53 protein-coding genes (1 of these 53 only partly in view) are annotated in these 57,671 nt (G+C 48.0%); 32 read left to right on the top strand and 21 right to left on the bottom strand.

Annotated elements, in window-relative coordinates; all coding sequences use genetic code 11:
* Nucleotides 1-110: 110 nt before the first annotated feature.
* The 9 genes from OXH39_11505 to OXH39_11465 all read right to left on the bottom strand — a co-directional run bounded on the left by OXH39_11505 (nt 111) and on the right by OXH39_11465 (nt 10,746).
* Entirely contained in the window at nt 111-725 is a 615-nt protein-coding gene (locus OXH39_11505) for a sigma-70 family RNA polymerase sigma factor (GenBank protein MCY3551075.1), read from the bottom strand.
* A gap of 112 nt (nt 726-837) precedes the next feature.
* The gene (locus tag OXH39_11500) at nt 838-1,716 is read right to left on the bottom strand and encodes a MarR family transcriptional regulator (GenBank protein MCY3551074.1); all 879 of its coding nucleotides are present in this window, start codon (nt 1,714-1,716) and stop codon (nt 838-840) included.
* 256 nt (nt 1,717-1,972) lie between these two features.
* The gene (locus OXH39_11495; protein MCY3551073.1) at nt 1,973-3,709 is read right to left on the bottom strand and encodes an ABC-F family ATP-binding cassette domain-containing protein; all 1,737 of its coding nucleotides are present in this window, start codon (nt 3,707-3,709) and stop codon (nt 1,973-1,975) included.
* Nucleotides 3,710-3,748: 39 nt separating this feature from the next.
* Nucleotides 3,749-4,696, bottom strand: coding sequence for a homoserine kinase (locus tag OXH39_11490; GenBank protein MCY3551072.1), 948 nt, complete (start codon nt 4,694-4,696; stop codon nt 3,749-3,751).
* Between the two features lie 17 nt (nt 4,697-4,713).
* Nucleotides 4,714-5,253 (bottom strand): tetratricopeptide repeat protein, encoded by a 540-nt coding sequence (locus OXH39_11485; GenBank protein MCY3551071.1) that lies wholly within the window; start codon nt 5,251-5,253, stop codon nt 4,714-4,716.
* A 51-nt stretch (nt 5,254-5,304) separates the two neighbouring features.
* Nucleotides 5,305-6,759 (bottom strand): hypothetical protein, encoded by a 1,455-nt coding sequence (locus OXH39_11480; GenBank protein MCY3551070.1) that lies wholly within the window; start codon nt 6,757-6,759, stop codon nt 5,305-5,307.
* Between the two features lie 27 nt (nt 6,760-6,786).
* Nucleotides 6,787-8,082 (bottom strand): serine hydrolase, encoded by a 1,296-nt coding sequence (locus tag OXH39_11475; protein MCY3551069.1) that lies wholly within the window; start codon nt 8,080-8,082, stop codon nt 6,787-6,789.
* Nucleotides 8,079-9,344, bottom strand: coding sequence for a DUF790 family protein (locus OXH39_11470; protein MCY3551068.1), 1,266 nt, complete (start codon nt 9,342-9,344; stop codon nt 8,079-8,081). Before OXH39_11470 ends, OXH39_11475 begins: the two co-directional genes overlap by 4 nt.
* A gap of 22 nt (nt 9,345-9,366) precedes the next feature.
* Complete coding sequence (locus OXH39_11465; GenBank protein MCY3551067.1) at nt 9,367-10,746, bottom strand: DEAD/DEAH box helicase family protein; 1,380 nt, start codon at nt 10,744-10,746, stop codon at nt 9,367-9,369.
* Nucleotides 10,747-10,856: 110 nt separating this feature from the next.
* Between OXH39_11465 and OXH39_11460 the strand changes: the two genes are divergently transcribed.
* Complete coding sequence (locus OXH39_11460; GenBank protein MCY3551066.1) at nt 10,857-11,072, top strand: hypothetical protein; 216 nt, start codon at nt 10,857-10,859, stop codon at nt 11,070-11,072.
* A gap of 207 nt (nt 11,073-11,279) precedes the next feature.
* On the opposite strand, the gene OXH39_11455 is transcribed toward OXH39_11460, so the two are convergent.
* Nucleotides 11,280-12,878, bottom strand: a complete 1,599-nt coding sequence (locus tag OXH39_11455; GenBank protein ID MCY3551065.1) for an AAA-like domain-containing protein — start codon at nt 12,876-12,878, stop codon at nt 11,280-11,282.
* 192 nt (nt 12,879-13,070) lie between these two features.
* Here OXH39_11455 and OXH39_11450 point away from each other — a divergent pair, with 192 nt between their 5' ends.
* The 8 genes from OXH39_11450 to OXH39_11415 all read left to right on the top strand — a co-directional run bounded on the left by OXH39_11450 (nt 13,071) and on the right by OXH39_11415 (nt 21,515).
* Nucleotides 13,071-14,036: a D-2-hydroxyacid dehydrogenase gene (locus OXH39_11450; GenBank protein ID MCY3551064.1), complete on the top strand. Its 966-nt coding sequence runs from the start codon at nt 13,071-13,073 to the stop codon at nt 14,034-14,036.
* A 12-nt stretch (nt 14,037-14,048) separates the two neighbouring features.
* On the top strand, nt 14,049-15,944 hold the full coding sequence (locus OXH39_11445) for a HEAT repeat domain-containing protein (GenBank protein ID MCY3551063.1): 1,896 nt from the start codon (nt 14,049-14,051) through the stop codon (nt 15,942-15,944).
* 770 nt (nt 15,945-16,714) lie between these two features.
* Nucleotides 16,715-17,122, top strand: coding sequence for an HIT family protein (locus OXH39_11440; protein ID MCY3551062.1), 408 nt, complete (start codon nt 16,715-16,717; stop codon nt 17,120-17,122).
* A gap of 98 nt (nt 17,123-17,220) precedes the next feature.
* Nucleotides 17,221-17,931, top strand: a complete 711-nt coding sequence (locus OXH39_11435; protein MCY3551061.1) for an NAD(P)-dependent oxidoreductase — start codon at nt 17,221-17,223, stop codon at nt 17,929-17,931.
* A 52-nt stretch (nt 17,932-17,983) separates the two neighbouring features.
* Nucleotides 17,984-18,709 (top strand): NAD(P)-dependent oxidoreductase, encoded by a 726-nt coding sequence (locus OXH39_11430; protein ID MCY3551060.1) that lies wholly within the window; start codon nt 17,984-17,986, stop codon nt 18,707-18,709.
* Between the two features lie 49 nt (nt 18,710-18,758).
* Nucleotides 18,759-19,184, top strand: coding sequence for a hypothetical protein (locus OXH39_11425; protein MCY3551059.1), 426 nt, complete (start codon nt 18,759-18,761; stop codon nt 19,182-19,184).
* 69 nt (nt 19,185-19,253) lie between these two features.
* Nucleotides 19,254-20,027, top strand: a complete 774-nt coding sequence (locus tag OXH39_11420; GenBank protein ID MCY3551058.1) for a glycerophosphodiester phosphodiesterase — start codon at nt 19,254-19,256, stop codon at nt 20,025-20,027.
* 180 nt (nt 20,028-20,207) lie between these two features.
* Nucleotides 20,208-21,515, top strand: a complete 1,308-nt coding sequence (locus OXH39_11415; GenBank protein MCY3551057.1) for a hypothetical protein — start codon at nt 20,208-20,210, stop codon at nt 21,513-21,515.
* Here OXH39_11415 and OXH39_11410 read toward each other — a convergent pair.
* The 7 genes from OXH39_11410 to OXH39_11380 all read right to left on the bottom strand — a co-directional run bounded on the left by OXH39_11410 (nt 21,505) and on the right by OXH39_11380 (nt 26,946).
* A complete protein-coding gene (locus OXH39_11410; GenBank protein ID MCY3551056.1) occupies nt 21,505-22,257 on the bottom strand; it encodes a 3-oxoacyl-ACP reductase FabG in 753 nt (250 codons plus the stop codon). The genes OXH39_11415 and OXH39_11410 overlap by 11 nt on opposite strands.
* 3 nt (nt 22,258-22,260) lie before the next feature.
* Nucleotides 22,261-23,166 (bottom strand): aldo/keto reductase, encoded by a 906-nt coding sequence (locus OXH39_11405; protein ID MCY3551055.1) that lies wholly within the window; start codon nt 23,164-23,166, stop codon nt 22,261-22,263.
* A 36-nt stretch (nt 23,167-23,202) separates the two neighbouring features.
* Nucleotides 23,203-23,511 (bottom strand): nucleotidyltransferase family protein, encoded by a 309-nt coding sequence (locus tag OXH39_11400; protein MCY3551054.1) that lies wholly within the window; start codon nt 23,509-23,511, stop codon nt 23,203-23,205.
* Nucleotides 23,512-23,555: 44 nt separating this feature from the next.
* Nucleotides 23,556-23,930 carry a cupin domain-containing protein gene (locus OXH39_11395; GenBank protein MCY3551053.1) on the bottom strand — a complete coding sequence of 125 codons (375 nt, stop codon included), beginning with the start codon at nt 23,928-23,930 and terminating at the stop codon, nt 23,556-23,558.
* 112 nt (nt 23,931-24,042) lie between these two features.
* On the bottom strand, nt 24,043-24,804 hold the full coding sequence (locus OXH39_11390; protein ID MCY3551052.1) for a sugar phosphate isomerase/epimerase: 762 nt from the start codon (nt 24,802-24,804) through the stop codon (nt 24,043-24,045).
* 16 nt (nt 24,805-24,820) lie between these two features.
* On the bottom strand, nt 24,821-25,828 hold the full coding sequence (locus tag OXH39_11385) for a VWA domain-containing protein (protein ID MCY3551051.1): 1,008 nt from the start codon (nt 25,826-25,828) through the stop codon (nt 24,821-24,823).
* Nucleotides 25,829-25,833: 5 nt separating this feature from the next.
* Nucleotides 25,834-26,946 (bottom strand): polymer-forming cytoskeletal protein, encoded by a 1,113-nt coding sequence (locus OXH39_11380; protein ID MCY3551050.1) that lies wholly within the window; start codon nt 26,944-26,946, stop codon nt 25,834-25,836.
* A 229-nt stretch (nt 26,947-27,175) separates the two neighbouring features.
* Between OXH39_11380 and OXH39_11375 the strand changes: the two genes are divergently transcribed.
* The 16 genes from OXH39_11375 (at nt 27,176) to OXH39_11300 (ending at nt 42,525) form a co-directional block, all read left to right on the top strand.
* Nucleotides 27,176-28,006 (top strand): LamG domain-containing protein, encoded by an 831-nt coding sequence (locus OXH39_11375; GenBank protein MCY3551049.1) that lies wholly within the window; start codon nt 27,176-27,178, stop codon nt 28,004-28,006.
* 222 nt (nt 28,007-28,228) lie between these two features.
* Nucleotides 28,229-29,044 carry a LamG domain-containing protein gene (locus tag OXH39_11370; protein ID MCY3551048.1) on the top strand — a complete coding sequence of 272 codons (816 nt, stop codon included), beginning with the start codon at nt 28,229-28,231 and terminating at the stop codon, nt 29,042-29,044.
* 188 nt (nt 29,045-29,232) lie between these two features.
* The gene (locus OXH39_11365) at nt 29,233-29,967 is read left to right on the top strand and encodes a tetratricopeptide repeat protein (GenBank protein ID MCY3551047.1); all 735 of its coding nucleotides are present in this window, start codon (nt 29,233-29,235) and stop codon (nt 29,965-29,967) included.
* Between the two features lie 87 nt (nt 29,968-30,054).
* A complete protein-coding gene (locus tag OXH39_11360) occupies nt 30,055-31,911 on the top strand; it encodes a transketolase (GenBank protein ID MCY3551046.1) in 1,857 nt (618 codons plus the stop codon).
* A gap of 15 nt (nt 31,912-31,926) precedes the next feature.
* A complete protein-coding gene (locus OXH39_11355; GenBank protein ID MCY3551045.1) occupies nt 31,927-32,196 on the top strand; it encodes a hypothetical protein in 270 nt (89 codons plus the stop codon).
* On the top strand, nt 32,193-32,561 hold the full coding sequence (locus OXH39_11350) for a clan AA aspartic protease (GenBank protein MCY3551044.1): 369 nt from the start codon (nt 32,193-32,195) through the stop codon (nt 32,559-32,561). Before OXH39_11355 ends, OXH39_11350 begins: the two co-directional genes overlap by 4 nt.
* Nucleotides 32,562-32,598: 37 nt before the next feature.
* Nucleotides 32,599-32,967, top strand: a complete 369-nt coding sequence (locus tag OXH39_11345) for a hypothetical protein (protein MCY3551043.1) — start codon at nt 32,599-32,601, stop codon at nt 32,965-32,967.
* Nucleotides 32,964-33,509 carry a hypothetical protein gene (locus OXH39_11340; GenBank protein MCY3551042.1) on the top strand — a complete coding sequence of 182 codons (546 nt, stop codon included), beginning with the start codon at nt 32,964-32,966 and terminating at the stop codon, nt 33,507-33,509. Before OXH39_11345 ends, OXH39_11340 begins: the two co-directional genes overlap by 4 nt.
* Before the next feature lie 63 nt (nt 33,510-33,572).
* Nucleotides 33,573-34,100 carry a thioredoxin family protein gene (locus OXH39_11335; GenBank protein ID MCY3551041.1) on the top strand — a complete coding sequence of 176 codons (528 nt, stop codon included), beginning with the start codon at nt 33,573-33,575 and terminating at the stop codon, nt 34,098-34,100.
* Nucleotides 34,101-34,150: 50 nt separating this feature from the next.
* Complete coding sequence (locus OXH39_11330; protein ID MCY3551040.1) at nt 34,151-34,834, top strand: YIP1 family protein; 684 nt, start codon at nt 34,151-34,153, stop codon at nt 34,832-34,834.
* Nucleotides 34,835-34,845: 11 nt separating this feature from the next.
* Complete coding sequence (locus tag OXH39_11325) at nt 34,846-35,532, top strand: YIP1 family protein (GenBank protein MCY3551039.1); 687 nt, start codon at nt 34,846-34,848, stop codon at nt 35,530-35,532.
* Between the two features lie 64 nt (nt 35,533-35,596).
* Nucleotides 35,597-39,091 (top strand): hypothetical protein, encoded by a 3,495-nt coding sequence (locus OXH39_11320; protein ID MCY3551038.1) that lies wholly within the window; start codon nt 35,597-35,599, stop codon nt 39,089-39,091.
* A gap of 186 nt (nt 39,092-39,277) precedes the next feature.
* The gene (locus OXH39_11315) at nt 39,278-40,090 is read left to right on the top strand and encodes a polyphosphate kinase 2 family protein (GenBank protein ID MCY3551037.1); all 813 of its coding nucleotides are present in this window, start codon (nt 39,278-39,280) and stop codon (nt 40,088-40,090) included.
* An 18-nt stretch (nt 40,091-40,108) separates the two neighbouring features.
* Nucleotides 40,109-40,888, top strand: a complete 780-nt coding sequence (locus tag OXH39_11310; protein MCY3551036.1) for a phytanoyl-CoA dioxygenase family protein — start codon at nt 40,109-40,111, stop codon at nt 40,886-40,888.
* Between the two features lie 23 nt (nt 40,889-40,911).
* Complete coding sequence (locus tag OXH39_11305; protein MCY3551035.1) at nt 40,912-41,664, top strand: hypothetical protein; 753 nt, start codon at nt 40,912-40,914, stop codon at nt 41,662-41,664.
* Nucleotides 41,665-41,706: 42 nt separating this feature from the next.
* A complete protein-coding gene (locus OXH39_11300) occupies nt 41,707-42,525 on the top strand; it encodes a phytanoyl-CoA dioxygenase family protein (protein ID MCY3551034.1) in 819 nt (272 codons plus the stop codon).
* 8 nt (nt 42,526-42,533) lie between these two features.
* On the opposite strand, the gene OXH39_11295 is transcribed toward OXH39_11300, so the two are convergent.
* On the bottom strand, nt 42,534-44,048 hold the full coding sequence (locus OXH39_11295; GenBank protein ID MCY3551033.1) for a sulfatase-like hydrolase/transferase: 1,515 nt from the start codon (nt 44,046-44,048) through the stop codon (nt 42,534-42,536).
* Nucleotides 44,049-44,229: 181 nt separating this feature from the next.
* Here OXH39_11295 and OXH39_11290 point away from each other — a divergent pair, with 181 nt between their 5' ends.
* The 3 genes from OXH39_11290 to OXH39_11280 all read left to right on the top strand — a co-directional run bounded on the left by OXH39_11290 (nt 44,230) and on the right by OXH39_11280 (nt 47,843).
* A complete protein-coding gene (locus tag OXH39_11290; protein MCY3551032.1) occupies nt 44,230-44,973 on the top strand; it encodes an FRG domain-containing protein in 744 nt (247 codons plus the stop codon).
* A complete protein-coding gene (locus OXH39_11285) occupies nt 44,942-46,363 on the top strand; it encodes a tetratricopeptide repeat protein (protein MCY3551031.1) in 1,422 nt (473 codons plus the stop codon). Before OXH39_11290 ends, OXH39_11285 begins: the two co-directional genes overlap by 32 nt.
* A gap of 67 nt (nt 46,364-46,430) precedes the next feature.
* On the top strand, nt 46,431-47,843 hold the full coding sequence (locus OXH39_11280) for a sulfatase-like hydrolase/transferase (protein ID MCY3551030.1): 1,413 nt from the start codon (nt 46,431-46,433) through the stop codon (nt 47,841-47,843).
* 127 nt (nt 47,844-47,970) lie between these two features.
* Here the strand turns inward: OXH39_11280 and OXH39_11275 are convergent, their stop codons facing one another.
* Nucleotides 47,971-50,856 carry a 5'-nucleotidase C-terminal domain-containing protein gene (locus tag OXH39_11275; GenBank protein ID MCY3551029.1) on the bottom strand — a complete coding sequence of 962 codons (2,886 nt, stop codon included), beginning with the start codon at nt 50,854-50,856 and terminating at the stop codon, nt 47,971-47,973.
* A 280-nt stretch (nt 50,857-51,136) separates the two neighbouring features.
* Here OXH39_11275 and OXH39_11270 point away from each other — a divergent pair, with 280 nt between their 5' ends.
* Complete coding sequence (locus tag OXH39_11270) at nt 51,137-52,558, top strand: sulfatase (protein ID MCY3551028.1); 1,422 nt, start codon at nt 51,137-51,139, stop codon at nt 52,556-52,558.
* Between the two features lie 50 nt (nt 52,559-52,608).
* A complete protein-coding gene (locus OXH39_11265; protein ID MCY3551027.1) occupies nt 52,609-53,718 on the top strand; it encodes a D-TA family PLP-dependent enzyme in 1,110 nt (369 codons plus the stop codon).
* Between the two features lie 20 nt (nt 53,719-53,738).
* Here OXH39_11265 and OXH39_11260 read toward each other — a convergent pair whose 3' ends face one another.
* Entirely contained in the window at nt 53,739-55,688 is a 1,950-nt protein-coding gene (locus tag OXH39_11260) for a hypothetical protein (GenBank protein MCY3551026.1), read from the bottom strand.
* 503 nt (nt 55,689-56,191) lie between these two features.
* Here OXH39_11260 and OXH39_11255 point away from each other — a divergent pair.
* Entirely contained in the window at nt 56,192-56,806 is a 615-nt protein-coding gene (locus OXH39_11255) for a Maf family protein (GenBank protein ID MCY3551025.1), read from the top strand.
* Nucleotides 56,793-57,485 carry a 5-deoxy-glucuronate isomerase gene (locus tag OXH39_11250; GenBank protein ID MCY3551024.1) on the top strand — a complete coding sequence of 231 codons (693 nt, stop codon included), beginning with the start codon at nt 56,793-56,795 and terminating at the stop codon, nt 57,483-57,485. The genes OXH39_11255 and OXH39_11250 overlap by 14 nt, the downstream gene beginning before the upstream one ends.
* 14 nt (nt 57,486-57,499) lie before the next feature.
* On the opposite strand, the gene yajC is transcribed toward OXH39_11250, so the two are convergent.
* Nucleotides 57,500-57,671: the 3' portion of a preprotein translocase subunit YajC gene (yajC, locus tag OXH39_11245; GenBank protein MCY3551023.1), read on the bottom strand. The gene runs 131 nt beyond the window's last position; only the last 172 of its 303 coding nucleotides appear in the window; its start codon lies off the right edge, out of view — the gene reads right to left on this strand; the stop codon is at nt 57,500-57,502.

The raw sequence follows: 57,671 nt of genomic DNA, 5'->3' as shown, positions 1-57,671 counted from the left end.
CAAGACGCGTTTTTTCAAAATGTAAACTTATTTTCGGATTTTACTATAAAATTGGGGTGTTACCTACACCGGGGGGTATGCGCGCTTTGGAAGCGCGCATACAACAATTTTTAGCGATCTGTTTCTCGTAGGTAACCGCGGAGATGCCTACGAAGGTTACGATGCGCGTGGAGCAGATGCGCTTTGACTGTTCCGTCGGATCTCCCAACGGTAGCCGCAATATCTTTAAGTGATAATCCATCCCAGTGTCGTAAAATGAAGATTTGCCGTTGCTTTGGAGGGAGGCGACGAACGGCTTTCCGGATGTGAGCCCTCAACTCCTTATTCTCGGCCGCTTTTGCTGGCGATTCTGAGCGAAGGTCCGGGATGTTCGCCATCGGCAGTTCATCAGATTCCTCGGAATCGTACAAGAGCACTTCTGATCTTGCCTTTTTCCTTAAGAAATCGATACAAAGATTCACCGTGATTCGGTAAAGCCAACTGTAAAACTGGCATTGGCTTTTAAAGTCGCCTAATCCTTGATACGCGCGTATGAAGGCGTCTTGTGTTAAATCTGATGCATCTTCCGGGTTTGAGACGAAGCGTTGCACCAAACGGTAGGTGCGTTTTTGGTAGCGGGTGAAGAGCATATCAAATGCGGCGGTGTCGCCGTGTTGAAATCGCTCAATTAGTTCGTTGTCATCGTAACATTCTGGAGGCAAGCTTTCAGAACTTTGGGACTGCATGTTCTCCTCTTAAGCGTCATCAGCCGGGAAAGCGGGTTCTGACTTTCGGTGAGGCTTTCAAGCCGATCGAAATGGAAGCCAGAAACTCAGGTGGCTGTTGACAAAATAGAAGTCACTGATTCGTTTGTTTATGGATACTGCGAAACCAACGTCTATATCTTTGGCTATCTTGAGCCATCTGTTGTAGGAATATCAATTCCTCATCTTCTTTGGCATGGGGATTCGTCTCGAGCAAGGAGAGTAATTCCTCGTAAACTAACTTGTCTTCATGAACGAGTGATGAAAGTAGTTTCTCGAAATTCTCACCATATCCAAGGCGTGCTAACAGCTGGTTCGTATGACGTATTTCTTCGGAGGCGGCTTGGTTTAAGTACGCTGCAAGTTCATGTTCATTGCGCTTTTCCGCGATTTGCGCGAGGATCAATCTTAATCCGACAAGCTTCAGTTTTGCTTGTGCAAGTTCGTCCAAATCCGCTTCAAATCGTTTTTGTAGGTGGTCTGCGTCGCGTGGATGTAACTGCGCGTAACTTGGCCACACCGGTTTTGCCATCACCTGTTTCAGCCGTTTCAGGCTTTCAATCAGGTTTTCTTGCTCTTGCGTGGATAGCTGCCCGAAGGTGCTTTGCCAAAAGCTCGTCGCATGTTCTACACGTTCTCGGAAAAGTTGTTCAGACTGCGGCGTGAGTTTAATCCGTGCACGTCTCCGATCCTTCTCACATTTACGACGGATTACCCAACCGTGCCGTTCAAGACGGCTCACTAAGCCAGATGTTGTGTTATGGGCGAGACCCAAGTGCTCACCAAGTTCACTCACTGACATACCAGCCTCGCTGCCATACCAATGAAGGTGTTGTAGCGCGTTAAACTGGACAATCGTCAGACGGTTGGGAACGACTTCCTGAATAAACCTGGATTTGACAGCCGCTTGCGCATGATGCATCACACGCATTACGACATCAATTTCATTGTGGAATTCTTGGTCTTTAGACATTATCTGGCATGGTTTGCAAGTCAAAACTTGCTGTTAAAAGTTGACAGTATAGAGCGTTTTTTAAGGATATAATCTAAAAAAATTAATATGTCCTATATCAGATACATTTTCCATCGTATACACGACGTAATAATTATACGCGGATTTTATCTGAATGTCAAATTAAAATGAAAGAATGTTAGTTTTAGCATGTTTTCTGGGGAAAATTCGGTATTTTGCTGAAATTATCTGCATTTTTCACAAAATTGGCGGTTCTTTAATTGCTGCCCACGAGACGCTGTGCTTTTATTTTCCGCTTTCGCTTTGATTTCGACTTACGTTTCGGTGAACCAGTTTGCGTATTTTCTATTTTTGGGTTGTCTTCGTTCTGTAGTTGATCCGCTTGAGAGGTTTTTTGCTGCTGTGCTATGTACTCGGCGTAGTTGCCTTCAAAAAGTTCCGCAGTTCCTCCGGATTTACCATCAAAGATGAGCAATTTTGTCGCAAGGTTGTTTAGCAGGTACCGATCGTGGGAGATGATGAAGAGCGTTGCTGGGTATTCTGCCAGTGCTGCTTCCAAAGCCTCGCGTGCTGGGATGTCAAGATGGTTGGTCGGTTCATCAAGCAGTAGGACATTCGCGTTCTCTAATAACAGTTTCGCGAGGAGGATACGGCTTTGCTCTCCTCCACTCAGATTCCCAATCCGTTTGAATACATCATCACCGGAGAATAAAAATTTCGCCAAAAAGTTTCGTATTTCGCCCTGTGTCTGCTTTGGTCGAAGTGCCCAGATTTCGTTAATGATTTCATTATCTGGGTTGAGTCCTTCCAATTCTTGGGTATAGTAGCCGAATTTGAGCGTGGGGCCTACCCACATTTCGCCTTGTGTTGGTGCTTCGTCACCTAAAATCATTCGGAAGAGCGTTGTTTTTCCGGTACCGTTCGCCCCGATAATTCCGATAATATCGCGACGATATACCTCAAAATTCAGGTTTGTAAAAATAACCTTGTCGCCAAATGTTTTGCCAACATTTTGGCATCGGAGGATATCGTTTCCGCCGCGCGCGTCAGGTGTAAAGTTAAGTTTGAGAGTGGGCGCGTCGCTCCTCGGTTTTTCGACTCTCTCCAATCGCGCGAGTCTTTTCCGTCTGCCTTGTGCTTCTCGTGTGCGCTGTCCTGCAATGTTGAGACGAATAAATTCCTCTTCGTGTGCAATATACGCTTGTTGTCTTTTAAATTCCCGTTCCCCAACTAATTGTTCGACCTGTTTGGTTTCAACATACTTGGAGTAGTTCCCACGGTAAATTTTTATCTTATGTTCTTCGAGTTCCCAAACCTTTCGGACAACCTTGTCTAAAAAATACCGATCGTGAGAGACGACGAGGACTGCGCCGTTATATTCGATGTTGAGATAGTTTTCAAGCCATTCGATCCCGTTGATGTCAAGGTGATTCGTAGGTTCATCGAAAAGTAGTAGATCGGGCTTTTCAAGGAGTAACTTGGCAAGTGTTGCTCGGCTTTTTTGTCCACCGCTCAGCACCTGAATCGGAAGATTGAAGTCTATATCACTGAAACCTAAGCCGCCGAGAATGCGGTTGATTTCGTGTTCGTAATCGTAGCCCCCGAGTTTCTCGTGCTGTTCCTGAATCCGAGCATATTCTGCTAAGAGATCTGGTGTTTCTGTTGTCTCCATTTCCTCCGCAAGGAGGAGCATCTTATCTTCAAGTGCTCGCTGTTTTTCAAAGACTTTGAGCATCTCTTGCCTTAGGGTACAGTCGCGTGCAAGTTCAGGTTCTTGGCTAAGGTAGCCGATGTGCAATCCTTTCGCGGACACGACTTTCCCTTTAAAATTGGCAAGCATACCGTTAATAATTTTAATTAAGGTTGTTTTTCCGGTTCCGTTACGGCCAATTAATCCAATTCTGTCGCCATGCTCGATTGCGACCGATATATCGTCCAGAATTAAGTCTGGATCGTACAATTTGGTGACGTGTTCTAATCGTATTAAAGACATATTCCAAATAGTTGTCAGTTGTCGGTTGTCGGTTGTCAGTTAAGAGAACTTGGGTAACAATCTATCAGATAAAGACTGCCATTCGGCGCTGCGGGTAATCATTTCCTTATAGGTATTTGCGCGGTGTACATCTGGACGACGGATATTGAATTGTCTGAATCGCCAAAAGGCTATAGAGAGGGCCGCGTAGTGAACGAAACAGTCTAAGGACTGCCATTCATTCTCTGTCAAAGGTCGCAAGGCATTGTAGGCATCTAAAAACCGCTGTGCAGCCTCAAGATTTAATTGGTGCTGCGATGTGTAACAGCACCCAATGAGTGTCATTCCAACATCGATTAGTAAAGTATCGTGACATCCCTCCTCAAAGTCAAGGATTGCTACCATTTCATCGCTGTCGAAGAGGGTGTTGTCCAAAAAGAGATCTCCATGTAGAAGCCCCGTCGGGAGTGATCCGGTGAGTTGTGGTTCCATTGATTCTAATTGTGATTTCAGCGATTTAACAAACGGGTGCGTGGCAAATTCTGTGCCTTGAACCTCCTTAAAAAAAGGGGTCATTTGTGAGATTCCCATTGCAAAACGGGGCAACCCTGAAATGGGTGGGATGCAGTGCAATTTTGCCAGTGCCTCGCCGAGTTGTGCCAGCGTGTTCGGTGAGGGGTGTGGTTGCTTCCCTCGCAGGAAGGGGTAGAGCATTACGCTGCCGAATGTCTCATGCGTAAGCGGTTTCTGATCTTTCGTTAGGATCGGATACACCGTCGGGTACGCGTGCACGTAGAGGTGCTGCAACAACGCTATTTGCATGTCGAGCTCTGTCGAGTCTTTCTCATCGCAAATTTTGAGCAGAAACTCACCATCTGTGGTTGTCAACTTAAAGTTGCTGTTTCCAAATCCACCGGCAATCTCCTCAAGTTTTATCGGTGTTCCGATCGGATATTTTGCGACGATATGCGCGACTTCTGGGGCTGAAAGGGTTGTGTAGCGTGCCATATTTTGTCGCTGAGACCTTACTCATTGGGTTCAGTGACTTTCTCTAATTCTTGGAATTCCGGTGTGTTACGAATGTTGTCAAAGGCAGGTTCCGTTTTCGCAGAGGAAAATGCCGCCTTGTCTAAACGAATTGCCTCACGCAACGAGGCGATTGAGAGTGCCTTCTCTGCTTTATGTGAATAGGCGACAGCGAGATTGTAATGTGCTTTCGCGAAATCAGCGTCTAACTGAGTAGCACGCTCCCACGCTTGGATGGCTCGATCGAGTTCTCCTTGATTGCCATAGACAACGCCTAATGTGAAAAATGGCATTACCCACCCCGGTTCGCTCTGGATTGCCAAGCTGAGTTCCATGATGGCTTGTCCGAAATTGCCTTCATCGGCATACGCTATGCCCCAATTATAATGCGCGACAGCGACAGCATTCGGTTCAGGTGCCTCCGAACTTTGTGAATAGGGAATCGCTTTCGGACCGCACGCGGTAAGGCAGATAATCAAACCCGTGATTAACAGTAGCGCGCAAAGGCGTAACTTGTTTAGTCCATATAGAAAAGTCATAATTTTTCCCTCCATCTCTCCGTTACATTTTAGCAGAAGATGGGATTGAAATCAAGGTCTCCCTGCTTTTTTCACGTAAATCGCGTAAACCTTCGGATCTTCTGGACGAATCCCTGTGTAATTGAGTCGAACACGGATCGTTTCTTTTCCTTTAACCCGTTCACCCCGTTTCCACTTCACTTTTTCATGAAATCCTGACGTAAGAGGATGACAGTCTTCTCTGGAATACCCTTCAAGCGGTTGGAAACGTTCGTCTAAGATGTCAACTGTAACCTGACTATACTCGGACAATCCATCAACGTTCAAGGACACTGTGCAAAGTTGTCCTTCAAGGTCAATAGGTGCTGAAATCACGTGTGGTGGCTGCGCTGTTTTCCGCGTCATGTCTGCTACCTGAAAGTAACCGAGTCGATCGCGCTGCCACGTTGCGATCCGGACCCCGTTGCTGAGCTGCTCTGGCCAGGGGGCATACCAGAAGAGTGTCTCGTCGCCAACGTTTTCAAAGCCTTGTCCCTGCATAAGTGCGGCGTGTTTGAAATTCATCGGTGTCGGTAAATGTTCAAAGTCGTCCTCCGCTGCCTCTACCATCTGAAAATCTGGAATCGGCTCTCGGTAGTGAAGCGCGTCGTTGCTGACAACTAACCCGAGATCCATTGTCACATGTCGGCGATCGTTATTTTCCGGTCCGTGCCACTGCCCATAAAGACCAAGAATCACATTCCCGCGGTTCCACAGTGCTGCACCGAGGTGTACCTGTTCGCCTTGGTGTGCACCGTATACCACGGGTCTTGGTGGGATGTTACCCCGCCGAAAACCCAAACATGAGGCTTCGATCCAGTGTTCAAAGTCGTAAGAGGCATATATTACCATCTGTCGTGTGGGCCCTATATGGCTACCGCCATGTGCAGTTAGATAGTAGCAGCTGTTGAATTTCGTGAGACCGGACATTTCACAGGATGGTGGGTTTGGATGCCGTTCAGCCTCGTGCCATCGGAGTCCGTCTTCACTGAACATAACTGCGAATTTTGGGGTATATTTGGAGGTTTCAATGATGGCTTTGAACCGACGCGCAGGATCGGGGTCATCCGGTTCATAATACACGACACACGCTTGAATGTGGTATTGTCCGCCTTGTATGTCCACGAGATTGTTTCGGGTTGAGCCGTTATATTCTACCAGTCCGAGTTCTGGTTTCTCCCAGTTGTATCCATCATGACTCTTTGCGAAGCAGACCCGATGGTGCCAACTATCGTCATCGCCTTGTGCTAAGTACCACATCCAGAGTTCGTCGCCAACACGCTGGACAGATCCATAGTAGATAACACGGGAACTGTCTGGTGCACCGAGAGGACCGGGATGGAGCACAATTTGGGTGCGATCAACACCGGCTCTGTAAGGCACGAGGTGTAACCGAACACCGTGTTGGAACGGAATGCTGTAGTCATCGAAAGGAAACAGGACAATCTCGTCTGTGCTTATGTGTTCAGGATTGTTTTTGATAATCATGTTTTAGTGATTGTCGGTTATCAGTCTTTAGTTTGCCTCGCGGTGAAAGGTAAGGTGTACATCAGGCGTTTCTTCTAAAATTGCGTCGTAAACGAGTGGCTTGACCCTTTCACTCAGTTCGGAAAAAGGAATGTGCTGCGCAAGTGTGATTACTACCAATTCATCTCGCGGCGAAATCCAGAATTCTGTGCTTGCTCCACCGATCCAACCGTATTCGCCGACTTGGGAGGCAGGCACCCAATCTGTCTTCTGCACACGCACCGAGACACCCAGTCCAAAACCGAGTCCAGCATAACGTTTATCCGGTTTTTTGTCGAGCGGTATCAGATGTTCTGATAGATGGTTGCGTGTCATCAATTCCACGGACTCTGCTGTTATTAACCGTTTTCCAGCGAGTGTGCCTTTACCTGAAAGCATCAGACAAAACCGGGCAAAGTCAGCAGCAGTAGAGACCAAACCGCCACCAGCGGATAAGAATTTTGGTTTCTCTGTAAAACTATTTTTGGATACGTGACCCGTTCCGCCCTCCGGTGCGTCAATAGTCTGCAAGTCTCCGTCCGGCTTTGGACCATACATCCGCGCAAATCTGTCAATTTTCTCTGGCGGGACGTAAAATCCGGTATCTACCATACCCAACGGTTGGAAGATCTGCTCGGCTAAGAACACATCGAAAGGCTGATCAGAAACCACCTCAATCAGCCGTCCTAAAACGTCTGCAGCGATGCTGTAATGCCATTTTGTTCCAGGTTGATATAACAGTGGAATCCTGCCGAGTCGCTCAACCATTTCCTGTAAGTTGCATTCATGTAGGAGATGTAAACCCTCCTCTCGGTAGCATTTATCTACGGCAGTTTGCCCTGCCATGTATCGGGCAGCACCGGGCAATCCGGAGGTGTGACGTATCAAATCTCTGACGGTCATATCCCGATCTGCTTCAACCAACGTGAGTGTATCAGCATCTGAATCCAAGGCGACTTTCAACCCACCTAATTCGGGGAGGTACACGGAAACCGGTGCATCGAGTTGTAGTTTCCCTTCCGCACAGAGCATCATTACTGCCACTGCAGCGATCGGTTTGGTCATTGAGTAGATACGGAAAATAGTATCTGTTTGCATCGGTTTGTTCGCTGCAACGTCCATCATACCGTGTGCTTTGAAGTGCGCTACCTTACCCCGCCGTGCCACAACCGTGACCGCGCCAGCGAGTCGTTCTTCATCAATAAACTGCTGCGTGGTGGTGAAGATGCACTCAAGCCGTTCCGCTGAAAGTCCTACCTCATTTGGTGTTGCGGTTAGGTTAGAATTTAATTCTGCGGTGTTCATTTTTCAGATTTTGCCTCGTTACCGTCCGACACGAGTGAATTCAAGATTGGGAGCAAGGCGCGCATCGTCGGAACATCTCGGAACGTGAAGCCGAATTGTGAAAAATATGTTGATGCTTCCAGTGCCTCGGCAATAAGTGGATTTTTTTCCAGTTCCTTTGAAACACCAAGAATCAGGGACACGTCGGTTTGGTCAGCGAATGTATTGAGTCGAGCGATAAGATGTCCTTGATGCCACGGATGAAACAGTTCGATAGCAGTCTCCACACCACTTTTGTGGACGAGATGATAGTCTGGGAAACAATAGAAATCGCCCGGTAAAGGCATGAACTGGCTTCCGGGACGGATCTGCCAATCGTCGGTTTTATTACGGAGCATCGCCTGAAAAAGTTGGATGTCTTCTGGGATGTAGGCGAGGAATTGTTGCGAGATCGGTTTGATACCGCACGATTCATCAAGTGATAACTGAGAACGTCGATTATTTCGGAACTGAATCTCCGCAGTGAGTTCCCATTTGGGTTGATGCAGCACTGCCATGAAGAAGTTCGCCAGATTCATACCGTAACGCTTCGTTTTGTAAAAGAGGTTAAGCGGTCCATCCACCGTAATCTGATAGATTTCTTTGTCGTCGGTTCTCTCTTTCCGAATTGTGGAGAGCAGTTGGTTGAATCTCAGATACTTGAACAGTTGACGGAGTTCGGCTGTCATAGAATCGGCAAGTTTTAGCGTGAGGGTGTCGCAGTGGAGGAGCAACCCTTGGACTTGCGCCGCGTTATAGCGATGAAGTAACCGTTCAGCCGAAAGCGTGTTAAATGTCAAAACCGGTTGGCAACTCGGCAGGTCTGCATAGAGTTTAGCACTCAGCTCCACTTCTTCTGTAGACGATTCATCTGCCATTATTTGTGATACTTTGCCTTGATAGTCTGTGTAATCCTCGAAATGCTCCTGTGAAAGCAGACGGCTTGTTTCTGTAAAGAGTTTGTGCCGAAACGCGATTAATTCTTCATTCGGTTCGGTGTCAAACTCTGTCCGATCTAACAACAGTTTTTCGAGTCCACGCTTGATTATAGGTGTTCCGGGTGTGCTATCAATAATATGCTTGCTGGACTCCAAGAGTGTTGCACGTTGTGTATCTGGTGACGCTTCAAAGACAGCGATTAATTGTTCGGCGGTTGCCAACAGTTGGTGATCGGTAGGTTTTACAAATTCGGGATAGATTTGTCCCTTCTGAATTTTATACCGGAGTAGGTCTTTGGTAAGCATGATATTTTGGTTTACGGCACTACTACTTTGCCCTATAAGCGTGGTGTTGTCTACGTCGCTTGTTGACGAAATGTTCACCTGTCTGTTTGGAGATGAGTTCGTAAAGCACCGCCTGTTTGCCTTCTCGTTTACGGAGGATACGTCCCAATCGCTGTACGTGCTCTCGGACACTTCCACTTCCAGAGACAATAATAGCGACATTCGCCTCCGGCACATCTACGCCTTCATTTAGCACTTTTGAGGTGACGAGGATAGAATAGGTGCCGTCGCGAAAGCCGTTTAAAAAAGCGTTCCGTTCTTTGGGTTTCGTCTGATGTGTTAGCACTGGTAGGAAGAAACGTGTGCCGAGTTGATACGCCGTGTCGTTATCCTGCGTAAATATGAGGATTCGATCGCCGCGATGTCTTTGAATCAGTTTCCATACCCACTCTTGTTTTGTTGTTGAGGCAAAGCTGAGCTGCTTCTGTGTAAGATACGCTTTGAAAGCATCGCGTCCTTCATCCGTTTGTGAGGCTTTCCAGAGGAATGTATGCCATCCGCGCGGGGAACCCATGTTTATTCTCGCCTGCTTAAGGAAGTTTAGGTAAGTACGACGCGCTTCCTCGTACTGGACCCGTTCGGTGTCTTCCATCTCAACCGCAATCGTTACGACACGATACTCAGAGAGCGTTTTTCCGGAGAGTTCCTGCACTTGTGCCTCATAACAGCATTCACCGACAAGGGCATAGAGCCGACTCTCTTTCCCATCAACCCGTTCAGGTGTGGCTGTCAACCCCAGACGAAAGGGAGCGATGCTGCTGATTGCGGCGTACTGATACTGTTCCCCCGGTAAGTGGTGACATTCGTCGAAGATGGCGAAGCCGAACCGATTGCCGTAGTAAGGGGCGTGCATGACAGCCGATTGGTACGTCGTCACGGTGAGATCTCGCAATTCATGATAGCCGCCACCATAGCGTCCTATCTCTTGTCCAAAGTATTCGGTCAGCACAGTGTACCATTGGTGCATAAGGTCAATCGTCGGCACATGTACCAGTGTAGGACGCTGCGTGTCGGCGATAAGCAGGATAGCGATGAAGGTTTTACCAGCACCTGTAGGGAGGGTTACGACACCTCGTTTACCGTTGGCATGCCATGCGTCAATCGCCTCAATCTGATAGGGGTAAGGCGTAAGTAATTTTTGGTGCGTGAAGCGTTCAACTGTGAACTGTCTTGCAGTGTCTTGATACGGAATGTCGTGCGCACGCAGCTGCGAGACGATGTGCCGATAGCGATAGGCGGGCGCGCGGAAGGTGAGCGTACGTTCATCCCAGCGGATGTCAGGTAAGTGTGTCTGAAGAGCCTCAGGAACATCTTGTAGGATGAGGGTGCCTTTGTCAAAGTTGATTTTTAACGGCGTTCCCATAAATCACACCTTTCACGCATACACTCAGGAAAAGTTTGACATTATCTGTGGAATTGTGCTAAACTTCTAATGGAGTTCGTTTTAGTCTTTTAGGACTAAGGGAGTCACAGATGGACAATCAAGAATTTCAAAGACTCGTTTTAAATTGGATGGAGCGCGTGGATACTCGCCTTGGTTCACTTGAGCAAGGTGTAAGTTGGATAAAGGGAAAAATGGGAGGGCGTTCTGAATCATCGTCAACGCACCGCGCGAACCTTGCCCTCGGTATTAGTATTGTTGTGGGTATTGGAAGCCTCATCGGACTCATTATTAGTTGGGTTAGGTAAGAAACAAATTAGTCTCCTGTCAAGAATGTGTGCAGCTCGTCCTCAAATTTTTCAAGCCCAAAACGGACAATCCCCTATATCAAATCATAACATGTTTCTGTTTAGATGTCAAGCGAAAATTTTGAAAAATTAAGGCATTGATACTACACGAAATTTGCTCGGAATCACGGGACTTCGCTTCCACATCCTTCCAAAAGGTCCCATGCATTAGGTAACAACAGAAGGCCGTTCTTGCACGACAGGAATAACATAACTCCGAAGCGTCACACCCTCTACAGTTTCTGTTTCTACCCGGGAGTCTGGTGCTTGGCGGTGATCGAAAATGACATAGTACCCCGCCATCGCGTCTTCAAGTTTGAGGTACGCGGTGAGTTGCTTCTTACCTACTTCATAGCGTCTGGCACCTTCCCATATCTTTGTTTCAACGATGTATTTTCGAGCGTTGTGAATGATGAGAAGATCCATCCTACCACGTCCTGTTGGAACTTCAAGAAACATGTTCGCACCAACGACACGCACAAAGTGATCCAGATACGCGTAAAGTAGGTGTTGCCCGACGTATTCTTGCGGTGTATCTGGCACTTGTAAGATCCTGAAGCCTGCACGGGCAATAAACGCTTGGAAGTTATCAAGAAGCGATTCTAAATCAATATCTCCTTCTGAGGTGAGGTAATCCGTGAAGCCTATGTCGGTGTCTTCAGGGAAGTAGGTATCCTCAAGCCCGTTCACGAATGGTTTGAATATCTGCAGGATGCGATGCTGATAGAGAGGGTTAACGATTTCACACATACCGTCTCTGCCTTCAGTAATGACCCCATAAGTGACGAGTTCGTTCATGAGGGCATCGTCCGGGTTGAAAGGCAAACCTCTGTCATAAGAAGCGATTTGCATCAGGATATCTCCAAAACGTCTATCTCTGCGAACATTGGTTCTCAGATGATCAATGTTGGTGTTTGCTTCGCGAAGGAGATACGTATATGCTTTGGCAAAGTGCGCTATCGTTATCGTCTCGGTTTTGGGAATATCCATCTCCTCGGTAAGTATCTGCCCGAATCGATTAACGAGAAAGGGTTGCCCTCCAGTCTGTTTATGAATGGATGTGACGACCTCCATAGTGAAGGCTTGACCTATTTCTTCCGTATACTGTTTAAGCAATTCGTCTACCTGTTCAAGCGTGAAGTTAGATAAAGTGAATTCATCCTGAATATTGAACGGTGAGATTGACCTGTCGTAGTTAAGTTGTCTGATATTTTTCACACCGATGATGCTGAGACTGTAAGGTGACTGCGGCGTGGTTCGGGAGACATAGATGCGGCGGAGCGAATACAGAAAATCACTTACAACCGTCTTTGGAATGCCATCGAACTCGTCTATAATGAGGACAACCCGTTGCCCCTTTAGCAACCTCGCGAGGTTGCTAAAGAACCTTCGCATCAAAACGTGGTCGCTTATCTGTGTGCTTTCCAGAAAGTGCATTAGCACCTCAGAAATCGAGTTTCCACGTTTTTGGAGAACGACCTCAATTTCTTCGCGAATATCTTCGTATAAGTACCTGTAAAAGTCCGAAACTGATCGGTTTTTATATTCTTCAAAATCGAGTTGAATGGGGAAGTAAGTTTCGTCTTCGTCTATGAGTTTATCAAGTGCGCGATAGAAGAAGGTCGTTTTGCCCGTTTGGCGTGGTGCAAAAATAACTATATAACGCCCTTCCTTGACACGGTTGATGAAATCCGCAATTTCATCGGTGCGATGGACAATGAAGTTTTTCTCGGGATCCACGGGACCTCGGGTGCCGAAAGTTCTCATCTTCTCCCTCAGTTTTCTGTCTGTTTCTTGTAATAGGTTGCGGGTCGTATAGATAGCACTTGGCGCGAAACTGTGATTTATTCTATCACATCAGTATGTGGGAATCAACGTTTTTGTTTTCTTCGTTTAACTTGATTTTCTGCTGCTACTCTGCTAAAATAGGGAAAAAATTACAGAGAGGAACAAAAAACCGTGCCAAAACTCATAATGATGCCGCCACAGAACGCGGAATCTCACGAATGGGCTGAACGTCTTCACAACGAATTGCCTGTCTACACTTTCGTCTTACCCGAGACAGACGACGCAGTGGCTGAACATCTTCCCAATGCAGATGCTGTCTACGGTTGGGTGTCACCGGAACAACTGCCGTTGGCGGAGAATTTAAAATGGTTACAAAATCCTGCCGCAGGTCCCTTCCCGGGCTACTATTATCCAGCGTTGATTGAGCATCCAGTCGTCGTCTGTAATCCACGTGGTATTTACAACGACCATATCGCACAGCATATTATGATGTTCGTGCTTGCGCTTTCGCGTGGATTGCCCTATTATATGGACGCACAACGTGAAGGGGTCTGGGATAAGAACGCACGCAAAAATGGATACATTGATCTTGCTCAGGCGACGGTGTTGGTCGTCGGGGTTGGCGGTATCGGACATGAGACCGCGCGGCTCTGTAACGAATTCGGAATGAAGGTGATTGGCGTTGATCCACGGTGGGAGTATGAGGTGCCTTTTGTGGAAAAACACGAACCCGATGAATTGGATACACTCCTTCCACTTGCCGACTTTGTGATAACCACAACACCACATACACCTGAAACGGAGGGAATGTGGCATAAAGATCGCTTTGCCCTGATGAAGGATACCGCTTATTTCATTAATATCGGGCGTGGTAAGACGACAAAACTTGCCGATCTTGTTGCAGCACTTGAACAAGGCGTTATTGCCGGATGCGGCTTAGACGTGTTTGAAACTGAACCCTTGCCTGCCGAAAGTCCACTCTGGCAGTTGCCCAATGTGTTAATAACGCCACATATTGCTGTCAAGGATGCCGAGAACATTGAGGTACGGCGATTTGACCTTCTCTTAGAAAACGCGCGTCGGTTCGCGGAAGGTGAGCCGTTGCTGAACGTCGTCAATAAGGCAGCATGGTACTAAAAAAGAGGTGATATGACAACAGTGAAACGAAATCTTTTAAACGATGAACAGATTCGTCATTTCATCGTCAACGGGTATGTCAACGTCACTGCTGACCTACCGACACACATCCACGAAACTATCTACGACAAAACGGATGAACTCTTCGCCGGTGCAATAGATTTCCGAGGTGATGGGCAACACAATCCACTCAACAACATTCTACCGTTAGTCCCGGAACTTCAATTCGTTTTGGAGTCGCCAGAGGTACGTGGCGCACTCACCAGCATTTTGGGAAACGGATATGTCATGCATCCGCATCGGCACTGCCATCCTAATTTTTCGGGAAGCACACCGAGTGGAAAAGAGAACGGCAAAGAGCGGTTGATGATGCCGCTTCACAAGGATGGACATGCCGGTGGCAAGCGACCCCGCCACCGAACCCCGCGTTGGGCAATTCTCTTCTATTATCCCCAACCCTGTCTCGCTGAGCAGGGACCGACCTGCATCATACCCGGAACGCAATACATCCGAGAATTTATGCTGGATGGCGAACGCCAACGTCACGAGGTCCATGCAGAAGGCGAAAATGGCACACGACTGCTCTCGGAGAATTTCCTGAATCGCAACCTTGTTCCGATGTCCGGTGAACTCGGCACCGTGTGGATTATGCACTTTGATATGGTGCATTCGTTCCTTCAGAACTATGTTCCTCTGAATCGCTACGGCATGAAGTTTGTTTTTATGCGTACCGAGCAACCGACGGCACCTTCATGGGACAGCGAATCTCCCATCTGGCAACTCCCCGAAGTCAACCATGTTCCTTACGATGCCGAGATCCTCTGGACCTATATATGGAATTGGATGTATGGGAAAACCGATCTATATAAAACCGACCGTCCGAATGCCGCGATGGATATAGACGCAGCAGTTGCAGCACTGAAAACAGACAACACAACTGCTCGTATGGAAGCCGCTAACACTTTAGGCTTCATGCGGGAAGGTGCTGCTAATGCTGTTCCAGCACTTGTTGATGCGCTTAAGGATGATTATGAACCGCTGCGACGGAACGCCATCTATGCGCTTGGTGCCATCGGAAAACCTGCTGTTGATCCGCTCATCGACGCACTCGCTGTGGAGAAAGAGGTGTTTGATATGGAGCCGATTCTCCATATCTGTGATGCTGCACACGGACTCGCTGCGCTTGGCGCATCGGGTGTCCCTGCACTCATAGCCGCATTGGAAGACGAACGCGAAAACGTCCGCGCTTCTGCCGCGTATGCCTTAGGTGAAATGGGTCCGGTCGCAGCAGAGGCAGTTGATGGACTTATTGCGTTGCTAACGGATGAATCAGAAGAGGTTCGTCGGCATGCGACTTCAGCATTGGGTATGGTTAAGGAACCGGTATCGAAAACCGTTCCAGCATTAGTACGAGTTTTGGAAGATCGTGAAGACACAGATTTAGCGTTTTTTGCGGCGCAAGCGTTGACGCGTATTGGACCTGATGCAGTAGAAGCTATCCCGGCATTGCGGGAAGCATTGGTGAGCGAGTCGGCGTATGTACGAGGCTTCTCTTCAGAGGCGTTGAGCCGAATTGGTACTGCTGAGGCGTTGCAGGCACTCGTGCCGTTCCTAAGGACCGCGCGGTGGTTCAACTATGTCAAAAAGAATGTACCGGCTTTCAGTATTGATTTGAAGGACACAACATCCGCACCGATTAACGCGGATTCCCTCGCAAAACTAATTCAGGAGTGGGCAGCGGAAAAAGATGTACCTTTATCAGAGACCGAAGAAATCATCCAAGATTCCAATACGCAATTCCAAGTAACCTTCAGTGGTGGCAGGCGGGTAACTGCACGCGTTGAGGGAGATGTACTAAACCTCTATCACAAGCGACGTGTGGAGGCTGGGTTTAAAACGTATCGTTAGGGAACGTGAGTGCCTAAAATTTACAATAATGTAGTATTGTTAAACCTTTTTCCATTATTATGCGTCTCAAAATCTATTAGGTTGGGTTTTCCTACACTAATGTTTGTACCCGATAGACATTTTTTCCGTTAAATGCCATAAGTTAAAACGTTTGGAGGGTTTTGAAGTGTCAAAATTGACGGTCTCGGAGGCTTTAAAACTGGTAAAGGCGAAAAGGACTACACTCTATAATGCCTTGGGGTGTAGGCACGGTAGCATCCACTATAGACGCCCGCGGTCGACCAGTCATCAACGCCGTGGTCTTGCAACGCTGCTATGGTATGCTATCAACGCTCTCCCAAAACGGAAATAGTAAATAAATCTCAACAAACGGGGGATGCTACGGCAGACCCCGTGAATCCTTCTCATCCCTTCCGCAGCTCGCTTAATTCCTTTTTCTGTTTTTACACCATATCTAACAGGGCTTACGCAGCTCCCTTTGCTGACGAGGTTTGAAACCTCGCCAGCGTCGTGCGGTTTTTCTTGTTTTTTCAGGGATAGGTTTCCGGTTGATTTTCTATGCCAAATTTGCTAAAATATCTACAAAGATTGCGTCTAAGGAAACGCCAATTTGATAATAAATGATGTGCGTTTGATAATAGGTTCTTTCTCCGAAGGTCCACCTTTCGACCGCTGTAGCACAAACTTTCGAGTTTGTGTGCTATGGGCGCAAACTGGAAAGTTTGCGCTACAATATGCTATTATCAAACTCACGTTAAGGAAGCAACGTAATGGATTGTATATTTTGTGCGATTGTTGCTGGCGACATCCCGGCAGCCACAGTATACGAAGATGAACACGTCTTCGCATTCATGGATATTGCTCCCGCAAACCCGGGGCATACCCTCCTTATACCGAAGCAACACTATCGAAATATCTTTGATATGCCCACAGAGGTAGGTTGTAAAATTATGCAAGCCGCGATCCCACTCGCAAACGCGATCCGGACAGCATTGAACGCTGATGGGCTTAACCTCGTTCAGTCAAATGAAGCCGCAGGATTTCAGACCGTTTTCCATTTCCATCTTCATTTGATTCCGCGATGGGAAGGGGACCCACTTCGCTTGCCGTGGCGACCGAGCGAAGGAGATATAGAGGAGATTGGCAACATTGCGGCAAAGATTCGAGATGCCTTGTAGAACAAAATGCGTAGCTTGCAATGAAATGAAGAGCGGATATAAGAAAGGCATACTAAAGTTAAAACCTACACTGTTTAACCGCAAGGAATAATTGAAAAATGAATATCTTAATTACCTCCGCTGGTTCTGAACTGGCGCGCAACGTGGCAGCAGCGTTGTCGGAAACGCATACGCTCCGCTTAACGGAATTGCACCCCGTTGAAAATGTTGAAGGAACGTTTGTACAAAGCGAACTTGGGCACGGGGAGGAGACCAACGAACTGGTGCGCGGCATGGATACGATTATCCACATCGCCGAGGTCCCGCCTACCCTTCTTGCTGAAGCTGACCAACCCGATAATTACGCTATTGATTATCAGACGCGCTGCACTTATAACCTACTGATGGCGGCATCCGAGGAAGGTGTAAAACACGTCATTTACGCAAGCACGCTCCGCCTCTTCGAGCAGCACGGTGAAGACTGGACGGTTACGGAGAGTTGGCGACCCCGTCCCTCTGTTGATAGTTTTGTGCTTTCAAAGCATCTCGGTGAGTTCACGTGTAGAGAGTTCGGTCGCGAAGGTAAAATCAACGTAACATGCCTTCGCCTCGGTAATCTCATTACTGCTGATGCTGCTGCCACCGCTGAGTTTGATTCGATGTGGCTTGAGATGAACGATGCTGTCGCTGCGTTTCAAGGCGCGCTTGAATCGCCCTCACCGTGGCGAATTTTTCATGTCCAGTCAGAATTTCCGGGTTCCCGTTTCTTGATTGGGAAAGCCAAGGGGCATCTGAAATTTGAACCGCAATTTGTACCATCACCTCGGTAGGGGGCGTCCCCTCCGAATCGCGACGTTTTTCAAGGAGGCTATAATTAAAAAAATGAAAGTTCTCATTTTAGGCGGTAACGGCTACCTCGGACCGCATGTCGTCAAAGCATTGGAACCTTACTATACTTTGCGGGTCACAGACATCAACGACCTTGAGACGAAGCACGAATCGATGCATATTGATGTCGGTTCGTTGGATCAGGTCATGCGCGCTGCTGAGGGAATGGACGCAATCCTCAACTGCTCTGTGCTTCGGCACGATAGGCAGTTAGCTTTTGATGTCAGCACGCGTGGGTGTTATAATACGATGCGCGCCGCTGTGGAACACGGTATCCGCAGGGTCATCAACACCGGACCGCATTTCACCATCCAAGGAGATGATTATACCACCTACGATTACGAAATTAACCCTGATGTTCCACCGCACACAAGCACCGGGCTCTATCCGTTGACGAAGGGACTCGGACAGGAAATTTGTAAAGTCTTCACTGAGCATTACGACATCTATGTGCTTTGTTACCTGTTCCTCAGTTTCCGGGAGCACGAGGACCAAGCGGAAGGCACAGATCTCAATCCCTTCTCTGTCAGTTGGCGGGACGCGGGTGAAGCGTTCCGACTCGGCTTGGAAATTGATCTGGAAGCACTTCCGTCCCGCTGTGAGATTTTCAATATCTTTGCAGATCTGCCGCATCAGCAGTTCTCGAATGTCAAAACGAAACGCATCTTAGGTTTTGCCCCGCAGGATAACTTTGAGCAGATGTGGCATAAGAAGGCTTGAATTGGGTTGTGCACACAATGCTTATCAAATGTTTGCAGGAGGAATAGTGATGGCAAGTATTGAGAATCCAACGGAACTAAAAGTAGAACATTTGCTGAGTGGTGTTAAACAATTATCGCCGGTCGAATTGGATGAATTCACTCAAAAATTTGTAGAATGGCAACGACAGCAAGAAGCAGAAGTAGGTGAGGATGTTGATCCTGAAGCCTCGGATGCCGAGGTGTTAGCATCTATACGGGCAAATTTACTATTGCCTAAAAAAGAGAATCGGCGGTATTGGCAGTTGCGATGCAAACGTGAAGATGAAACTTTGAGTGATACGGAGTTGTCAGAGTATCAAGAACTTGTAAACCGGTTGACAATTCTGAACACCAAACGTCTTGAAGGGATTGCTATTTTGGTGCATCGTTGGGGAAAACCAGCCGAAGATATTATCGCGGAGTTTGAATTAAGGGCGGGGAACGATGTCTTCTGAATATGAGAATGGCATTACGGGCTATCGGGAAATATCCACCGGTAATTGACAGTAATTGAGCAATGCGTTATGAAAATTCAACTCTTGGCACATCGAGGCGGCATGGGGCGTGCACCGGAAAATACGCTTACCTCTTTCAAGCAAGCATTAGCAGACGGTGCCGATGGTTATGAGTTTGATGTCTGTCTCACCCAGGACAAGCAACCTGTGCTAATTCACGTAGGTTTCAACCAGTACAACATTCGAGAAGCCACCGGATGTACAATACCACTCAGTCAACTCACTTGGAAAGAGGTACAGCAGCTGACAATGGAAACCTCTGACGAACCCGTTGCACACCTTGATGATGCCCTCCGATTTACACGCGAAAATCAGATGCCGTGTTTCGTTGAACCGAAGTCAGATGTTCCCGAACTACTTCCTATCATTATAGAACGGATCCACCATTTCGAGGTTGTTCACCTCGTTAGCATTCTTACTTTCTACCTCCGAAAGCATCTGCTTGTGGATGCCAAGCGTTTAGAACCGAAGTTACAGACGAGCGCGATTCTCATCAATCCGATGGCAAATTTCCTCAAGGCTGCCGCTGCTATTGACGCAAACCGCATCATCTTAGGGTGGAGTGGTATTAACCACTTCGGACTCTATAACACTTTCACACGCGCTGTTACGCGGCAAATCAAGCAACTTCGTGAGAATGGGATTGTCGTGGAGGCTGGGTTTATTCAGACAGCAAAGGATGTCGCTTGGGCGGTCTCGCCGCAGAAATCCGGTGGTGTTGATAGTTTGTGGGTGGATGATGTGCCTTATATCAGAAGTTGCCTCCAAGAGATTTCGTCTTAGTGGGTACTTTTAAAGACAGGACTTACGCAGAAAGCGAATATTCGGATGGAAGGCAGGGAAGGACGGAACCCGCATCCATACTTCCACCCTTCCAATCTTCCGATTCTGCAGGAAAGGAAGGGATTTTGCGTAAGCCCTAAAAGATACACTATCGTGCCATCCTGATGAGTACGTATTATTATGAACATCACTATTTGCAACCCATTGTTAAGAACCCCGCTTTCTCTTATTGTTGACGATTCGTGTCCAGTGATTAATCTTACCTACTACTGGATACAGCAACGGCACGCATGGAAGGCACGGCATCAACCGGGTGTTCCACCTGACCGTTGGGAAGGTAACGCCACGCAACTGAAAAAAATACCACCAACAATCCCCGCGGATTTTGCAGCGGAGTGGGCAGAATGGTGTTGGGAGAACGGCGTGAAGGGTAAATTCAGCCTTATTCCGTATCCTGCAGGAGTGGGGCGCGTCGATGAAGGGTTTCCCAATTTCCCGACATTGGAATATCAGGCATGGATGCGCGTTTACCGGGAGCTTATCTGGCCCAGTTTTGATTTGACACCGGAGATGCTCACCCATACCGCTGTCGTTGATCTGGACACATTCGCGCTTACAGAGGAATGGGAGCAGGTGGAATGGGTGAATCCGCCTACTGATAATAGGCTCACGGACTACATCATCGCAGCGATGGAAATACTTGATAACGTTGGCATTCCGTGTGAAGGCGTGACGAGTCCTGGTGCCTTTGGAAAACGCCAAGAGGCAGCGTATGCGAAGGCGGTACTAACAGCCTCTCAACATGTCAATAACAACCCGCGCCCCTTCTATTTCCTCTGGCTCAAACACGATGAACTTCCCGATGTGCCTATCTGGTATGCTGAAAAGGAGAACGGCATAGCGATTGCCAGTATTGTCGCATGTGCTGGAGACTGGTTCGGTGGCTGGACGGGATACGATTTAGGAGATGCCGATCGATTTATTACAGAGGATGGACAAGGTGGTCGCTTGCCGCCGATTCTTGAAAAGGAACTCCCGTGTGTTCTCGTCGGGCATTGGCCCGGGTTCTATTTCAACGGTGAGAAATGTGGGTTTGAGATTCTGAAGACTGTCAAAGCGCGACTCGACAATTATGATCCGGATGGCACGAAGACGCTCTGGATGAAAACTTCGGAAATTGGACACTATTGGATGGCGCGCGAACTCACCGACCTAACAGTTTTGGAACGAGATTCTTCTGGTTTCCCACCTGATAAGGGGGGTAGGGGGGTTGTGCAAGAGGTTAACCTTTCCACCCAATTCCCAACAGCAAACTTCACGCTGGCTATTGATGCCCCAGTCCGCCATGTTCAGGTCAACGGGTGGGATCTACGTGAAGTTCATTCCCGCCGCGATTTTCAGTGCGATACGTTTCTCTGTGAAGGTAAGCAAACGTTTGTCGCCTTTGACTTGGAAATTGGTAAGACGGAACTCGCGCTTACGGAATGAGGATACGTCCACCACTCGCTATAACAGTCGAACCCGTCATATAACTGGATTCCTCGCTTAAGAGGAACGCTATTACGTCTGCCATCTCTTTCGGCTCACCAAACCTGCCGAGTGGTGTCGTAGAACGCAGCTGCTCTGCCATTTCTGGCGAGACTTCACCTAACATGTCTGTCGCAATCGCCCCGGGGGCAACCGAATTAATACGGATGTTGTGCGGCGCAAGCGGTCCGCAGCACGATTTTGTCAGGGAAATCACTCCTGCTTTCGCTGCTGCGTAGGGCAATTGATTTGGACGGACTGCCAGCGCAGCAATCGACGATACATTGACGATACGTCCAAACTGCCTCTCAATCATTCCCGGTTTGACTGCCCACAACACGTTGAAGGGACCTGTCAGGTTGATTGCAACAATCCGATCCCAGTGTTCAGGTGTGAGTTCGTCAAACGTCATATCCCCGACATCTCCAGCGTTGTTTACCAGCAGTTCAATCGCCCCGAGTTTTTCCGTCACCGTTGCGACCATTCTGTTCACGGCATCTCTATCGGCAATGTCGGCTTGGACAGGTATCGCTTCCTGCCCCAGGTTTCCGCGAATCTGCTCGCAAACCTCTTCCGCTTTCGCCGCCGCGCGGGAGTAGTGGACGGCAACAGTCGCACCCTCACCAGCGAGTTTTAGCGCGGTTGCCTTTCCAATGCCACGGCTTCCGCCGGTTACCAATGCGATTCTTCCCTGAAATCTCATTTTTTAAATTTTCCTTGCGGTTAATTGTTCCCATACATCGTCGGGAACTGGTGTCGTAGCGGCGGCGAAATTCTGTTCTACTTCTGTTGCATTCTTGGAACCGGTCAGGCTCATTGCGATGCGGGGTTGCCCGAAACAGAATTGAATGGCAAGATTCAGTACATTCTGGTTGTTATCATTTGCCCACTGCCAGATTTGATGTGCTCTTTCGGCGTCAGATGTACCTAAATGTGGGTTGCTGGTTAACACATCTGGCTCAAGCCCTGAAAGCAGTCCCATTGCAATGGGACTTCCGTTAATAATTCCGATGTCGTTTTCAGCAGCAAGCGGTATTAACCACTCGTTTGCGGTTTGACTCAGGAGTGTGTAATCCAAATACGTTAGAATCACATCGACGACTCCCGTTTCAATGGCGATTTTATGGAATTCGTGTTGCCGAACCCCAAGGCCGATGAACTTAATCAGTCCTTCCTCGCGCATTCGTTGGAGTTCATCCAGCGCACCGCCTTTCGCGACAACGGGGTCCATGCTATCTGGATCATGCACTAAGCAGACATCAAGGTAATCTGTCCCTAACAGACGTAGACTATTTTCAACGCTACGGCGGGTGCCGGGACCGCTAAAGTCGCCGCGCCATTCGGGATGTGTGCCTGTTTTCGTGGCAAGATAAATCTTCTCACGCCAACCGTTGGCGAGTGCTAATCCTACGCGTCTTTCACTTTCGCCATAGAGGGGCGCGGTGTCCAGATAATTGATTCCTAAATCAATCGCTCGGTGCACCGCCTCGATGGCTTCATCGTCGGTGACATCGCCTCTGCCGAGTCCCGCGCCGCCCATACCGAGGCATGTAACTTCTAATTCTGTTCGTCCCAAGCGTCGCAACGGCAACGGATGTGTTTGTGTTGACATAATTTCGCCTTTCTTAATAAGCGTGCGCTATAGATGTCAGAGTCCTGCGACATATTCAACTTCCTTTTCGATACGTGGTCGCAAGCGTGGTTTGAGTGAATCAGCGATGACGAGGTCAATCTTCTTTTGAAATAGGTCCTCGAGAAAAATACGGAGCTCCATATATCGATCAAATGACACTTCCTCAAGTTCTACAAGCAGATCAATGTCACTCTCGTCATGAGCAGTGTCTTTAACATAGGATCCGAAAAGCCCAAGCCGTTTTACACCGTAGGTTTGCAGCGTATTCTGATGGTTGAGAAGCGTTTGTTTAATCTCGCGTTTGGTAAGGATTGTTGTATTCATTTTCTCCTATCCGTGTTACGGCACAACGAGATATGCCTATAACTTTATACCGATGTGAATTCTCGGTGCAAATGCCCACGGCGTGCATCAGGGGGTATCACGCTCACCCACTGCACCCCTTTAACCACGTCGTCGGGGGTATGTCCATGTTCGACACCTTTAGGCGTAACAACTAAATCCCCGGGACCGATACGATAGGATTCAGACTGCCCTTCAGCCGTTCGGAGCGTCACTGTGGTTGCGCCTTCTGTAAAATACCAATACTCGTCGAAATCGTGGTAGTGAAGTTCAGTCGGATTTTCTTTGGAAACGGCGAAAGCCCCGATTGTCGTCATATCTGGGGTATCCAAGACTTTTCCGAGGACCTCGCCAACGCGCTCCCCTTCACTCAATCGGATAACACAAAGATTTGTATCCATGTTGTTTCTCCCTTTTTATACTAAAGAAAACGTAGTCCGTAATGTAATGGAGGACGGTTCTACGGAAAGGCGCGTCAAAATCTAAACCCTGCTCACCGAACCGCAAGGTAAATTAAAGAACTCCGATATCTTTCAGGTGTTGAAGTGAATCTGCCACCCGCGCCTTGGCACCTGCTTCGTCAAGGTTTTCGCCCTCAACACCCTCTAATTCCATGGTGAAGGGACCGTAAAAGCCTGCCTCGTTCAACGTCTGGAATACGGCTTTGAAATCGACAACACCCTCACCGAGCGCGGGGAAATTCCACGTTCGATAACCGCCATTTGTATCCTTAAGGTGGACAGCACCAACATGCCCGATGACTTTCTGGACTTCCGTAACAGCCGTCACATTGTGATTGTAGTAATAGACGTTGCCGGTATCGAAATTGACACAGATATTCGGATGATTCACGGCTTGCATCGTTTCAAGTGCGATGTCGCCATTGTGTATCAGATCTGGGTGCGTTTCTAAGCATACTTTAATGCCTGCTGGTGCAGCATTTTCACCAATGGCGCGGAGCCGGTCATATACGGCGTTCCGATCCGCGTCGCCAGCGTGGACGCTGACAAAGATAATTTTCACATCCATCTCGGCAGCAATTTCTAAGGTCGTCTGAAAATCTGAAACGACTGTTTCGGACTGAACATCGCAACTGCCGAGCAGACTGGTAGCAGTGAGTCCATGTGTGTCCAATTCTGCACAGAGAGCATCAACAGAGTCAGCGGTAGGGACACCAATTTCTACGTTTGTCAAACCGATTTCTGCCAAGTGCGAATACGCTCCGTCACGAAACTGTCGGTAGCTTCCTAAGTTGCACGCGATAATATTTTCCATTTTCATCTCCTACTTTTTATGGGATTTTTCGTAGTACTGTGTTGCTCAATAGAATCTCGATTCCCAACAGTAGCACTGCGGGTATCAAGAAATATGTTGCCAACTCTTTGTGGGTAACAGTGTTGAAGGTCTTAAATTCTGTCTTTTCAAAACGGTCGATTTCCGCATAGATCTGCTTCAGTGATTGTGTGTCTATAGCGCGAAAGTAGCGTCCTTCTGTCGTCTGGGCAATCTGCTTTAGAGTATCCTCGTCAAGATAGGTGAGAACCTCACGGTAGCGTTTGCCGAATGTCATGTCTGCATAGGGGATACGCGCACCGCCCTCTTTTCCCATACCGATGGTATAGACCTTGATCCCGAAGGATTGTGCGAGAGACGCTGCTGCTCCTGGATTGATACTGCCAGCGTTGTTTTCACCATCGGTCAACAGGATGACAATCTTGGTTTTCGATTCCGAGGCACGTAAGCGTTGGGTAGCGGTCGCAAGTGCATCCCCGATAGCCGTGCCGTCCTCAAGTTGACCGATCTCTACATCGCCGAGCAATTCTGCTAACACCTGATAATCCAATGTCAGAGGACAGAGTGTGAAACTTTCACCGGCGAAAACAACTAAGCCGATGCGATCATTTTCGCTGTGGGTCAGTCTTTTTTCAAGCATGGCATTGACAACCGATTTAGCGGTTTGGATGCGGTTCATTCCCTCAAAATCTTCCGCCCGCATACTCTCGGAGATGTCAAGAACTAAGAGGATATCAATACCTGCTGCTAATCTATGTTCACGGCTTTGAGAGAGTTGTGGACGAGCAAGCGTGACGATGAGAAGCGTAATCACGATGAATCTCGCTACTTTCAGTATTGGCAACGCTTTAATCGAAAAAGTTTGCTGCATGTCTTGAATTCCTGCTAAGAACCCGCGTTTGAAGTCAGAGAAGCGAATTACCTGTCTGTGCAGCCGCCGCAAAGCGATTATTAGCAGAGGTACTACAATAAGTAAACTGAGAAAGATAGGAGATGCTAACTGCATGTAGATTATACTCTTTCTGACAGGGTCCCTTGCCCACTACCAGGGAGCGGATAAGTGCTTTTGTGTGGCGTTTCTGGTCGCATCATACTCATAATCTTCAGTAGACAGAGTCCGATGCTGATAGCGTTAACAATCAGGAACGTCATCCAGTCAATATAAGGCAAGGCTGTAGCCATGAAATAGAGGGTGTAGCTAAAAATCACGGCAAGCGGTCTCCATCGCCCTGAAAAGAGAGTGCCGCCGAGTGTAAGGAAAATCGCCGCCTTACCACAAATTGACAGTGGAATCAGAAACGAAAGGACTAACAGCATGAACGGCACGCCGACGATTGAAAGTGTTAGCGCGGCGAGGAGGAGCGGTATTATGCCTAATATCAGGATGCCAAATATTATACTGCCGATAGGTCGCCGTCCAAATAGTTCACTTACGGCGTTTATCGGTTTTGGGAATAAAGCTGCTGTTAGCAGATACATCAGGAGGAAGAGACCAAACTTGACGAATGTCAATCGGAAATTTGTGTGTTTACTGATCCCCCAAAAAATATGCGGATTCATCACGAGGTGTACCGCAGCAGGGACCATCTGCCAGTCATTGTTTACTTCAAGGTTCGCCACGCTTTCTATGTTTCCCGTGACGTGTCCGCCGATAACGTGGAGCGTTCCATTCACTTGTGAGGCTGGTGTGATTTCAATATCTCCACCGATTATCAACACATTACCGGTAATACGTCCTTGTAATGCAACATTTCCGGCAATTACGACGAGTGTTGTTAATGTCTCCTCCGCTGCCAATTGGTAATCGTTGACAACCTTAAATATTCGCTGGATCTTTTCCGTGTCAACTGCTTCGGCTTGCCTTGTAGATTCGTCGGCAGTATCTTCTGACACTGACATCGGTTGTTCAGCATGTTCTGAGTCCTCTTCTTCTGTTAGATTTGGGGGTGTTGTTTCTTGTCCCGTTCCATCTTGCGCGATAAGATCACCGCTGGCAGACTTTTTCTGTTCAAAATTCGATTGTTGCAGCAGGTCTGAAACGTGTGCTTTATTATTTGGGAACTGTCCAAATATAGACATCGCACCAAAGCTAAAAAGTAAAAAGATAAATCCTGTTTCCTTCATGTTTTCCTACACTGTATATTGGAGTAAACGTATGTGAGCATTATAGACGAAAAATTCTTTCATGTCAACGATTTTTCCCTTGACATGTACCTATGAATCTGATACGATAGATATATGTCTAATGTTTGTCAGCGGTTTATGCTTCAGCACTATTGTGGTGTCCACATAAATCGAATGGGTGTATGTATAAAGTCTTTAGAGGTGTTGTAATATTGAGCAGGAGGGCAAGATGAATTTCAGCGTTATTTCTGCTGGCAAGTTTTGGCTTGTGAGCTTAGTTTTTGTATGTTTCAGTTTCTTTTTTGCTGGTGTGTTGTTTGTCTCCAGCACCTTTGCCGAGATTGACCCGGATACCGTTGTCGGGGTGTGGCTTTTTGATGAAGGCAAAGGGAATGTCGCAACCGATGCTTCAGAAAACGGTTTAGATGGCGAATTTGAAGGCAAACCTAAATGGGTTGAGGGTAAGTTTGGGATGGCACTTGAATTCGATGGTAAATCCGCTTACGTTCAGATTCCAGCGCATGAAAATCCAACTGAAGCAATAACGGTCTCAGCGTGGGCGAAAAGCGCGGGGGACGTTTGGAACCAACCTGGTTGGATAGTTGAAAAACGGAACGCCTATATTATCCATCCGAACAGCGGAACAAAAAATATCGCGTGGCCGGTTTGCAATGGCGGCTGTTGGAATAAACCCGGCGGTTGGAATGACGGTAATGTTGGCACCGATGATATTACCGAATGGCATATGTACACCACCACTTATAATAGCAAGACCGGTGAGTGGTACATCTATATTGATGCCGAAGAAGCGAGCGCATTGGATTTGGCTAAAAATCCGATTGATCTTGATACTGGTCCCGCTAATATTGGATTTGATGACTGCTGCGGGGGCGCACGCTTTGGCGCAGGTGCTGTTGACGAAGTCTTAATTCTCAGTGTCGCTTTGGAACAGGAGGACATTGAAAAACTGTATAAAAACGGACTTTATGCTGAAGTCTTGGCGGTTGAACCAGCTGATAAAATGACAACCACCTGGGCGGATGTGAAAGTCAAGTATTAGGGCTTTTTATAGTAAAACCCGTAATTACTTATACACCAACGCAAGGGCGAGGATACAATCCTCGCCAGCAGCAGTGGGGCTTTTGGTTCCTGACGAACTGTAAACATATTTTCGGATTTTACTATAATATTCGCGCGACTTGCGTAAAATACTGTAAAAGTAGTGTAGCAAGTCGGTGCTGTATCCACATATACAACGAAGAACACGCTAAAGGAGGTCAAAATGAATTTCAGCTCTTTTTTCTTTGGAAGACTTGCGCTTTTGAGTGTCGTGCTTACAGGTCTCTTTGCCATTAGTATTCTGATCAATTCCACCGCTTCAGCCGAGATTGACCCTGATACTATTGTCGGGATGTGGCTTTTTGATGCGGGTAAAGGAAATGTCGCAACCGATGAGACCGGAAATGGACTGGATGGTGAATTTGAAGGTAAGCCGAAATGGGTTGATGGTCAATTTGGGAAGGGACTTGAACTTGATGGTGCTGGCGCACATATTGTTATTCCAGCCCATGAGAATCCAACAAAAGCGATCACCGTCTCTATTTGGGCGAAAAGTCATACAGATACCTGGAACCAGCACGGCTTCCTTTTTGAAAAACGGAACGCCTATATCATCCATCCGAACGCAGGCACAAAAAATGTTTCCTGGCCCATTTGCAACGGGGGCTGTTGGAATAAGCCCGGGGGCTGGCGCGATGGGGAAATCGGTCCCAAAGATATTACCCAGTGGCACATGTACACGACTACTTATGATAGCAAGACCGGTGAGTGGTACATCTATATTGATGGAAAAGAAGAGAGCTCACTGGATCTGACTAAAAATCCGATTGATTTGGATACCGGTCCGGTCTACATCGGTAATGATACTTGTTGTGCTGGACGATTCGGCGACGTTACTATTGATGAGGCTGTAATCTTTGATGTCGCTTTGGAGCAAAGGGACATTGAGTCGATGTTAGACGGTATGCATTCAGCCTTAGGGGTTGATCCTGCTGACAAGATGACAACCACTTGGGCAGAGGTGAAGGTCAAGTATTAGATGAAACTTGGCTGACGGATTGCTATCTGTTGGGGCGGGCTATTGTGCCCGCCCGCATGAATAGTATCCTAAACCGGAAACCCTCGTACTACCGTAAATCCAATAGAATCAACGTACTCCAACATGGATTGTGGAATTACTGTTCAGGCCCGTCTTGGGATAAAAAAAACAGAAAAATGGAGGAACAAATGGCTTTTAGTTATGACGAAGAAGATGGCTATGACGAAGAAGATAGTTTTGATGAAACAGATGATTTCGATGAAACAGACGATTTTGATGATGAGTCACAAGAGGCATTTCTGGATGAAGAGGATGACGATTCCGATGATTTAGAAAGTCCTGATACCGCACTCTCTCAGGCTTTTCGTGAAGCAACAGGAACAGAAGAGGAAGAAGAGGACGACGACGATGAGCTGGAGGATAGTGCGGCAGAAGAAGCGGATGACGATGAACAAGATCAACAGGCGGACAGTGCGGCAGAAGAAGCGGATGACCGTGATACTGAGGCATACGAACAACGGCTTGCAGAAGCAATAGACGCGTTGCCGGACGAAGAAGATTTAGAGGTCGAGTTACCCCCGCTGGAGCTGCCTTCGTTGGAAATTGAACCTTTCCGACCTCAAGAGCAAAGCAACTACGCTTATGCAGACGCTGTAACAGCCTACTATGAGGAGAAAGATTATCAACGGGCAATCGAAAAATTTAGCGAGGCTATAGAAAACGAGGCCCAAGATACAGAAGAGACCGATTCCAATGAAATCGTAGCGAAAGCCATGTACTGGCAAGCGGAGGCGTATGTCAAGATACAGGACATTCCGCAAGCCATTGGGACTTTTGAGAGCCTCGTCCAGAATTGTCAAGGACATTACCTTGTCTTAGCCGCACAGCGGAGAGCAGATGAGTTGAACACGAAAGATGCTTAAACTGTTGTGTGTTTTATAGTGCGCCTTGCAAACTCGTATTGCAAAGGGCACGTCCATATTAAGAAATAAAGGAGAGTCCGAAAATTTGTGGAAACCTTGAAAACTTTTCTCAAACAGAAGGCGACTAACTTACGAATTCATTCGATCGTCTCGACATCGGAAGCAGGGTCTGGGCATCCAACCACCTGTCTGTCAGCCGCGGATATTGTCTCAGCACTCTTTTTTCACGCCATGCGTTATGACACTACCAATGCCCAGAACCCCAACAACGATAGGTTCATTTTGTCGAAGGGACATGCGGCACCGCTGCTTTATGCTGCTTATGCGGAAGCGGGTATTATCCCGACCGAGAAACTACGTACCCTCCGGCAGATTGACAGCATCTTGGAGGGACATCCGACCCCTCGGTTTGAATGGACAGAGGTAGCGACAGGTTCGCTCGGACAAGGCTTATCACTTGGGCTTGGCATGGCTCTCAACGGCAAATACTTGGACGCGTCTGATTATCGCGTCTACGTCCTCCTCGGTGATGGCGAGACTGCTGAAGGTGGTGTCTGGGAGGCAGCCGCTTTGGCATCCCACTACGAGCTTAATAATCTAATCGGAATTGTAGATGTTAACGCCCTTGGGCAGAGTCAGCGGACGATGTATACTTTCGACGTTGATACATACTGCCGGCGTTTTGAGGCGTTCGGCTGGCAAGCCATCGGCATTGATGGTCATGATTTTGATGACATCCTTCCCGCACTTGAGCAAGCCAAGGCTTCAACTGAAAAGCCGACAATGATAGTCGCTAAGACCTTTAAGGGCAAGGGTGTTTCGTTTCTTGAAAACGCGGACAATTGGCACGGGAAAGCACTTGCTCAAGGTGAGGAACTTGATAAAGCCTTAGCGGAACTTGGTCCTTTGAGTAGGGACGAGGTGACCTCGCCCCTACAAATCGAATCGCCGAGTGCTACAAGTGTCAGTGAAAACGGTTCTGCTGTAACCGAGTGTGAACCGCCTGACTATCCACCCGACGAAGATGTTGCAACGCGTAGTGGCTATGGCGCAGGGCTTGCCAAGCTCGGCAGTGTGAATCCGGACGTTGTTGCCTTGGATGGAGATACGAAAAACTCCACTTATGCTGAACAATTTATGGAACTCCATCCGAACAGATATTTTGAAATGTTCATCGCGGAGCAAAATTTGGTGGGGGCAGGCATCGGTTTGGCGAAGCGCGGAAAGATTCCGTTTGTCTCTACGTTCGCTGCGTTTTTATCGCGCGCTTATGACCAAATTCGGATGTCCGCGATCTCACAGGCGAATATTAAATATGCCGGTTCACATTGTGGTGTCTCAATTGGTGAAGACGGACCTTCACAGATGGGATTAGAAGATGTCGCTATGTTCCGAGCGATTCCGGGGGCGGTTGTGCTGTATCCAAGCGATGCAATTGCCGCTGAACGACTTGTCGCTGAGGCTGCTGCACACGAAGGGATTGTTTACCTCCGCACCTCACGCCCGAAAACCGCTATTCTCTATGATGCCGCTGAGCGTTTTCCCATCGGTGGGTGTAAGGTTGTTCGGGAAAGCAGTGAGGATAAAGTGACGGTTGTTGCCGCAGGTGTTGCACTTCACGAAGCATTGAAGGCACACGAGATTCTTGCGCAAGACGGGATTGCTATACGCGTCATTGATTTATATTCCATCAAGCCGATTGATGCGGAGGCACTGCAAAAGGCAGCGTCCGAAACGAACAACACCTTAATCACCGTCGAGGACCATTATCCTGAGGGCGGTCTAGGGGATGCTGTGCTGGAGGCTGTAGCAACGAAACGGATTTACGTCCATAAACTTGCTGTTACCGGAATGCCGCGATCTGGAAAACCGGAAGAACTCTTGGAATATCACGGCATTAGTGCAAATGCTATTGTGCAGAAGGTGAAAGAGCTGATGCTATAATTGAGGAGAACTGTTATGCCATATTCGGATTATCCGCCTGGAACTATCGCTGCACGCGGGAAAGAGATCTATCAACAACAAATACGTGAGAAGGTTGAACCGCAGCACAAAGGCAAGTTTTTGTCTGTTGACATCGAAACAGGGGACTATGAAATTGACACCGACGATTTATCTCCGTCTCTGCGTCTCCTTGCTAAGCGTCCTGAGGCTGTGATTTACAGTTTACGCATCGGGTTTCGGGCTGCTCATCGAATCGGCTTTAAATTTTCGTCGCAGAAACAATGATTATAGGAAAAGTTACAACCGATCTGGAAGTGGTCATCGAATTGGTCGTCATCGGATTGAATAGACAGGAGAAAATTGAGGCTGTCGTTGATACAGGCTTTTCTGGCTATTTGGCTTTGCCAAGTGATTTAATCGATCGGCTCAAACTCCGACGGATTGATAATCAAGCGGTAATTCTCGGTGACGGAACTGAGGTGGTTTTGGAGAAATACCTCCTGGCTGCACTGTGGCATGGCGAAGAACACAACGTGTCTACCCTGCAAACAGATGGTGGACCCTTAGTCGGAATGTCTTTGCTGTATGGAAGTCGTGTGGTATTAGATGTTATAGACGATGGTGATGTAAGTATTAACGCGCTCCACTAACTCAGGCAATGTTTGAGGGGTCGCAGTTCACTCATAGATGCAAAACAGAATTGTTTGGATTACCGTGCTGGGGATTGTCCTTCTGGTTGGGATTGGGATGATTTACGTCTTGCGCGTCCCGCGCGCGGCACCTAAAACTTATCCAGCGGATAAGGGACCTAACTTTATTGATGTCACTGCTTATCCGCCCGAAATGCAAAAGGCGTACGAACTCTTTACCCGTAAATGTAGTCGGTGTCATACCGTAGCACGTCCGATCAATTCCACCTTTACAGGGGAAGAATGGCGGAAGTATGTCTATAAGATGATGCGGAAACCGGGTTCAGGACTTACGCCGAAAACGGCAGAAGAGATCATTAAATTTCTGATTTACGATTCAGAACACCGAGAGAAAAAGCCACAATGATTATTGCAATATTGACTCCCAAGGGACGGTCTATAGCGGAATGCATGGTGTTAGCAGTGCTGTTCTGTGTAGTTGGTATACAAATGGGATTTGCCGAGAAGAACATGAATGAAAAAGATTTTCAGATTTCAATAGATGCGCAACGCGTCGAATTTACTGCACCGCCTATTTTCAGGAATGGTGAATGGTTCGTGCCTTTAGAAGGTTTTGCCAAACAACTTGATTTGAAAGTCGAGTACCCAGAAGGTGCTAAAATGGTAGTTCTCTGCGGCGGAAAGGCATCAGAATTATGCGTGCCTCTCCAATTCGGGGATGACGAAAAGGGGGCTGTGGAGATTGGTGGCGTAGTTTATGCGCGTCCTGCACATATCGCGGAACCCTTCGGTTTTGAGATTTATGAGGTGGCATCGAACGCTTTGGAAGTTGTCCAACCTGCACACCTCGCTCCTGAGTTCACCCTCCCCGACTTGGAAGGTATACCGAAACACTTAAAAGATTTCCGAGGGAAAAAGACCTTTCTTTACGTTTGGGGTTCGTGGTGAGGCTGTCGTGGACAACTGCCGGGCTGGCAGGAATTTTACGCGAAACACCGTGAAAAACTAAACTTGGTTTCCGTTGCTATTGATGTGCAAGGCGCATCTGTCGTGCGTCCTTGGCATGATGCAGCAAACGCCGATTTCGTCACGCTTGTTGATTCGCAGAATGTATTCGGAACCCGCTACAACCTCAAAGCTATCCCTTACGGGATTATGATTGATGAGGCGGGACGATTGGTTAAAGCACCTTTCAACGTTAATGTTAAGGATCAAAAAACCCTCGCAATGCTTGAAAAGTGGCTGTCGGATCCCGACTACAATACGATGCTGCTTCGCGAGATGAAACCATCAAGCAAACCGACTTCAAAGACTGCTACTGAAGCCGCCGCCCGCTTTCAACTCGGTCTCACCTTGCTGGAGGTAGGAAAGAAGGAAGAGGCGATGGCAGAATGGCGAAAGGCTTTAGCGTTAGATCCGCAGAATTGGATTATCCATAAGCAAATTTGGGCAGTGGAGCACCCAGACAAATTCTACAAGGGCGGCGTTGATTACGGTTGGCAAAAATCACAGTTAGAGGCGGAAAAAAGTGAACCGTAGAAACAGAAGAACTAATTCGGAGAAACTTTGTCTAATCTTTAGGGGGAACGATGAAGGAGAGTTTGCAGAACATTGGGGACCTCATTGCCGAACCGAGTGCCGCGTTTTCGCGTCTCAAATTACAACCGAGATCTGGTATTGCCTACTTAGTCTTTTATCTGTTTGCTGTTCTCGTTGGTTGGGCTGTTCTTCCATACACTGAAGCACTGACGACTGCACAACTCGTGGAAGGCGGTTTGCAGCCGGAACAAATTGAAGCTGCCGGAAATATGGGTCAGATTTTCCAGAGCATTGGTATCTTCATCGGACCGATTTTTGCAATTCTGGCGTTCATCGTTATCAGTGCGCTTCTCAGGTTAGCGGCTCGATTTTTTGTGGAAGATGAGACATTAAGATTTAGACATATCTACGCCGCTGTAGTCCATATTTCGCTGATTGGTTGTGTCATACAACTGGTGAATGCTGCGCTGCTACTTGTTTTTAAAGACGTAGAGGGCGTGAAAAGTGCTGTAGACTTGAAAATGATTCCGGGGTTGCATTTGCTATTGGGAGGTGTTGCGAACCCTAAGTTAACAATGTTGCTCAGTCACATAAATCCCTTGAGTTTGTGGCTAATTGCAGTGATAGCAATAGCGATCACAGTGCTTGCTGATATAGAAAGGAACAAAGCCCGTGCCGCGGCGGTGGTGCTGTGGGTACTCAGTATTCTGCCTGAGGTCGTATTTGCCACCTGAGCATCGGAATTATGAAAGAGAGTTGGCAAAATCTCATTGATCTCATTGCGAACCCGAAAGCTACATTTACGCGACTGAAATCTAAACCAAAGTGGGGGCTTGCATTCCTTGTCTTCTGTTTCCTTGTCGTGGTATTGGCATGGATAGTTTTCCCATTTACGCAGAAGTTCATTAACCCACAGTATGCAGGTAGTTTAGCCGATATTGAATTGTTTGGATCTACCAAAGCAGCAGCTATGGTATTCGTTGCGGTGAGTGGGATGATTCTTGGGATTCTCTGTGCTGTTGTGTTCAGTATTGGACTCACCGTGGTATCGCGAGTTTTCAAGGTAAATGAGGCACTCAAATTTAAACACATCTTCGCGGCTTGGTGGCATACTATCTTGATTAATCCACTGGTATTTTTTATCAATATCGCATTTCTTCCGGTTTTTAGGCACCTTGAGGATATTGAGACAGTTGTTGATATGCGAATTATTCCCGGAGCCCACATGTTGGTGACATCCGTCGAAAATCCACATCTTCTGTTTTTTTTGAGTTATATAGATATCTTGGGTATATGGAATATCTTTGTTTTAACTGTGGCAGTTTCTACACTCGCGGAGGTTAGTAAAGCAAAGGCATGTCTTACGGCAGTAATCATTTGGTTATTAAGAATCGGCGTTGATACTCTATTCCAGGTTGGTTCTTCTTCTTAAAAGTATGTGGGTGACAGAGCGTTGGTAGAATTTTATGAATCGTGGATAATGTTGATGGAGGAGCATGATGAATACAAGAGAAGGTTACGCAGAATTACAAGCGAGAATTTTGGATGCGCGACGCGTCTGGAAACGCAGCCTCTTCTGGACGGGGTTTGCTATTGTTTTAACAGGAATCTTGGCGATTTTTATCGGTGAAGCCTTCGTCGATTGGCTCATGCCGCTTCCGAGTGCTGTCCGAATTGCGTTGTTAGTGATTGGTGTCGGCGTAATTGGTTACCTACTTTACAAATATCTCGTTCAGCCGATTAGGGCTTCACTCACACTCCGCGATATCGCGCTCAACGTGGAACGAAACCATCCGAACCTTGAAGATAGGTTGGTAAGTGCGATTGAATTCGGGAACCGAGAATCGGCGGATCCAATTGAAGCACACATGCTCCAACGTTTACTTGACGATACTACCGAGCGGGTAAAAGACATTGATTTCAAGGCAACGATTGATCACAGTCGTACTCGCAAGCATGTCAGCATCGCTGCTTTGGTTGTTGTCGGTTGTTTTGTACTTTCAATGCTGTTTCCGACGGAAATCCATACGAGTCTGCTCCGTGTGTTGGTGCCTTGGGAGAAAACGGATCCGATTTTAACAACCAAACTCGTCGTTGAGCCGGGAAATGCACGGATCCTTCGTGGCAAGAGTCTACCTATTCATGTCACCGTCACCGGTAAGTCTGCTGAAAAGGTCGTCCTGACGTATGGAAATGTTGGCGAGCAAAGTGTACCGGCATCTGAAACCAAAGAAACTGGGCAGCAGATTAACATGTTGCAAAACCCAGATGATAAACGCGGATTCTCTTATGAGATTTTCAACATTGATGCCGATATGGAATACTATGTCATTGCGAATGAGGCTACCTCAGAGCGTTACACCGTCGAGGTCTTTGAAATGCCGAAAGTGACGGAAATTTCGGTTGCTTACACTTACCCTGATTATACGGGTCTCAAGCCTGTCGTCCAAACGGGTACGGGTAATATTCAAGCTGTTGTTGGCACACAGGCGGAAATCAAACTTACAACGAATAAGGCGATCCAAACCGCAACATTCACCCGTAGGACAGACACGAGAGACGGCTTTCTTGCCTCCGCTGCTGAGAAATTGAACATGACTCCGGAGCCTGTCTCAACGCCAATGGTTATCTCCGGTGGGAACACACTTACGACAACTGTAGACGTTGTTGAAGATGGGACATATACCGTTGAACTCCTGTGTATTGATGGATTCAATAACGAGATACCGATTGAATACACCATCAAAGCGATTCCGGACAATGTGCCGGAGGTCGCTATTAAGGAACCTGGGCGAGATGTCAAAACGACAAAGTTAGGCGAGGTGGAAGTCGTGGCTGAAGCGACAGACGACTATGGGATTGCAGAATTGAAACTCATGTATCGCGTCGGGTCTGACGAACTGCAGGAGTTAATCATGGAACCCGCTACTTCCACGCCTATTGTAGAGCAAGAATCCGGTGAGGCAATCCAGCGTCGTGTTGCAGATGGCACTTACACTTTCTATCTGGAGGAATTCGACGTTGAGCCGGGGGATATTATCTCCTACTATGCACACGCTATTGATAACAATACACGCACCGGTCCAGGGGAAGCCAGTAGCGATATTTACTTTGTTGAAATCCGACCTTTTAATGAAAATTTCCAGGAAGGAGAAGGAGAAGCGCAACAGGGACAACCTGAGCCAAATCCACTCAGGGAGGTTGTTACCTCTCAGAAGCAGATTATCCGAGAGACAGCGAAACACATTAGTACGAAGCCCTCTACAATTACGGCGGAGTATGAGGGAGCCGTTAGGAAAACGGGTGACAAGCAATCCACATTAAAGGATAAAACGCAACGACTTGTCGATGAGTTTAGTATGGCTATGCAAGGGGAATCAGCTGTCACGCCTGAAATTCTGATGAACTTGGAAGATGCCATAGACAGAATGAGTGAGGCGACTGATAGTCTGAGTGCTGTACAGCCAACTGAAGCGATACCACCGGAGCAAGAGGCTCTTGAACTGCTGATAAAGGTCAGCCTTGAACTTCCCAAAGTGCTGATGCAAATGCGGAATAGTAATCCGGAGCTTGCCGAGAATTTTGAACTCGAAATGGAGGAGCTACAAAGCGAACTTGAGAATCAGCAGAACGAACTCGACATGGAAATGCAAGAGCAGACGCAGGAGATGTTAGATCAAGCCCGTGAGATGCTGGAAGAACAGGAGCAACTGAGTCAACAAAGCCAGCAGTTGGGACGCGAAAGTGAACCTGCTCCGAGCGAAATGCAACAGAATAGCCAGCAACAGGAGCAGTTGTCGCAACAGGCACAACAGATGGCGCAGCAGCTCGGCACCATGCAACAGAATGGGCAAGGAACGCAGGGGCAACGTCTAAACCAAGCCGGTCAAGCGATGCAACAGGCAAGCGAGCAGATGCAGGGGGCTGCGCAGGGCATGCAACAGCAGGAACCTCAACTGAGTGCTGCCAAAGGTCAAAAGGCTGAAGAGAGGCTTGGAGAAGCTATTGAACAGTTGGAAAAGGTCGCCGCGGAATTTACAGATGCTGCGCTCGATAGAGCCGAACAACAGCTTCAGCAGCTGACAGAGGCGCAATCTGAGGTCCAACAGCAGACACAAGAACTCAGAAACCGTTCCCAGCAATCGGAGTTACGTCCTGAGGATTACCGACAAGCATCTGAGCTCGCGAATGAACAACGAGCACTCCAGCGCGATCTGGAGGCACTTGAGAGGACGCTCGACAACATTCAGCAGGAACTTGCCCCAGACAATCCAGAGGCAGCGCAAAACGTGGCTGATGCAACGAGACGCCTCGCTGAAGAACAGACTGTTGAAGATATGTCAACCGCACGGCGTGCCTTGCAATGGCGCAGTTTCCGCGCCGCTGACCAGAATCAGCAAGAGGCAGTAGACACGCTGAGGCAGGCACAGGCGGATCTGCAACAGGCGCAAGCCAATATGGCGAATACCGAAGAGGAACAACTTGAAGCCGCTCTCCAACAACTTCAGCAAGCGCAGGAACAGATGGAGGACATCCAACGCGAGCTGCAAGCCATGGAAGGACAAGAGCAGACGGAGGAACAGCAACGCCGTCAGCAACAACTTGCACAACAGCAGCAACAGATTCAGGAACGGATGCAGCAAGCGCAAGAGACAATGCAAAGGCAAAATAACCAGCAGCCTGGACAGCAACCGGGAGAAGGTGAAGCAGAAAATCAAGAAGCCCGTGCTGGTGGTCGGGAGTCAGATCGGGAGATTGATAGGCTTTGGCTCGGTATGCTTGATACCATGGACTACCGTCCTGGAAACCGATCAAATCCGTTCCCTAATTATGAGTTGGTTATTCGCGATCTGGAAAAGTTGGAAGTTGCACTTGAAGAACGACTCAACACCCTTCAGGAGCAGAAGCAACTCACGCAGGTGGCTAAGGAGGATGTCCCGCCTGAATACCGAAGACTCGTTGATAATTACTACGAATCTTTATCGCAGTAATAGTTTTAACCATCAACTCGTCTACAGATACTTTGCTAAAGCGCGAGTTCTTGGTCAAGGCTGATAACTATTAACTCTTTAACCATCAACTCGTGCTTTAACGCTTATAACGGAGGCGAGTTGATGGTTAAAACTGAAAGGGTTTTGGTAGAAAACCCGTACTGAGGACTGATAACTACTAAAAATATGGAACTTGATACTAAAAATATCGTCAAACCTGGTGATCTCGTCAGTCTGAGCAATCACCCTCCTGAATATACGGGGGCTTACGAAAAAAAGGGTCAAACGAAGCGTAGACTGAAAAAGCTACATAAAGAGTTGTTGGAACTTCAGGGACTGCTTTACGCCGAAAGCCAACACGCACTTCTCATCATTCTGCAAGGCATGGATACATGCGGCAAAGATGGGACCATTCGGCGTGTAATGGCTGGCATCAACGTCCAAGGATGTGATGTCGTTAATTTTAAAGTCCCTTCTGCGGAGGAGATCTCTCGTGATTTCCTATGGCGGGCACACAAGGCTGTCCCGTCGAAAGGAAAAATCGGTATCTTTAACCGTTCACATTATGAAGATGTTCTCGTTGTGCGAGTGCATAACTTGGTGCCGGAATCGGTCTGGTCGCAGCGTTATCAGCAGATCAACGATTTTGAAAAGATGCTCGTTGAAAATGGAACGGTCGTCCTGAAATTTTACCTTCACATCTCAAAAGATGAACAGAAGGAGCGTCTTGAGTCTCGGATTAACGATCCGACAAAACATTGGAAAGTCGAGGCATCCGATATTCGGGAACGCGGCTATTGGGAGGATTATATGCAGGCGTATGAGGTCATGCTCCAAAAATGTAGCACCGACTGGTCACCTTGGTATATCATCCCCGCGAATAAGAAATGGTATCGGAACCTTGTTATTACAGAATGTATCGTCGAGAGGCTCAAGAAACTGGACATGAAGTATCCTGAACCTGCCATTGATGTCACCAAACTCACGATTGGAGACTGATACGATAAGGAGTATTCGATGCTCTCAAAGCAACAGTTAACGCAATTTGAAGAAGAAGGCTATCTACTCCTTTCCGGATTGATTCCACAAGAGACTGTCGTAAAGGCAGAAAAAGCGATGTGGCAGATGATGGGTATGGAGGCAGGTAATCCAGATTCGTGGGGACATTTCAAGCGTCCAGGGCTTGCTGGATTTTACATGGAACAACTGTCAAATGGGAATCGCATAGAACTTTTCGGTGTTACGAATCCAGATGTTTTGGCGTGTTGTACCGCTGATTACCTCGCTGTCCTCAAACAACTTGCATCCCGATACCCGGACATTACACACTGCGAAGATCCACGTCCTGATGGCATTTGGGCACTCAACCAATTCCCCGTCGCAGCCGAGTGGAAAAGTCCTTCGCCACACTTAGATGGTGATTTTCGGGATTTTCGGTTGGACCCCGGCACATTTCGGGCAACCAGTTTGACCTATCTTACCGATGCAAATTCGCACGGTGGAACGACAGTAATATGGCCCGAAGGACCGCGGCGCATTCGTAAATTCCGGAAGAAAAATCCAGAGTTCTCCAATCATGTCCGTGATGTCCGCGCCCTGTTTCCAGAGATGGATTTAGGCGAACCGATGGAAGTCGTTGCGAAACAGGGGGATGTGCTATTTTTTCACCACTTGTTACCGCATTCTGGGACAATAAATGTTGGAAGTTCCCCGCGCTTTGCGATCCGATATATGTGTTTGTGCGTTGCATGCCGCAAATGGGAGAAGAAAGGGGAATGGAATATCTGGATGCCATAAGAGAACTGAATGGAGAAATAAAAATGATAAATCGCACGAATCAGACCGCCTTTTTCAACTATTTTCTATTGACGCTCACTGTTTTTTTGAACCTTGTTATCGTAAAAACTGCAATTTCCCAAGAGGTCTTCGTACAGACCGGATTTGAGGAATTCGCTACTGGTAACCCGCCAAAAGATTGGGAGGTAATCGGCGGCGACTTTGAAGTTTCTGGCGACACCGTCAAAACGGATAAAAAAGCACTCGCTATTTTGGGCGGTGGAGACGGAGATGGACTCGGTGTGCCTATAGAAACCGATAATCCTATTATTTCGGTCGAATTTTGGGTGTATATTGAGGGCGGTGGGAGGTCTTTCAATCTCAAAGTCGCTACTGCTGATAACATTGGCGAAAATAACGGGTGCACCTACATCAACTGGGATGCTGGTATTGTTAGGCTTTACGACGGCGGTGCGTGGCAACTTATTGGAGATTTTGAAACCGATACATGGAAATACGTCCGTATCATCGCTGATGTTGGTAAAAGCGAATTTGATTTCTACGTTGGAGACGACAGGGACGATGCATTGGGTGCTAAGCCGGAAAAGGGACTCCCTTTTCGGAACGCTGCCCTCGCTCCCGTTGCCAAATGGTTCGCTTTCTATACGTGGGGAATAACTGCCCCCGGTTACGTTGATGATTTACTGGTTTATGAAGGGGCAGATGCCCTTGATCTCGCCGTTGACCCGAACGCGAAACTCACGACACTCTGGGGGCAAATTAAGCACGGATTGTAGGAGAGGTCCCCTTAAGTTTTGGATATATCTTGGAGGTGAGAAGTGAAAAACAACGAAACGATTTGCCTGACACCAGCACAACGGCTACATTTCGACATCTACGGTTTTGTGTTATTAGAGAATGTTCTAAACAACGATGAAATTCAACGCATGAAGGGTGCGCTCTACAGGATGAACGCCGATGAGGATCTGGATGCCAAACACGTCTATGCTCGTGGGCGGAGCGAACACCATGTGCTTTTCGGCAATCTCGTTGAGTATGATCCAGCGTTACTGGAATACGCCGCGCATCCAAAACTCGTGCCGTTGGTTGAAGAGGTGGTGGGAGGTGCAGTACGCCTTGAGGAAACCGAAGCGATCATCAATAGTCGTAACCCTGAGACAGAATTAGGCGAACTCCACAAACGCCGCTATAACCCAACCGGTTTCCATCGCGGAACGCAACACGGATGGGGCACATACATGGAGCAAAACAAGTTCCACTGCATCTTTGTGAAGACGCTCGCATACCTTACCGATGTTGGTCCCGATGATGGTGGAACGTGCGTCATACCGGGCAGCCACCGCTTAACGTGGAATCATAACGAGATGATTGAAGCGGCACTCTCTGATGACAAACTCATCTACCAAGTTGAAGCGTCAGCGGGTTCCGTGCTGCTTTTTGCTGAAGCGTTGATTCACAGTACCACTGCTATCCGCAGCGACAAGGAGCGCGTTATCCTTATCTCCGGTTATACACCACCGATGGTGCGAGAATGGCCCGGCAACGAAGTCAGTCCTGAATTTATTGAGACGTTACCAGAAGACATCCGTCCGCTCATTTCAGGAAGTGACAGTTGGCACTGGAAACGACGGTATTGATTTACCGTTTATGCTCCTGAAGTCCGCGGCATCCACAACGGCTCCTTTCCCATCTCTGCGAATAATAACTTCATAATCAAATCTGCCTTCAGGTTCGCATGCTCAGTTGAATTCCACAGATTCTTGATTTCTCCAGGATCTTCTTTCAGGTCAAACAACTCCCCGTAGTCTCGGTTGTAATAGACAGTCAGTTTATAACGATCGTCAACGTAGGTTTTGACGTGTACAGTTGTCGGTTCATGACGGTTTTCAACGATGATATGGTCGCGTGCTTGTTCTGCTTGTCCTGACCAAACCGGCATCTGATCTACACCCGTCATCGGACGTGGGATGTCGATACCGGTGGCACTCAGGAACGTGGGTGCTAAATCTACCAACGTCTGTAATGCTTCTGATTGTTTCCCCGCAGGCACAACGCCGGGATACCGGACGATGAACGGCACTCGGATGACATCCTCGTAGTGGAACGCGCCTTTTGCAACGAGACCGTGTTGTCCGTAAAAATGCCCATGGTCGGATGTGAACACAACCAGTGTATTATCTGCTAGCCCCAGTTCGTCGAGTTTTGCTAAGATTTTCCCGATGTATTTATCCATCAGGCTCACCATACCGTAGTAGACAGCGATGTCTTTGGCGAGTTCATCTCGATCGCGTAGATGGGAGTTGAAGCCGTGTACACCCTTTCCACTTTCACGCCAAGCCGAGAAATCTGGCTTTTGTTGTTGTGTTAGTTGGAAGTGTGGCGGATTGTTATCATGCTCCCCTTCGGTCACAGAAGGCACCGTCAATTCTGCCGGATCATACATCGTATCCCACGGTTCCGGCACAAGATATTTTGGATGCGGATCGAAGAAACTCGCCCAGAGGAAGAAGTTCTCACCGTTCTGTTGATATGCTTCCATGAGTGCGTTGGTACATTCCGCAATCCATGTATCGTAATGGTATTCCTCCGGGATGGGCCACTTTCGGTATTGCCCACGGGCGTTCCCTGTCGGCGGCGCAAAATAATCTCGCCAATTGGTGCAACCGTTCTCTTCCATCCAGATGGCATAATGTTGTCCGACGTGTGCTTCGTCGGCATGATTGCGCGCCAATTCAACGTGTTCAAACCCGTAAAAGGGTTCGTTAAAACTCCGCCAAAAGTCCAAGTCTTGGAGGATCGGGTAGGATTCGAGGGACGGGAATTCCTCGGTGCCGTGGAGTGGTTGGAAATGTGCTTTTCCGACGAGAGCGGTCCGGTAGTCTGCGTCTGTGAAGTCTTCACCGACGGTGTGTTCATCTTCGGAGAGTTTTGTGCCGAGGGACCAGGCACCGTGTTGACTCGGATACTTCCCCGTGATAATAGATGCGCGCGTCGGCGTGCAGGTAGGATTCGGACAGTAGGCTCTATTGAAGAGTGTCCCTTGTTGTGCCAATGTATCTAAATACGGTGTTTGTATTTCTGGATTGAGGCAGCCCAAGGTGTTCCAATGCTGCTGATCGCTGGTGATGAGTAAGATATTAGGTCTGGTTTCAGTTCCCATACTGTTTCCTTTGTATTCTATTTATTGATGGAAATCAGCATAGCACTTTAAAGGGATTAATTCAAGGATAATGCTGTAGGAGGGGTTTGTAACGCCGATTTTGCTCGAATTAAATTCGGTTGACATCCTTCACAAAACATGTTATCCTTTTAGGCAGCATCGTGATTGTAAAGGAAAGTGAATGGACAAAGAAAACCAAAACGAGCCAAGTACGATTGATGAAATACTCCGAAAAATAGAACAAAAAGCGGACACTGGAGAATATCTTTACCGCGGTGAACCTGAACATTATCAGGGAGACCCTTATAATGGAAAGGTCTCCTCAAAACTTTATCGAGATTTCCTTGAACGTGAGGACTTTGATGTTGAAGCAGAGCACTTTGATATAGAGGTGGTTCAGGAAGCGATGTTGAGCGCGGCAAGAAGGTTTTTCCGAAAAACAGTTCAAGATTTTGAGATCCTCGCTGAAATCCAACACTACGGTGGTAAGACCAACCTCATAGATTTCACAACGGATTATCTCATTGCTCTCTTTATGGTTTGTGACCGTGAAGAGTCCCTTGGCGAAAATGGCAGGATCATCTTGCAAGAAAAAGAACTAATAGATCCCTACATCGCAGAACCTTATGAACCGATAAATCGGGTTATTGCCCAGAAGAGTGTATTTGTTAGACACCCTGATGGCTTTATTCTTCCTAACGAGGACGATGTTATCAATATTCCTGCGGACCTCAAAATACTGATACGTAAACATCTGGAGAGGTATCACGGTGTCTCCGCCGAAACGGTCTACAATGACCTGCATGGATTTATTAAAAATCAAGATATCCATTTAGAGACTTACGTAGATTTTTATACCGGATCAACCGAGGTACAAAAAGGAGATTCAGAAAATGGCGATCCAGAAGAAATTGGCACACTATGAAAAGGCTATCAAACACTTTAGTAAAGCCATTGAACGAAGCCCTAATTTTGTCAAAGCATACCTCCACCGCGGGGAAGTTTACCGGAAAATGGGCAAGTATGATCTGGCGATTGCGGACTATACTGAAGCAGCAAGTCTCACTCGAAGACCTCATGAAGCATATTGCGGCCGGGGGATCGTTTATGTGGCTAAAGGTGAAATTGACAAGGCAATTAAAGATTTTACCACCGCGATACATAGGAGCCGCAGCTACGATTGGGACTATCCTGAAGCATATTACCATCGCGGCAACGCTTATGTTGCCAAAGAGGAGATCGCACTTGCAATTGAAGACTATAACACTGCGATAAAACTGGAACCGGATTACGCTGAAGCTTATGTTAAGCGCGGTATCGCTTACGCTAACATCGGTGAAATTGACATTGCTATTGAAGACTATAATAGTGCGATAAGGCGGAACCTTCAGTTTGCTGAAGCCTATTACGGTCGCGGGACTGCTTATGCAATTAGAGAGGAACTTGATTTTGCCATTTTAGACTTCAATAAGGCAATATGTCTTGAACCCCGTCACGCTGGGTTCTATTATAGTCGTGGTCACGTTTACGGTCTGAAACGCGAATTCGACAGGGCAATTATAGACTATACCAAGGCGATAGAACTTGAACCTGAACATACTGGTGCTTACATTGATCTTGGCAACGCCTACATCGGCAAACACCAGTTTGATTCGGCCATCGTGAACTACACTAAAGCGATTAAACTGTCTCCCAACAATGCCTATCCCTATCGCAGAATCGGTGATGTTTACTCTCTCCAAAGTGATTTTGACTCGGCTCTTACAAATTATAATAAGGCAATAGAACTAAATCCGGATGAGGCCCACACCTATCACTTTCGCGGTTTTGCTTATTTCCTAAAGGGTAATTCTGACCTGGCTCTTGCAGACTATGCAAAAGCAATAGGATTAAAACCCGATTATGTTCAAGTCTATTACACCCGCGCTAGGACTTGGTTATACCAACAGGAATGGGAGAAAGCACGAGAAGATCTGACAACTGCGAAAGACAAAGGGCTAGATATTTCCATCTTGTTTCGTAAAGGTTACGATAGCATAGGGGACTTTGAGGAGCGAAATGATGTCAAGTTACCGGAAGATATCGCCGCAATGTTGACAGGGCAGGAGCAAATCTCGACCACCCCCGGGGACAGACAACAATTCCAGCCTCCTTGTGGAGTTGAGCTTCCATTATTTAAGGACATCACGGCTATGTTCCCAGAACAGGAAACACGCCCTTCAACTCACCAAATACAGAAAACCCGCGCCATTGACAAAGCGGAATTAAACACTACCCAACCGTCTCTTGATCCGCAATTTGGGTTACAGGCATAAGGACATAACGGATATTTAGTTTTGTTTTTTCTTGTTTACTCTGAATACTCTGAAATTTAGAAGTACCATGCCAGCAAAAGAACACCCCAATCTCCTGATCATCATGTCCGACGAACACGCACCGATGTACAGCGGTCCCTACGGACACCCACTTATTCAAACGCCGCACATGGACAGGCTCGCTGAAGACGGTGCCACTTTCGCAAACGCTTACTGCAATTCACCGCTCTGTATGCCGTCTCGGATGTCGTTTATGACAGGTCGGTATATCCACAAAATCGGGGCGTGGGACAACGCTGCACCCCTGCGTCCAGATGCCGTTACATGGGCTCACCTCCTACGCTCGGTAGGCTATGATGTTGTGCTTTCTGGAAAACAGCATTTCGGTGGCATGGATCAGTTCCACGGATTTCGCGCCCAACTCGCTCGGGATCTTCATGCAGAACGACAGCATGGACTTACGGATTGGGATAACGGCACACCGCCTGCACCCCGTCCATGGCAAGGTCTTGCACAGGCACGCCCGGGCACAACTGAGGAAATCGAAGTTGATGACCTCGCGGAGGCAGAGGCTTTGACATATCTCCGAGATCCGGCACGACAAGAACAACCGTGGGCACTCAATGTCTCGTTTATCGCACCGCATTTTCCACTCATCGTGCCCCAACGATTTTGGGACCTCTACCCGCTTGACGAAATTGATCTCCCAGACATTCCAGAGGGACACCTCGAAAACCAGCATCCTGTCTATCAACGGATGCGGCGTATGTTCGGTTGTGTTGATTTTCCAGAGGAACTTGTCCGTCGTGGGAGGGCGGGTTATTATGGGTTGATTACCTACCTCGACGAGAAGATTGGCAACTTGCTCAAGACGCTTGAGGAGACCGGACAGTCGGAAAATACTATTGTCATCTATACCAGCGACCACGGCGAGATGAACGGTGAGCACGGCATGTGGCGCAAGTCAAATTTCTATGAGGCATCCGCTCGCGTCCCGCTGCAGATTATGTTCCCTGACGAGATGTCTGCCGGAAGACAGATTGATGAAGTCGTTTCGCTTGTGGATTTAACGGCAACGCTTGTTGATATTGCAGGCGCGCAGCCTGTGCATCAACTTGATGGGGATAGTCTGTTGCCTTTGATGCAGCGCGCCAGAAGGGACTGGAAAGATTTCGCGTTCTCCGAATACCTCGCGCACGGGGTTGAGCGACCGATGGCGATGGTGCGGAAGGGACGGTATAAATACAACTATAGCCTCGGTGATCCACCGGAACTTTACGACATCTCCGAGGATCCGGGTGAATTTCGGAATCTCGCCAATGACGAAGCATATCAAGCGATTTGCCAAGAACTTGAGGCACAACTATTGGCAGAGTGGGATCCAATTGAGATCGAAAAGCAGGTTCGGACGAGTCAAAAAGCCCGTATCCTGATAGATCAAGTCACTGAGGGACAATGGCGAAAGCCGCCTAATAAGTGAAAGCAGGGAAAGAAAAGAATACTGTTGGAAGAGTGGAAGGATGGGGGGCCGCCACCCATTACTTGTAACCGGAAAAACAACGCGCTTCCAACCTTCCAACTTTCCAATTTTTGTTGTAAATTTGATACTATTTCCTGATGACCATCTTACGTGTTGCTGATGAATCAGGTGTACGCAACTGGTAGAAGTAAACGCCTGAAGCGAGTTGTTCACCCAAGTCATTACGACCATCCCAATAAGCAGCACGCGACTTCCCGATGTAATAACCCGCCTGTTGGAATCCGAGGTCCAAATGCCGAACGAGTCGTCCTGCTGATGAATAGATATGAATCTCGACTTCAGCGTCATTTGCCAACTGATACGGTAACCACGTTTCTGGGTTGAACGGGTTCGGATAATTGGCAAGTAATACAGTACGTTTCGGGATTAAGTCAGCAGGTGTGAGTCGCAGTTCGCTGAACGCTCGGTGAATGTCTGTTGCACTAATTTTGTGTTGGAGTGTGCGAATCAGATCTCCAATTGTGTCACGGACTTCGATCGTCAGTATGTCCCCGACAGAGACAACTGCCTGACGGTCTATATCTGCCCAAGTAGCATGAAAATTGTTACTATCAACCGCCTCGGCGACTCTGGTGTGCCCGTTATAGACAGTGAGCGTAACGCCACTGATGCCTTCAAGCTGCGCGCGAAGAACAAATGCCCACGTTTTCGGGATTGATGGCAACATAGGTGCCGCTGCAGCTGTCGGTCCTGTATTGTTCCATGCACTACCTGTGAAACTGATGACCTTCGGTGTAGGGACGTTGACAATATAACCCTTCCCGCCTTCAATTGAGAATCCATTTCCAGTTGAGTTTGCTGTAAATCCGATCAACCGTTGCGCAGCGGCATCGAGTTCAATAACAGTGGTCGCGCCGGTTTTTTCCATAAAGGAACGCGCTGTGTAAGGTTTGTCCGGCATCAGCGGTAAACTGATCATGTTTAGACCTTTGCTGAGTGCTATATCATAAGCGTTTTCACTTGGCACAGGCATCATCAGACTGTCGGCACGGAATTCAAGATTCTGAATACGTTCATCGTTTTCGGGACCAACATCCGCAATAGCAAACGGTGTTTCGGAGAAGTTCGCCGCGAGATATTCTGCAAGAGCATCTTGCTCTGTACCGGGATCAGCGAAGGTCGCTTTTCCACCCGACTGTTCCTCTGTCATCACTTCAGTCAGATCAACGCGATGCGTATTCGGGAAATTAGCATACGGATAGTCATCGCCGCCGTCAACAAGGAAAGTGATCGTGACCATTCGGAAAGTGCGATCTGCGTCTCCGACCAATTCACCGTTCTGGGCAATTGTATCCATCAAGTTTCCATCTACGTCGGTAATGACAAGAGACTGAACCCTTGAACCTTCTGGCAGTGAAGTATTAAAGCTGAACGCCATGCCTGCGATTTGCGGGAAACGCCCGGGGGTTGAACCGCCACCGGAGGCAGCGACTGTGTGTTCGATGACTTCAAGCAGTTCCGCTGCGGTTAAGGTCAAAAGTGTCAATCCGTTGTTGAACCGGAGTGTATTTTCGATATCAATCTGTGAAATCTGACCTATCGCTTTACCAACCAAGGCATTCGCAGGCGGTGGGAGCAATTCTCCATAGGCAGCCACGCCAATTGGGGCGCGGATGCCTCCGCCATTTTTCAAAGACACAACTACGCTCGGGTCAACCCGCTTCCCTGCGGCAAGGTTTGCCTCGGCGATTAGGTTACCGATGTTGGTTTCTTCTGTGCGGATAGAACCGCGGTTCCCGTTCAGATAAACACTCGTTTGTCCGAAAATATTGCCGTCCTTTGCCGTCACGACGTTCCGTACTGCTTCGGTAATTTCGACCACGCGTGCTGCAGGTTCCGCGTTACCGGTGTCTACAACACCTTGTTCGTCGGTGACGAAGGCACCGCTGACTGCAGCATCAATGGATTCTGGAACTAAAACCCCTGCTTCGTCAAAATCGACGACTAATCGTCCAACGTATCGGTAATTCCCGTCTGTCCCTACAATAGCAATCGGTTCGCCTGTTGCGGATTGCGTCAGAATTGGGTAAGGGCGGTCTGCAGTATCGCCGGGATGGAGTCTGTCGGTTTCATCTGCGAGAAGCGTGTTGGAACCGCCAGCGATGATGATGTCAATATCCTTGACGTGCATTGCGATTTCTTCATCAAGGTTAATTTGTTGGAGATGTCCGGTGAGAATAATCTTATTGATGTCGGCTGCTGTCAATGCGTCAACGGATTCTTGAACGATAGCTGCCAGTGCTGCCATATCGTTCGGATCTGTCGGGGCAATTCCGACCTTCCCAGGGACAGAAAGGCTGCCGAGTTGTGGCGTTGTCATACCGACAACACCGACTTTTTCGCCGGAAAGTGTGGTGATAATTACGCTCTTAGTGATACTATTGGGAATGCTACTCGCCTCCTGCCCCGGTTCAACAACAAGGGAAGCGAGATTACTATCAATACTAAAATCTAAGTTCGCGCTCAAGAATGGGAATGCTGTTCCAACGTATTCTCTATCTGCTGCAATCAAATTCGCAAGTGTACCGGGGCCTGCGTCAAATTCATGGTTACCGAGTGCTCCTGCCATGAAACCCATCGCGTTGAGCATCAGAATATCGGCGCGTCCTGAACCTTCTCTTCCCAAGACTTCACGAAGGCTCCCGTTATTGGCAGCTGCGAAAAATGGACCGGGAATGTAACTATCTCCTGCACCGATGATAACTGTATCTTCAACCTCGGTTTTGAGTGCGTTCAGCACCGATGAGAAGCGAGGCGCGTTTTCGAGTGCTTCAATGCCGCCCTCCATGTCTGCTGCGTGGAGCAGTTGCAGTGTAATTTTAGACGACGGGGTCTCTTCGTTTTGGGAGAAGGCAGGTGTGAGAATACCTAACAGTAAAATTGAGAAAATTATTTTTGTAATGTGGGCTTTCAGCCCTATAACATTCGGAACGAAAGGTTCCTTATTCTGCATCAGAGAATGCTCCTTTAATTGGATTATACCAGATTTATGGTATCTCTCGACTTGCCACTACAATCAACAATAGACAAGAGTATACCAGACTTTCTAAAAGAGGTCAGTAGGAAAAACTGTTTATCTCCTTTGTGGATTTTTCTTGAGGACACCGTATTCTCTTCGCCGATTTTTCACTTCTATATGCAAATCTTGAGGAGAATACGTTCTCGTTTTTATCTTGAGGGAGCCGCTGAAATATGCTATGCTGTGGACATCACAAATTGAGGGAAATATTTTGATGTCTCGTTCAATAAATAAGCGACCGAATCTCGTCTATGTTTTTGCGGATCAACTCCGTTACCAGTCGTGTGGCTATGCTGGAGATACCCGCGCGCGCACGCCAAATATTGATCGTTTTGCTACGGAAGGTGCCGATTTCTGCAACGCTGTTTCTGGTAGTCCGATGTGCGCGCCCTATCGCGCCTCGCTTTTCACCGGCAAGTACGCCAGTAGTACCGGCATGGCAATCAATGAACTTCGCATGAATCCGAATCATGACTGTTTCGGGCATGTTTTGCATCGCAACGGTTACCAGACGAGTTACATCGGGAAATGGCATCTGTGGGCAAATCAATTGGGAAGACACAACGATCCGAAAAACTCCTACATTCCGCCCGGACACCATCGCCTCGGTTTTGATGGAGAGTGGTCGGCGTACAATTTTCATCACCTGTATTTTGACGCGTATTATCACAGGGACTCACCTGAAAAGATCGTGCTTCCGGGGTACGAACCTGATGGACAGACCGATTTAGCTATTGATTACCTGCAACGGGCATCAACAGGGGATGACCCTTTCGCGCTTTTCCTCTCAATCGGAACGCCGCACGATCCGTGGACACAAGACAACGTTCCAGCTGCTGATTACGAGATGTTCCGAGACGTTGACTTCCTGCTGCCACCAAACTATCGCGATGAGAACGATCCCTACGGCGATACGTGGGCGATTATGTCCCCCGCAGAACGTGCCGCGCTGCCTGAGTGGATGCGCGTCTATTACGCGATGACTGCGAATCTGGATCGGAATATTGGGCGGTTGCTGCAAGCCGTTGATGCCCTTGGGTTGCGCGACGATACAATTTTTGTTTTCACCTCCGATCACGGTGAGATGTTTGGTGCGCAGGGTCGCCGTGCGAAGAACATCTTTTATGAGGAAGCGGTGCGTGTTCCATTTCTGGTCCGATGGCAAAGGCAGATTCCGGAGGGACACGTCTCGGATGCATGCTTGAACACACCGGACATCATGCCGACGCTGCTGGCGATGATGGATTTGCCAATTCCGAAAGATGTTGAAGGTGCAAATTTGAGTAACACTGCCTTTAATCAACCCACTGATGAACCGGATGCAGCGTTTATGCAGGGAATGGGGTGTACCGCCAAATGGGAGGATGGTTATGAGTGGCGGGCACTCCGCACAAAGCAATATACCTACGCTGTTCATCGTCCGGACCGAAGTGAGAAACTTTTTGATAATATTGCTGACCCGTTCCAAACCCGTAATCTGGTTGATGATCTGGAATCGACTGAACTCCGAGATGGGTTCCGAACGATGTTGAAGCAGCGCATGGATGCGCTTAACGACACCTTTGAGGCGTGTACGTGGTATCGTGATAATTGGACCGAAGATCGGATTATCCTTCGTACGGCGACGTTAACCTAATTGTGCTAAAAAGTGACGGATAATGTTTTAACACGGAAAGAGGTAAACCCATGGATAAGAAATACCGTATTCAGAACGCTGAAACAATACCGAGTCCATCGCTGGTTGTCTATCTCGCACAAGTTCAATATAACATTGAGCATGCAGTTGCTACTGTCGGTGGGGATGTCTCAAAGCTCAGACCGCACGCGAAGACGCATAAAACCGCCGAGATTATCGCTATGGAGCGCGATGCGGGTATCCTCAAACACAAATGCGCGACGTTGCGGGAAGCAGAGATGCTGGCACAGAACGGTATAGCGGATATTCTGATTGCCTACCAGATGGTGGGTCCCAACGTCAACCGTTTTATTTCGCTGCAGCAAAATTATCCAGATGCTGATTTCAAGGTTGTTGTCGATCATCAAGAAGCAGTAATCGCGCTCTCATCATCAGCCGCGAGGCACGGCTTGACCGTCAAAGTCATGCTGGATCTGGATGTAGGAATGAACCGTACAGGGATACCGGTCGGCGATGCTGCTGTGGATGTCTACGCGCAGATTGAAGAAGCAGACGGATTGCAACCGTGGGGGTTGCACGTCTACGATGGGCATATCCACGATGAAGATGTCGCCGAACGGAGAGCATCCTGCAACAAGAGCCTTGCACAGGTGGAAGAGATGCAGGATAGACTGACTGCTAAGGGACTCGAAGTGCCGTTGATCGTGATGGGTGGCACACCGACCTTCCCCATCTATGCGAATACGCCGGGCGTTGAGACATCACCGGGAACGTTCGTTTTTCATGATCACGGCTATACAACCCGCTATCCTGATCTCGGTTTTACACCTGCAGCTTTGCTTCTGAGCCGTATCATTAGTATTCCTACGCCGCATCGGGTTACGCTTGATTTGGGGCATAAAGCCATCGCTGCGGATCCTGATGGTGTGCGCGGTGTCGTTTTGAATATTGATGATGCTGAGGTGAGCATGCAGCATGAGGAGCATTGGGCGATTAACGTTCCTGACAGCACACCGATGCACATCGGACAGGAGATTTACGTCTGCCCGACACATATCTGCCCTTGTGTTGCGCTGCATCCGTTTTACTATCTGGTGGATACCGATGGGTATTGTAGAGGCACGTGGGAAGTCACGGCGCGCAATCGGAGTGCTGCGTGAGTTGGTGTTGGAAAGGACGCTCAGGGCCACGGAAAGAACGGTGCGGGAACATTTGCCGCCCAACTGATGAGCGTCCACACAACCGCCATGCTAAATTCCCCGAAAACCATGCCTAAGAAAAATGGTCGCAGTCGCTGATACTGCCGAATGCCGCTGTAACGTAGAAGTGGCGTTTTGATGCCCCATGCAATTAGCACAGGGAACCAGAACACGATAAGTGTCCACGAAGCCGATAAGGCGTACCCAAGTGGGTGCAGGGGCCACCACCAATATAGCATTCTCAAGATCACTAATCCTGTTGTCACAAGCACGCCAATCCCAAAAAAGAGTCCACCTGTTGTGCGGAGATCCGTGCCTAATCCTTCCATCGCTGCGACATTGTCCTGAAATGCCCAGAGCGGATTGCCGCGATAGGTGTAGCTATACATATAGTTAGCACCGTGGGTGTAAGGAAGCCACAGATGGATTGCCGCTGCACTTATGAATGCGAGTATACTGCCGAACACGAACACACCCAACAACGAACGATAGGACATTCCTACCCGATCCCTAATTTTTAAGCCATCCAAGAAACCTGTGAGGATTAATCCGCGCTGATCGCGGGTGAAAATCGCATCAAGAAACGACAGCACAGTGAGACTCTGCACACCGAGTGCTGCTTTGGTTGAAATGAGTTGGTAGAGATCTAACGGTCGGAACGACGTTTCTGTCATTAGTAAGCCGCCTTCGGCGGTGCTACGCGCCATCACCACCGCAACAATGCAGATATAAACCAGTATCTCGAACGCTGCAAAGCCTAAATTCAGCCCTGCTGTGTAACACCATCCTATCGCAAGAATTATACTGATGATGAGTCCCCAAACCGCTGTGCGATACGGTAAAAGTTCCTCGCGATCATCCGCTTCCGTCGCAGTGAACGCCCGGCGAAACACTTGTCGGAAATGCGGAAATCCCATGTAGATGAACGAAGCCACGAGTACCATATAAGCCCCCGCAACTTGGTAACCGATATAGAGTCGGGTTGGGTAAAGCGGCATAGTGCTTACTCGCCAACCAAATATCGCAGCGACAACATCTTGAAACCGGGTGAGTAGAAAGAAGAACCACAGGCTGAAAAGGAGTTGGGTGGGGAGTAGATAGAAGAACCCTACTGCCGCGAAGGACAGAAAAATCGGTGTGTAGACCATAGCGTTGAAGGGGCGTTCTGTGAAGTATTGATTGAGTATGTACCTCAGCGGAAGATTCGGGATTTGGGGCCAGATTTCATGAATTCCGTTTAGTGTAAAGATAAAGGCGGGCAGCGCAAACCCCAGCCACATCAGGCGATTCCGAAGGAAGCCGCGTCCCTCGTGTACGAACTCAAGCGGTAGTGAAACCAGTGGAAAAGAGAGTTTCTCGTTTTCAATCCACTGTTTACGTAAAATCGCTGCTAAGCAGAGAAACGCCGTGAATACCAGAAAGACAAGCACACCCCAGACGAACAGCGGTTCCACCCATGCTCGCCACGGAATCGCGTCGCCTGTTTGTATTCCTTTGTAGAAACTGATGGCGATAGCTGCTTGTCCTTTCTGTTCTGGAGAGAATGGAATCAACCAAGGCTTTATGTGTGGGAAAAAGAGGGTGTCCCAACTGTTGGTCTCGTTGGTGAAATAATTGACTGCGATCAGTGCGGGGATGAGTTTCTCCATAACACCGCGCGATGAAATCATTGATGCGATAAGCATCATGCAGTAAATGCACATCAATTCGCGGGGGGACAATCCGAGTCGATCGTTCAGTTTTTCAAGCAACCGATTCGCTATTACGAGAAAGAAGAATAACCCAATAACTGCGGGTGGTAGTTGTAAAAACCCGATTTGGATATAAGTAATTACGAGTTCCGCATAGGAGACGATGCAAATTATGGCAATAACGAAGCAGGTGCCAAGTAGGAGGGAACGCCCTGATAGACGATTTTCATTTGTAGGCAACAATATCGCACTGTCCTGTCTGAAATTTGGTAAAGTTTATCATGATGTTTAAGATATTGTCAAATGCAACTTGGGCGGCGAGGTTGCTGCATCATGACGAGTTACAACGGTTGAATATACATAAAAAAATGCCCTAACGTTGTTTTTTGTAGTTTTTTGTAACCGATTCATAGACAACTACGTTATTCAAAGTATGAATAACTCTGCTTATCTATGGACTGAAGCTATGCGAAATGGTTCACTTCAATCCTTTGCAAAGATTAATCCGCTTGTTGGTTTACCGCCTAAGACTTTGCGTTTATATAGCGTCTTAGGGGTTTTCAAAAAAGAATATTCCTCGAGTGAAAAGCCTGACTGGTTTCGCGTACCGGAGGCTGACCAGCGTCTTAAAAATATAGGGCTTTCAAAGAGGGGTATTGAAAAAGCGTTCCAGGAACTGGTCCGTGTAGACCTGTTGCAAATCCACGATGAGCGGGATGCACGGTGGTATAGCCTAAAATAACATGCAAACGCGCGCGTCTACTTTAAAAGTCCCGCGTCTGATTTTAGCCTCTGCGTCTCCCCGACGTGCCTCTCTATTATCGCAGATCGGGCTAACATTTGAGGTCTGTCCGAGCGATGTTGTGGAACCCCCGCTTAGCATGTATTCAAACAAGTCCGCGAGTGAGATAACGCGCGAACTTGCTTTGATTAAGGCGAAGGCTGTCGCTCAGGATCACAACGATGGTGTGATTATTGGGGCGGATACGCTGGTATCGCTGGATGGAGAACTTCTCGGCAAACCGTCTGATGATGCGGATGCCCTAACGATGTTAACACACCTTAGTGGTAACTCCCACGAGGTTGTGACGGGCGTGACGTTAATTGACGCAGCAACGGGGCGGAACAGTGTCTGGTCGGAGACAACGCAGGTTTATTTCCGAGAGTTATCCAGGGCCGAAATAACCACCTATATTGCGAGCGGGGAAGCGTCAGATAAGGCAGGTGCCTACGGAATCCAAGGCCGGGGTGCTGCTTTCGTTCGACGCATTGAGGGGTGCTATTTTAATGTCGTTGGGCTTCCGTTAGCGAGTCTTGTCGAACACCTATCGAATTTTCAATCCAATGTCGGCATCTAAGAATTACACACCTACCGATGGCTACACCGAAATTGTGAAACCCGGCGAAATGGCCATCACAAAACTCCATTTCGGAATTCTTAATCTCACTCCCGAAGCAACCTTTTTTGACCATTCTGATGACACCGAAGTCGCTTTAATCGCGTTAGGTGGACACTGTACTTTATTGGTGGGACATAACGGCAACAAGGCAAACGGTGCTTTGGGTGAACGTTCGGATGTCTTCAATGGAGAGGCGTGTATAGGCTATATCCCACATCACACAACTTATGAGGTTCTCGCAGGCGAAATCGGTGTTGAGATTGCGGTGTGCAAAGTGCCATCTCACTCAGAATCCGCAGCGGCTATTTTGGATGCTGGGGAGTCAATAAATGAAAGTGAGACGCATCTCAGGATTTGGGAAAATTCTTCATCAGATGGGATAGGTGATGCACGCAGGATGCCTACGCCGGAAGAGGCGATCTGTTTCCAGAGGTTTCTTGATGGGGCGGGGAGTGCTGTCTTTGAGATCACGCGTACCGAAAATGAGCGGTTCGCAAGTTCACCGTATAGCGAGGAAACGGTACGCGTGCGGTTGTATAACAACGATGTGTTAGCAGCTCCAGAACAGCATAACATCGTGTCGCTAACATCTGAAGGCGTTGGCTACCAGTTGTGGATGCAGCCCGATTATTCGTGAGTCTTGTTTGGGACCTACTCGCCTTCGATAAGTTCGCCTCCTTTTTTGAGAAAGGCAACGGAACTCCGTGAGATTTGAACTTTTACCTCTTGGTTGTTCAACTCTCCAACGGCGATAAGAATAATGTCCTTATCGTTACTGAGTCCAAGGATTTTGCCGTGTAACCCACCATTTGTTACAATTTCA

It is taken from the genome of Candidatus Poribacteria bacterium (assembly GCA_026702755.1).
Taxonomy (GTDB): Bacteria; Poribacteria; WGA-4E; order WGA-4E; family WGA-3G; genus WGA-3G.
The sequence above is the reverse complement of the archived record's forward strand: the minus strand, read 5'-3'. Positions and strand labels throughout refer to the sequence as shown.

Bases quoted from the DNA above. Each gene is read 5' to 3' on its own strand.
- OXH39_11380 (MCY3551050.1), bottom strand. From the start codon at position 26,946: ATGAAGGAAACAGGATTTATCTTTTTACTTTTTAGCTTTGGTGCGATG.
- OXH39_11410 (MCY3551056.1), bottom strand. From the start codon at position 22,257: ATGAGATTTCAGGGAAGAATCGCATTGGTAACCGGCGGAAGCCGTGGC.
- OXH39_11420 (MCY3551058.1), top strand. From the start codon at position 19,254: ATGAAAATTCAACTCTTGGCACATCGAGGCGGCATGGGGCGTGCACCG.
- OXH39_11320 (MCY3551038.1), top strand. From the start codon at position 35,597: ATGATGAATACAAGAGAAGGTTACGCAGAATTACAAGCGAGAATTTTG.
- OXH39_11370 (MCY3551048.1), top strand. From the start codon at position 28,229: ATGAATTTCAGCTCTTTTTTCTTTGGAAGACTTGCGCTTTTGAGTGTC.
- OXH39_11430 (MCY3551060.1), top strand. From the start codon at position 17,984: ATGAAAGTTCTCATTTTAGGCGGTAACGGCTACCTCGGACCGCATGTC.
- OXH39_11250 (MCY3551024.1), top strand. From the start codon at position 56,793: ATGTCGGCATCTAAGAATTACACACCTACCGATGGCTACACCGAAATT.
- OXH39_11305 (MCY3551035.1), top strand. From the start codon at position 40,912: ATGATAAATCGCACGAATCAGACCGCCTTTTTCAACTATTTTCTATTG.
- OXH39_11340 (MCY3551042.1), top strand. From the start codon at position 32,964: ATGATTATTGCAATATTGACTCCCAAGGGACGGTCTATAGCGGAATGC.
- OXH39_11405 (MCY3551055.1), bottom strand. From the start codon at position 23,166: ATGTCAACACAAACACATCCGTTGCCGTTGCGACGCTTGGGACGAACA.
- OXH39_11400 (MCY3551054.1), bottom strand. From the start codon at position 23,511: ATGAATACAACAATCCTTACCAAACGCGAGATTAAACAAACGCTTCTC.
- OXH39_11345 (MCY3551043.1), top strand. From the start codon at position 32,599: ATGCAAAACAGAATTGTTTGGATTACCGTGCTGGGGATTGTCCTTCTG.
- OXH39_11315 (MCY3551037.1), top strand. From the start codon at position 39,278: ATGGAACTTGATACTAAAAATATCGTCAAACCTGGTGATCTCGTCAGT.
- OXH39_11425 (MCY3551059.1), top strand. From the start codon at position 18,759: ATGGCAAGTATTGAGAATCCAACGGAACTAAAAGTAGAACATTTGCTG.
- OXH39_11505 (MCY3551075.1), bottom strand. From the start codon at position 725: ATGCAGTCCCAAAGTTCTGAAAGCTTGCCTCCAGAATGTTACGATGAC.
- OXH39_11485 (MCY3551071.1), bottom strand. From the start codon at position 5,253: ATGACTTTTCTATATGGACTAAACAAGTTACGCCTTTGCGCGCTACTG.
- OXH39_11465 (MCY3551067.1), bottom strand. From the start codon at position 10,746: ATGGGAACGCCGTTAAAAATCAACTTTGACAAAGGCACCCTCATCCTA.
- OXH39_11285 (MCY3551031.1), top strand. From the start codon at position 44,942: ATGGCGATCCAGAAGAAATTGGCACACTATGAAAAGGCTATCAAACAC.
- OXH39_11455 (MCY3551065.1), bottom strand. From the start codon at position 12,878: ATGAGAACTTTCGGCACCCGAGGTCCCGTGGATCCCGAGAAAAACTTC.
- OXH39_11500 (MCY3551074.1), bottom strand. From the start codon at position 1,716: ATGTCTAAAGACCAAGAATTCCACAATGAAATTGATGTCGTAATGCGT.
- OXH39_11330 (MCY3551040.1), top strand. From the start codon at position 34,151: ATGAAGGAGAGTTTGCAGAACATTGGGGACCTCATTGCCGAACCGAGT.
- OXH39_11495 (MCY3551073.1), bottom strand. From the start codon at position 3,709: ATGTCTTTAATACGATTAGAACACGTCACCAAATTGTACGATCCAGAC.
- OXH39_11435 (MCY3551061.1), top strand. From the start codon at position 17,221: ATGAATATCTTAATTACCTCCGCTGGTTCTGAACTGGCGCGCAACGTG.
- OXH39_11270 (MCY3551028.1), top strand. From the start codon at position 51,137: ATGTCTCGTTCAATAAATAAGCGACCGAATCTCGTCTATGTTTTTGCG.
- OXH39_11295 (MCY3551033.1), bottom strand. From the start codon at position 44,048: ATGGGAACTGAAACCAGACCTAATATCTTACTCATCACCAGCGATCAG.
- OXH39_11475 (MCY3551069.1), bottom strand. From the start codon at position 8,082: ATGAACACCGCAGAATTAAATTCTAACCTAACCGCAACACCAAATGAG.
- OXH39_11385 (MCY3551051.1), bottom strand. From the start codon at position 25,828: ATGCAGTTAGCATCTCCTATCTTTCTCAGTTTACTTATTGTAGTACCT.
- OXH39_11415 (MCY3551057.1), top strand. From the start codon at position 20,208: ATGAACATCACTATTTGCAACCCATTGTTAAGAACCCCGCTTTCTCTT.
- OXH39_11480 (MCY3551070.1), bottom strand. From the start codon at position 6,759: ATGATTATCAAAAACAATCCTGAACACATAAGCACAGACGAGATTGTC.
- OXH39_11280 (MCY3551030.1), top strand. From the start codon at position 46,431: ATGCCAGCAAAAGAACACCCCAATCTCCTGATCATCATGTCCGACGAA.
- OXH39_11365 (MCY3551047.1), top strand. From the start codon at position 29,233: ATGGCTTTTAGTTATGACGAAGAAGATGGCTATGACGAAGAAGATAGT.
- OXH39_11460 (MCY3551066.1), top strand. From the start codon at position 10,857: ATGGACAATCAAGAATTTCAAAGACTCGTTTTAAATTGGATGGAGCGC.
- OXH39_11490 (MCY3551072.1), bottom strand. From the start codon at position 4,696: ATGGCACGCTACACAACCCTTTCAGCCCCAGAAGTCGCGCATATCGTC.
- OXH39_11375 (MCY3551049.1), top strand. From the start codon at position 27,176: ATGAATTTCAGCGTTATTTCTGCTGGCAAGTTTTGGCTTGTGAGCTTA.
- OXH39_11310 (MCY3551036.1), top strand. From the start codon at position 40,109: ATGCTCTCAAAGCAACAGTTAACGCAATTTGAAGAAGAAGGCTATCTA.
- OXH39_11445 (MCY3551063.1), top strand. From the start codon at position 14,049: ATGACAACAGTGAAACGAAATCTTTTAAACGATGAACAGATTCGTCAT.
- OXH39_11395 (MCY3551053.1), bottom strand. From the start codon at position 23,930: ATGGATACAAATCTTTGTGTTATCCGATTGAGTGAAGGGGAGCGCGTT.
- OXH39_11440 (MCY3551062.1), top strand. From the start codon at position 16,715: ATGGATTGTATATTTTGTGCGATTGTTGCTGGCGACATCCCGGCAGCC.
- OXH39_11290 (MCY3551032.1), top strand. From the start codon at position 44,230: ATGGACAAAGAAAACCAAAACGAGCCAAGTACGATTGATGAAATACTC.
- OXH39_11325 (MCY3551039.1), top strand. From the start codon at position 34,846: ATGAAAGAGAGTTGGCAAAATCTCATTGATCTCATTGCGAACCCGAAA.
- OXH39_11355 (MCY3551045.1), top strand. From the start codon at position 31,927: ATGCCATATTCGGATTATCCGCCTGGAACTATCGCTGCACGCGGGAAA.
- OXH39_11275 (MCY3551029.1), bottom strand. From the start codon at position 50,856: ATGCAGAATAAGGAACCTTTCGTTCCGAATGTTATAGGGCTGAAAGCC.
- OXH39_11470 (MCY3551068.1), bottom strand. From the start codon at position 9,344: ATGCTTACCAAAGACCTACTCCGGTATAAAATTCAGAAGGGACAAATC.
- OXH39_11255 (MCY3551025.1), top strand. From the start codon at position 56,192: ATGCAAACGCGCGCGTCTACTTTAAAAGTCCCGCGTCTGATTTTAGCC.
- OXH39_11390 (MCY3551052.1), bottom strand. From the start codon at position 24,804: ATGGAAAATATTATCGCGTGCAACTTAGGAAGCTACCGACAGTTTCGT.
- OXH39_11265 (MCY3551027.1), top strand. From the start codon at position 52,609: ATGGATAAGAAATACCGTATTCAGAACGCTGAAACAATACCGAGTCCA.
- OXH39_11350 (MCY3551044.1), top strand. From the start codon at position 32,193: ATGATTATAGGAAAAGTTACAACCGATCTGGAAGTGGTCATCGAATTG.